This is a genomic window from Brevundimonas albigilva (assembly GCF_023573565.1).
Taxonomy (GTDB): domain Bacteria; phylum Pseudomonadota; class Alphaproteobacteria; order Caulobacterales; family Caulobacteraceae; genus Brevundimonas; species Brevundimonas albigilva.
In genome coordinates this window covers 329,209-386,325 of record NZ_CP097649.1, presented here as the reverse complement: position 1 = coordinate 386,325, position 57,117 = coordinate 329,209, and the positions used below count along the sequence as shown (strand labels likewise).

47 protein-coding genes and 2 pseudogenes (2 of these 49 cut by a window edge) are annotated in these 57,117 nt (G+C 71.0%); 20 read left to right on the top strand and 29 right to left on the bottom strand.

Annotation, left to right across the window (positions count from 1 at the left end; genetic code table 11):
* Both M8231_RS01945 and M8231_RS01940 read left to right on the top strand, forming a co-directional pair.
* Nucleotides 1-642 carry the 3' portion of a DUF6456 domain-containing protein gene (locus M8231_RS01945; RefSeq protein WP_249751383.1) on the top strand. The gene continues 90 nt to the left of window position 1, outside the view, so only the last 642 of its 732 coding nucleotides appear in the window; the start codon falls outside the window, past its left edge; the stop codon is at nt 640-642.
* An 84-nt stretch (nt 643-726) separates the two neighbouring features.
* Nucleotides 727-1,473, top strand: a complete 747-nt coding sequence (locus tag M8231_RS01940; protein ID WP_250202130.1) for a hypothetical protein — start codon at nt 727-729, stop codon at nt 1,471-1,473.
* 3 nt (nt 1,474-1,476) lie between these two features.
* Here the strand turns inward: M8231_RS01940 and M8231_RS01935 are convergent, their stop codons facing one another.
* Both M8231_RS01935 and M8231_RS01930 read right to left on the bottom strand, forming a co-directional pair.
* Nucleotides 1,477-2,145, bottom strand: a complete 669-nt coding sequence (locus M8231_RS01935; protein ID WP_249751385.1) for a hypothetical protein — start codon at nt 2,143-2,145, stop codon at nt 1,477-1,479.
* 566 nt (nt 2,146-2,711) lie between these two features.
* Nucleotides 2,712-3,152 carry a SufE family protein gene (locus tag M8231_RS01930; RefSeq protein ID WP_249751872.1) on the bottom strand — a complete coding sequence of 147 codons (441 nt, stop codon included), beginning with the start codon at nt 3,150-3,152 and terminating at the stop codon, nt 2,712-2,714.
* A gap of 161 nt (nt 3,153-3,313) precedes the next feature.
* Between M8231_RS01930 and M8231_RS01925 the strand changes: the two genes are divergently transcribed.
* Complete coding sequence (locus M8231_RS01925) at nt 3,314-4,975, top strand: sensor histidine kinase (RefSeq protein ID WP_284150802.1); 1,662 nt, start codon at nt 3,314-3,316, stop codon at nt 4,973-4,975.
* Between the two features lie 60 nt (nt 4,976-5,035).
* On the opposite strand, the gene M8231_RS01920 is transcribed toward M8231_RS01925, so the two are convergent.
* Nucleotides 5,036-5,908 (bottom strand): hypothetical protein, encoded by an 873-nt coding sequence (locus M8231_RS01920; RefSeq protein ID WP_249751388.1) that lies wholly within the window; start codon nt 5,906-5,908, stop codon nt 5,036-5,038.
* Between the two features lie 55 nt (nt 5,909-5,963).
* Here M8231_RS01920 and M8231_RS01915 point away from each other — a divergent pair, with 55 nt between their 5' ends.
* Nucleotides 5,964-6,308: a DUF1491 family protein gene (locus tag M8231_RS01915; protein WP_249751389.1), complete on the top strand. Its 345-nt coding sequence runs from the start codon at nt 5,964-5,966 to the stop codon at nt 6,306-6,308.
* A 9-nt stretch (nt 6,309-6,317) separates the two neighbouring features.
* Here the strand turns inward: M8231_RS01915 and M8231_RS01910 are convergent, their stop codons facing one another.
* On the bottom strand, nt 6,318-6,977 hold the full coding sequence (locus tag M8231_RS01910) for a DUF1345 domain-containing protein (protein ID WP_250202129.1): 660 nt from the start codon (nt 6,975-6,977) through the stop codon (nt 6,318-6,320).
* 5 nt (nt 6,978-6,982) lie between these two features.
* Nucleotides 6,983-8,014, bottom strand: coding sequence for a phospholipase C/P1 nuclease family protein (locus M8231_RS01905; protein WP_250202128.1), 1,032 nt, complete (start codon nt 8,012-8,014; stop codon nt 6,983-6,985).
* Nucleotides 8,015-8,234: 220 nt separating this feature from the next.
* Here M8231_RS01905 and M8231_RS01900 point away from each other — a divergent pair, with 220 nt between their 5' ends.
* Nucleotides 8,235-8,882: a DUF4168 domain-containing protein gene (locus M8231_RS01900; protein ID WP_249751391.1), complete on the top strand. Its 648-nt coding sequence runs from the start codon at nt 8,235-8,237 to the stop codon at nt 8,880-8,882.
* Nucleotides 8,883-8,886: 4 nt separating this feature from the next.
* Here the strand turns inward: M8231_RS01900 and M8231_RS01895 are convergent, their stop codons facing one another.
* Nucleotides 8,887-10,749 carry a monovalent cation:proton antiporter-2 (CPA2) family protein gene (locus M8231_RS01895; RefSeq protein WP_249751392.1) on the bottom strand — a complete coding sequence of 621 codons (1,863 nt, stop codon included), beginning with the start codon at nt 10,747-10,749 and terminating at the stop codon, nt 8,887-8,889.
* 100 nt (nt 10,750-10,849) lie between these two features.
* Between M8231_RS01895 and M8231_RS01890 the strand changes: the two genes are divergently transcribed.
* The 4 genes from M8231_RS01890 to M8231_RS01875 all read left to right on the top strand — a co-directional run bounded on the left by M8231_RS01890 (nt 10,850) and on the right by M8231_RS01875 (nt 14,159).
* The gene (locus M8231_RS01890) at nt 10,850-12,442 is read left to right on the top strand and encodes a carboxylesterase/lipase family protein (protein ID WP_250202127.1); all 1,593 of its coding nucleotides are present in this window, start codon (nt 10,850-10,852) and stop codon (nt 12,440-12,442) included.
* Nucleotides 12,443-12,481: 39 nt separating this feature from the next.
* The gene (locus tag M8231_RS01885; RefSeq protein WP_249751394.1) at nt 12,482-13,258 is read left to right on the top strand and encodes an RNA methyltransferase; all 777 of its coding nucleotides are present in this window, start codon (nt 12,482-12,484) and stop codon (nt 13,256-13,258) included.
* Nucleotides 13,259-13,345: 87 nt separating this feature from the next.
* Nucleotides 13,346-13,657, top strand: a complete 312-nt coding sequence (locus tag M8231_RS01880) for a GIY-YIG nuclease family protein (protein ID WP_249751395.1) — start codon at nt 13,346-13,348, stop codon at nt 13,655-13,657.
* A 178-nt stretch (nt 13,658-13,835) separates the two neighbouring features.
* The gene (locus M8231_RS01875) at nt 13,836-14,159 is read left to right on the top strand and encodes a YnfA family protein (protein WP_249751396.1); all 324 of its coding nucleotides are present in this window, start codon (nt 13,836-13,838) and stop codon (nt 14,157-14,159) included.
* Nucleotides 14,160-14,181: 22 nt separating this feature from the next.
* Here M8231_RS01875 and M8231_RS01870 read toward each other — a convergent pair whose 3' ends face one another.
* The gene (locus tag M8231_RS01870; protein ID WP_249752012.1) at nt 14,182-15,012 is read right to left on the bottom strand and encodes a hypothetical protein; all 831 of its coding nucleotides are present in this window, start codon (nt 15,010-15,012) and stop codon (nt 14,182-14,184) included.
* Nucleotides 15,013-15,337: 325 nt separating this feature from the next.
* On the opposite strand from M8231_RS01870, the gene M8231_RS01865 reads away from it, so the two are divergent.
* Entirely contained in the window at nt 15,338-15,913 is a 576-nt protein-coding gene (locus tag M8231_RS01865; protein WP_250202126.1) for an OmpA family protein, read from the top strand.
* Between the two features lie 73 nt (nt 15,914-15,986).
* On the opposite strand, the gene M8231_RS01860 is transcribed toward M8231_RS01865, so the two are convergent.
* A complete protein-coding gene (locus M8231_RS01860) occupies nt 15,987-17,318 on the bottom strand; it encodes an HlyD family type I secretion periplasmic adaptor subunit (protein ID WP_249751398.1) in 1,332 nt (443 codons plus the stop codon).
* Complete coding sequence (locus M8231_RS01855; RefSeq protein WP_250202125.1) at nt 17,315-19,066, bottom strand: type I secretion system permease/ATPase; 1,752 nt, start codon at nt 19,064-19,066, stop codon at nt 17,315-17,317. The genes M8231_RS01860 and M8231_RS01855 overlap by 4 nt, the downstream gene beginning before the upstream one ends.
* 145 nt (nt 19,067-19,211) lie before the next feature.
* On the opposite strand from M8231_RS01855, the gene M8231_RS01850 reads away from it, so the two are divergent.
* Nucleotides 19,212-19,664 (top strand): surface-adhesin E family protein, encoded by a 453-nt coding sequence (locus M8231_RS01850; RefSeq protein WP_250202124.1) that lies wholly within the window; start codon nt 19,212-19,214, stop codon nt 19,662-19,664.
* A gap of 74 nt (nt 19,665-19,738) precedes the next feature.
* Nucleotides 19,739-20,155 carry a DUF6491 family protein gene (locus tag M8231_RS01845; RefSeq protein ID WP_249751400.1) on the top strand — a complete coding sequence of 139 codons (417 nt, stop codon included), beginning with the start codon at nt 19,739-19,741 and terminating at the stop codon, nt 20,153-20,155.
* A gap of 9 nt (nt 20,156-20,164) precedes the next feature.
* On the opposite strand, the gene gyrB is transcribed toward M8231_RS01845, so the two are convergent.
* The 6 genes from gyrB to rpsT all read right to left on the bottom strand — a co-directional run bounded on the left by gyrB (nt 20,165) and on the right by rpsT (nt 27,866).
* Entirely contained in the window at nt 20,165-22,597 is a 2,433-nt protein-coding gene (gene gyrB, locus M8231_RS01840) for a DNA topoisomerase (ATP-hydrolyzing) subunit B (RefSeq protein ID WP_250202123.1), read from the bottom strand.
* A 144-nt stretch (nt 22,598-22,741) separates the two neighbouring features.
* Nucleotides 22,742-23,872 (bottom strand): DNA replication/repair protein RecF, encoded by a 1,131-nt coding sequence (gene recF / locus M8231_RS01835; RefSeq protein WP_250202576.1) that lies wholly within the window; start codon nt 23,870-23,872, stop codon nt 22,742-22,744.
* A gap of 49 nt (nt 23,873-23,921) precedes the next feature.
* Nucleotides 23,922-24,209, bottom strand: a complete 288-nt coding sequence (locus M8231_RS01830; RefSeq protein ID WP_249751402.1) for a GIY-YIG nuclease family protein — start codon at nt 24,207-24,209, stop codon at nt 23,922-23,924.
* 62 nt (nt 24,210-24,271) lie between these two features.
* A complete protein-coding gene (gene dnaN, locus M8231_RS01825) occupies nt 24,272-25,390 on the bottom strand; it encodes a DNA polymerase III subunit beta (protein WP_250202122.1) in 1,119 nt (372 codons plus the stop codon).
* A gap of 275 nt (nt 25,391-25,665) precedes the next feature.
* A complete protein-coding gene (dnaA, locus tag M8231_RS01820; RefSeq protein WP_431307131.1) occupies nt 25,666-27,144 on the bottom strand; it encodes a chromosomal replication initiator protein DnaA in 1,479 nt (492 codons plus the stop codon).
* A gap of 452 nt (nt 27,145-27,596) precedes the next feature.
* The gene (gene rpsT, locus M8231_RS01815; protein ID WP_249751405.1) at nt 27,597-27,866 is read right to left on the bottom strand and encodes a 30S ribosomal protein S20; all 270 of its coding nucleotides are present in this window, start codon (nt 27,864-27,866) and stop codon (nt 27,597-27,599) included.
* A gap of 201 nt (nt 27,867-28,067) precedes the next feature.
* Between rpsT and M8231_RS01810 the strand changes: the two genes are divergently transcribed.
* Nucleotides 28,068-30,620: an ATP-binding protein gene (locus M8231_RS01810; RefSeq protein WP_250202121.1), complete on the top strand. Its 2,553-nt coding sequence runs from the start codon at nt 28,068-28,070 to the stop codon at nt 30,618-30,620.
* A gap of 182 nt (nt 30,621-30,802) precedes the next feature.
* Nucleotides 30,803-33,508: a TonB-dependent receptor domain-containing protein gene (locus M8231_RS01805; protein WP_250202120.1), complete on the top strand. Its 2,706-nt coding sequence runs from the start codon at nt 30,803-30,805 to the stop codon at nt 33,506-33,508.
* Nucleotides 33,509-33,644: 136 nt separating this feature from the next.
* Here the strand turns inward: M8231_RS01805 and M8231_RS01800 are convergent, their stop codons facing one another.
* The 5 genes and pseudogenes from M8231_RS01800 to M8231_RS01780 all read right to left on the bottom strand — a co-directional run.
* Nucleotides 33,645-34,619: an NAD-dependent epimerase/dehydratase family protein gene (locus M8231_RS01800; RefSeq protein ID WP_250202119.1), complete on the bottom strand. Its 975-nt coding sequence runs from the start codon at nt 34,617-34,619 to the stop codon at nt 33,645-33,647.
* A gap of 1 nt (nt 34,620) precedes the next feature.
* On the bottom strand, nt 34,621-35,937 hold the full coding sequence (locus tag M8231_RS01795; RefSeq protein ID WP_250202118.1) for a UDP-glucose dehydrogenase family protein: 1,317 nt from the start codon (nt 35,935-35,937) through the stop codon (nt 34,621-34,623).
* 95 nt (nt 35,938-36,032) lie between these two features.
* Nucleotides 36,033-37,373: an alpha/beta hydrolase family protein gene (locus tag M8231_RS01790; protein WP_250202117.1), complete on the bottom strand. Its 1,341-nt coding sequence runs from the start codon at nt 37,371-37,373 to the stop codon at nt 36,033-36,035.
* Between the two features lie 16 nt (nt 37,374-37,389).
* Nucleotides 37,390-40,452, bottom strand: a complete 3,063-nt coding sequence (locus M8231_RS01785; protein ID WP_250202116.1) for a TonB-dependent receptor domain-containing protein — start codon at nt 40,450-40,452, stop codon at nt 37,390-37,392.
* A 63-nt stretch (nt 40,453-40,515) separates the two neighbouring features.
* Nucleotides 40,516-40,965, bottom strand: a pseudogene (locus tag M8231_RS01780) (cation:dicarboxylate symporter family transporter); the annotation flags it as partial.
* A gap of 81 nt (nt 40,966-41,046) precedes the next feature.
* On the opposite strand from M8231_RS01780, the gene M8231_RS01775 reads away from it, so the two are divergent.
* Nucleotides 41,047-41,813, top strand: a protein-coding gene (locus M8231_RS01775) for an IS5 family transposase (RefSeq protein WP_431307130.1) whose coding sequence is annotated in 2 segments (ribosomal slippage) — nt 41,047-41,395 and nt 41,395-41,813 — 768 coding nt in all. Because the reading frame shifts where the segments join, the coding sequence is not laid out codon by codon here.
* Between the two features lie 14 nt (nt 41,814-41,827).
* Here M8231_RS01775 and M8231_RS01770 read toward each other — a convergent pair.
* Nucleotides 41,828-42,736, bottom strand: a pseudogene (locus tag M8231_RS01770) (cation:dicarboxylate symporter family transporter); the annotation flags it as partial.
* 241 nt (nt 42,737-42,977) lie between these two features.
* Here M8231_RS01770 and M8231_RS01765 point away from each other — a divergent pair.
* Nucleotides 42,978-44,804, top strand: coding sequence for a sensor histidine kinase (locus tag M8231_RS01765; protein ID WP_250202115.1), 1,827 nt, complete (start codon nt 42,978-42,980; stop codon nt 44,802-44,804).
* A complete protein-coding gene (locus M8231_RS01760; protein ID WP_249751415.1) occupies nt 44,804-46,144 on the top strand; it encodes a sigma-54-dependent transcriptional regulator in 1,341 nt (446 codons plus the stop codon). The genes M8231_RS01765 and M8231_RS01760 overlap by 1 nt, the downstream gene beginning before the upstream one ends.
* Before the next feature lie 115 nt (nt 46,145-46,259).
* On the opposite strand, the gene M8231_RS01755 is transcribed toward M8231_RS01760, so the two are convergent.
* Together M8231_RS01755 and aceA are read right to left on the bottom strand one after the other, a co-directional pair.
* Nucleotides 46,260-46,469, bottom strand: coding sequence for a hypothetical protein (locus M8231_RS01755; RefSeq protein ID WP_249751416.1), 210 nt, complete (start codon nt 46,467-46,469; stop codon nt 46,260-46,262).
* A 14-nt stretch (nt 46,470-46,483) separates the two neighbouring features.
* Nucleotides 46,484-47,764: an isocitrate lyase gene (gene aceA, locus M8231_RS01750; RefSeq protein WP_249751417.1), complete on the bottom strand. Its 1,281-nt coding sequence runs from the start codon at nt 47,762-47,764 to the stop codon at nt 46,484-46,486.
* A 156-nt stretch (nt 47,765-47,920) separates the two neighbouring features.
* On the opposite strand from aceA, the gene M8231_RS01745 reads away from it, so the two are divergent.
* The gene (locus M8231_RS01745; protein ID WP_250202574.1) at nt 47,921-49,351 is read left to right on the top strand and encodes a helix-turn-helix domain-containing protein; all 1,431 of its coding nucleotides are present in this window, start codon (nt 47,921-47,923) and stop codon (nt 49,349-49,351) included.
* Here the strand turns inward: M8231_RS01745 and M8231_RS01740 are convergent.
* The 5 genes from M8231_RS01740 to M8231_RS01720 all read right to left on the bottom strand — a co-directional run bounded on the left by M8231_RS01740 (nt 49,330) and on the right by M8231_RS01720 (nt 53,474).
* Nucleotides 49,330-49,737: a type II toxin-antitoxin system VapC family toxin gene (locus tag M8231_RS01740; protein ID WP_249751418.1), complete on the bottom strand. Its 408-nt coding sequence runs from the start codon at nt 49,735-49,737 to the stop codon at nt 49,330-49,332. The two genes, M8231_RS01745 and M8231_RS01740, sit on opposite strands and share 22 nt — an antisense overlap.
* A complete protein-coding gene (locus M8231_RS01735; protein WP_250202114.1) occupies nt 49,734-49,997 on the bottom strand; it encodes a type II toxin-antitoxin system Phd/YefM family antitoxin in 264 nt (87 codons plus the stop codon). Before M8231_RS01735 ends, M8231_RS01740 begins: the two co-directional genes overlap by 4 nt.
* A gap of 62 nt (nt 49,998-50,059) precedes the next feature.
* A complete protein-coding gene (locus M8231_RS01730; RefSeq protein WP_249751420.1) occupies nt 50,060-50,890 on the bottom strand; it encodes a universal stress protein in 831 nt (276 codons plus the stop codon).
* Between the two features lie 85 nt (nt 50,891-50,975).
* Nucleotides 50,976-52,412, bottom strand: a complete 1,437-nt coding sequence (locus M8231_RS01725; protein ID WP_250202113.1) for a M1 aminopeptidase family protein — start codon at nt 52,410-52,412, stop codon at nt 50,976-50,978.
* Between the two features lie 72 nt (nt 52,413-52,484).
* Complete coding sequence (locus M8231_RS01720; protein WP_249751423.1) at nt 52,485-53,474, bottom strand: helix-turn-helix transcriptional regulator; 990 nt, start codon at nt 53,472-53,474, stop codon at nt 52,485-52,487.
* A gap of 93 nt (nt 53,475-53,567) precedes the next feature.
* On the opposite strand from M8231_RS01720, the gene M8231_RS01715 reads away from it, so the two are divergent.
* Nucleotides 53,568-53,801, top strand: a complete 234-nt coding sequence (locus M8231_RS01715) for a hypothetical protein (protein ID WP_249751424.1) — start codon at nt 53,568-53,570, stop codon at nt 53,799-53,801.
* Here the strand turns inward: M8231_RS01715 and M8231_RS01710 are convergent.
* A complete protein-coding gene (locus M8231_RS01710) occupies nt 53,798-54,919 on the bottom strand; it encodes an acyltransferase family protein (RefSeq protein WP_249751425.1) in 1,122 nt (373 codons plus the stop codon). The two genes, M8231_RS01715 and M8231_RS01710, sit on opposite strands and share 4 nt — an antisense overlap.
* Before the next feature lie 131 nt (nt 54,920-55,050).
* Between M8231_RS01710 and alaS the strand changes: the two genes are divergently transcribed.
* Nucleotides 55,051-57,117, top strand: partial view of an alanine--tRNA ligase gene (alaS, locus tag M8231_RS01705; protein WP_250202112.1) — the 5' portion only. It continues 597 nt past the right edge of the window; 2,067 of the gene's 2,664 nt are visible here — the first part of the coding sequence; it begins with the start codon at nt 55,051-55,053; its stop codon lies off the right edge, out of view.

Below are 57,117 nucleotides of genomic sequence, written 5' to 3'. Positions count from 1 at the left end.
GGGCCGGACCGGCGCGCGCGGGTCAATCTGAGCCTGACCGAGGCCGAGTTCCTCGCCCTGGTCGATCGGCCCGGCCTGCGCGCCCGGCCCGAGGGCGGCTGGACGGCGCGCCCCGCCGGTGAAGCGGACGCCGCCCCGCCCCCGCCGGGGCGTCCCGGCGTGATCGCGGGGACGCGCGCGGTGATCCAGGCCGACGGCCGGTTGGCGTCCCTGCCCGCCAATCTGGGCGAAAGCCCCGTCGCCTGGCTGGCCCGCAGGAAGGATGCGGCCGGGCGGCCGTGGCTGACCCCGGCCGAGGCGGCCGCCGGCGAGCGGCTGCGCCAGGACGCCGAACGGGCGGCGGGCGGCGCCTCGCTGACCATGCGCTGGGACGCCCTGCCCCGGGCCGCCTCGGGCACGGCCGCGCGGATCGAGCCGGGCGAGCGGGTCCTGTCGGCGGCGCGCCGGGTGGACCAGGCCCTGACCGCCGTCGGCCCGCGCCTGCGCCCCATCGTCAGCCGCATCTGCGTCCACGGCGACAGCCTGAAGCTGGCCGAGACGGGCCTGGGCCTGCGCCGCCGCCAGGGCAAGACGCTGCTGAAGCAGGGCCTTCAGGCCCTGGCCGAGCATTACGGGATCGGAGGGGTGAAGGATGAAGCCTAACAATGCTTTGCGAAACCAAATAGGCTGGCCGGCGTTCGCCTGAGGACCGGTCGCTGGGGCCGGACCGGCCCCGGAGCCTTCGCCATGCCTTCGCGCTTCCTCACCGCCGGCGTCGCCGCCGTCACCTTGTGCGCCGCCCTGCCCGCGGTCGCCCAGACCCCGTCGGCGCTCAGCGACCTGGTCGACGCCCGCGCGGGACAGGCCGAGGCGGAGCTGAACCGACGCGGATACCAGGCCACGGACCGATCGGAGGTGGTGGCGGGCGGCCGCCTGACCTATTGGCGGCGCGGCGACGAGTGCGTCGCCATCATGACCCGCGACGGCCGCTACGCCTCGATCAACCAGGCGGGACGACGCGAGTGCGGGTCCGGCCGCTCTTCCGGTTCCAACACGGGCGCGGTCGTCGCGGGCGTCGCCCTGGTCGGCCTGGCCGCCGCCCTGGCCGCCCACAACAGCCGCCGCCACGATCGCAGCGATCAGCACGACAGCGAATATGAGCGCGGCTACCAGGCGGCCCTCTACGGCGCCGACTATGACGATCGTCACGAGACCGAGGGCTATCACGAGGGCTATCTGGCGGGCGAGGCCGAGGCGAGCAACCGTCGCCATTCCAACAGCAGCTGGGTGCGGGGCGCCCCGGACGCCGCCCGCCAGGCCTGCGCGCGTCGCGCCGATGAGTTCCAGAACCGCCCCTACGGCTCCAGCGTGCCGATCGGCGTGCGCGACCTGGGCCGGGGCGAGTTCGAACTGACCATGGCGACGGGCTCATACCGGTCGCTGTGCACGGTTTCGGCGTCCGGCCAGGTGCGGGAGATGAACCCCTACAACTGACGCCTACAGCATCGCGATCGGGATCAGCAGCGCCAGCAGATAGGCCAGCGCCCGGACCGTCGCCCACAGGCCCAGCAGGGCGGCCTTCACCCAGCCGACGGCCAGCCGCCTGCGGAACCAGGCGGTCTGGACCGCCTGGAACCAGAGGAAGCCGCCGGCGATGATGGCGGCGCCCACGGCGTTGGGCAGTTCCGGCCTCTGGAAGACCACCGTGCCGATCGAGACGCTGGCGGCGCACAGGGCCGCCAGGTAGCACTGGGCGTAGAAGGGCGCGCGCAGGGTTTCGCGGCTGATCCGTCGCCCCTGCCGGTGCAGCAGGCTGGCGGCGGCGACCAGGGGGATCAGGCTGAACGCCAGCGAGCGGAACAGGATCAGATTCTGCGGCGACGCCGCCACCGCCTTCATCGCCTCGGAGGCTTCGGGCGGGGGCGGCACATGGGCCGCCAGGGCGACCAGGTTGACCAGCACCAGGGTCGCCAGCAGGAACAACGGCGGGCTGAGGGCGTCGTCGTAGCGGCGCTCTTCGGGATCGCCCTGCTCGCGATCCGAATATTCCATGGCCGCCAGCGGATCGCGCACCACGCGCCACAGCGTCATCGGATAGAAGATCAGCCAGCTGGTGGCCTCGAAGATGAACTCCTCGAAGGAGCGCAGGATCTTGAGCAGGTCCAAGGCGTCCTCCGGCGGATGCGCGACGTCAGCCTCGCAGACCTTCACACTGGTTTCAACGCCGGGTCACCCCGCCAAGGTGCTGCCTGCCCGCACGCAACACCGCCTTGCCGCGGCCGGAGCGCCGTGATCTAGCTAGGACATGCGACGGTTCGCGAAGGCAGTTTTCCTCGGCGCGCTTGCAGGCGCGGCTCTCCCCTCGCTTTTCACCATTGGGCTAGCAACGATGATGCTTCCGGAGGTGGTGCAGGGCGCCTACGGGCCGTGGCAAGCGACCAGCCTGATTGTCCTGCCCTTCCTGGTATCGCTTCTTATCGTGTTGGTCTCGGCGACTATCATTGGGTTGCCAGTCGCCGCGCTGCTTAGGCGGCTAGGGTGGGAGAACCAAAATGCCTACAGCGTGATCGGCGCGGCAGCTGGCGCTATCATTCCTTTACTGCTCCTGGCTCTAACGCAGGTGTCGCACGGTCATTGGCTCGGGTTGCTAGGGGCCATCAGCGGGGGCGTGACCGGGTACGCTTGGGGGCGGCCCGCGCGACGGATCGAAATCGGCCCGTCTAATCGCCGCCTCACCCCGCCAGCGCCGCCTCTCTGATGCGGCCGACCATGCTGTTCAGGCCGTTGGCGCGCTGGCGCGTCAGGGCGGACGGCAGCCCTAGCCGGTCCAGGGCGGCGCGGGCGTCGAAGGCGAGGATCTCGGCGGGCGTGCGGCCGGAATAGAGTTTCAACAGCAGGGCGATGTTGCCCTTGGACAGGGCGCTGTCGGAATCGGCGTCAAACCACAGCCGGTCCTGATCGCGCGTGGCGGCCAGCCACACCTGGGCGGCGCAGCCCGGCACCTTGTTGGCCTCGGTCCGCGCGGCCTCGGGCAGGGGGGCCAGCCCCTTGCCCAGTTCGATGACGTATTCGATCCGCTGTTCCCAGTCGCCCAGCAGGTCGAAGTCCTCAGCCAGATCGGACAGGACCTGATCCAGCGAATCGGTCGGCACGGTGCGGGCGCTCTGGGTCATCCGGGCCAGATAGGCCGGGCGCGCGTTAACGACAACCGGGCCGGCCATCCCCAGCTTTCCGCCCCGGCCGCACCCCAGGGTGGTCGCCCCACGGGCGAGCGCCCTCGCCTCGCCGCACCCGCAGGCGTAATCTGGCCGAACCTCATGCGCCGGATTCCTGATTGACCCACGTCGCCAGCCCTTCCACCGACCTTCAGGCCCGCGCCGCCCGCGCGCGCGGGGGCGGATGGCTGACGGGGCCCCAGGCCCTGGCCCTGTGGCACGCGGCCTGGGCGGTGGGGTCGGCGCTTCTGGCCATGCTGAGCCAGTGGGCCCAGCCCGTGGCGGAAGGCGCGACGCCGGCGGCCCTGCTGATCATGGCCGCGCCGGGGGTGGCGGGCCTGCTGCTGATGTGGCGCGACGATCCGCCCGTGCGGCTGGGCCTGCTGTGCTTCTGGGCCCTGGCCACGGGGGCGGCGGCCGGCCTGACCGGCGGGGTCGGCGGGGCCGCGCCCGGCCTGGTCGCCCTGCCGCTGGCGGCGGGGATCGCGCTGGACCATCCGCGTTTCGGCGAGGACCGGCTGACGCACGTCGGCGGATTGGCCTCGGCCCTGGCGGTGGTGTGCGGACTGATCTCCAACGGCCTGAACCCGCCCCAGCCGCCGATGGCGGCGCTGACCGCCCTGTCGGTGCTGCTGTCGCTGGTCGCCCTGGCCACGGCGGTGCGCATCGCCGGGGCCGCGCGCGCCGAGCGCGAGAGGCAGGCCCTGGCCGCCGCCGCCGAGACCCAGGCCTTCCTGCACGGCCAGCCCAGCCTGGCCCTGATGATCGAGGCCGACGGCCGGGTGCTGGCCGCCTACGGCGCCGCGCCGCCCGCCCTGTCGGTGCGCGACCTGGTCGAACAGGGGCTGGTGGCGGCCGTCCACGGCCCGGACCGGCCCGCCGTCGCCGCCGCCCTGGCCCGCGCCGCCGGCGGCCAGGACGCGGAGGTGGTGTTCGCCCCGCGCCAGGCGCTGGACCGGCGGGTCGGCCTGGTGCTGCGCCGCCTTCCCGGCGATCCGCCACGCCTGGCCGCCCAGGCGTTCGACGCCGCCGCCCAATACGCCCGCGAGCTGCGCCTGGAGGCCGCCCGCGCCGAGGCCGAAGCCCAGAACGCCGGCAAGACCCGCTTTCTGGCGACCATGAGCCACGAACTGCGCACGCCGCTGAACGCCGTGATCGGCTTTTCCGACATCATGCGCCAGGGCCTGTTCGGCCCCCTGCCCGAGCGATACGCCGACTACGCCGAGTCCATCCATCAGGCGGGCGGCCACCTGCTGGCGCTGATCAACGACGTGCTGGACCTGTCCAAGATCGACGCCGCCCGTTACCAGCTGGCGCTTGAGGAGTTCGACGCCCGCGATCCGGTGTCGGAAGCCATCGCCCTGATGCGGCTGCAGGCGGCCGACAAGGGGGTGGAACTGGCCGGCGTCCTGCCCGAGGCGCCGCTGCCCGTCGTCGCCGACCGGCGCGCGGTCAAGCAGATCGCCCTGAACCTGATGTCCAATGCGGTGAAGTTCACGCCCGCGGGCGGATCGGTCACGGTCACCTTGGAGGGGCTGGACGACGCGGTGGAGCTGTCGGTGGCCGACACGGGCGTCGGCATCGCGCCGGAGGACCTGCAGCGGCTGGGCCGCCCGTTCGAACAGGCCGGCGGCGCCGACCAGCGGGCGCAGGGGACGGGCCTGGGGCTGTCGCTGGTGCGATCCCTGACCGAACTGCACGGCGGCCGCACCGTGATCGACAGCACCCTGGGCGAGGGCACGGCCATCAGCGTGCGCCTGCCGAACGCCCGAACCGACTGACCCCGCCCCACCCGGTCTCGCCTTCGGCTCGATCATCCTCCCTATGAAGGGGAGGGAGAATTACACCGGCCCCATCGCCAGGAAGGCGCGGCCGGCGGCGAAGTCGCCCGCCTCGAACACCGAACGGGCCACGCTGCCGTCGCGGAAGACGAACTCCACCGCCACCGCCTCGCGCGGGTCCAGCCGGCCGATGGCGTCGGCGGCCGCGGCGGGGAAGCGCCAGGCCTGACCCGCCTCGCGCCCCTCGGGCAGCAGACCGGTCTCGGCGGCGACGACGCTGGAGGCCCAGACGGCCTTGCGCTGGACCTCGGGCGGCAGGTCGCGGGCCAGCCAGGGCTGGGGCGCCACCGCGGCGTCGCGCAGCACGATGCGCGCGCCCGTCGGACGGGGCCGCCCGTGCCAGGACACCACCGCCGTCATGACGTCCGCCCGGTCCATGCCGCCTACGACGCCCAGCCGCACCGGCGAGGCGCCGACCGAGGACTGCTGCATCAGCCGCCAGGTCGGGCGGGCGTAGGCGCCGCGGTTGGCGACCCAGTCGGACCGATCGCCCGGAAAGGTCATGCGCGCGGTGCGCGACCAGCCGGCGAAGGCGTGCTGGACCCGTCCGCCGACCAGTTTCAGGTCGCCGGAATCGCACGGGGTCGAGGCGGCGCGCGCGCGGGCGCGACGGGCGGTCTCGGACAGTTCGCGCTCGTTGGCGCCGGCGCGCAGGGCGGCGCCCCGCGCCTGCCAGGCGGCGGCGTTCAGGGCGGCCGAGACCTGGGGCTGGAACAGGCCGCAGCGCTGGTTGGCCGCCAGCACGAAGCTGCGCTCGTAATAGCGGTCCTGCGGCGCGGCCTGGGCCGCGACCGGCGCGGCCGCGGCCAGCGCGCCGACCAGAATCCTGGCGATCAGGCGGCTGGCGCCGCGCGGGGAAAGGCCTATCCTCATGCCCCGACCCTAGCGCCGCCTGCTGTGGGTTCCGTTTCCGAGCAGGGTTAGCGAATTGCTTCTGAACAGCGACCTTTGGGTAAGCGCCCTGATCCGCCGCGCCGAGATCGGCGGCGCCTTCGCCACCGTGGTGAAGAAGGGCGACGACCGCGCCGGCTCGGTCATCGTCAAGGCCTACGACACCTCGGCCCGCACCGCGCGCCTGTTCACCGAAGCCTTCGGCGCCGACGGCGACCGGCTGTGGATCCAGCCGGTCGTCAGCGACAGCGAGAGCGAGCTGGACGCCTACATCGCCCGCCAGCGCGGCTACGATCCGGACCTGTGGGTCGTCGAGATCGAAGACCGCCAGGGCCGCCACTTCATCACCGAGAAGGTGGACGATCAGGGCCCGCGCCCCTAGCGCGGCGGCCTATCCGGCCGACGACGATCCGCTGAGCAGGCTGACCGCCAGATTGACCGCCAGGGCCAGGATGACGGTGTTGAAGACGAAGGCCGTCAGACTGTGCAGGGTCGACAGCCGCCGCAGCCCGCGCTCGGCGATCTGGACGTCGGCGGTCTGGTTGGCCACGCCGATGATGACGGCGAAGTGCAGGAAATCCCAGTAGTCCGGCGTCCGTTCGCCGGGAAACATCAGCCCTTTCCGATCCCCGCCCTTCGCATCGGCGCTGTAGAAGCGGTGCGCGTAGTGAAGGGCGAAGATCACCTGAACGAAGGTCCACGACAGCGCCACCGTCGCAAGGGCCAGCGCCGCGCCCGCCGCGCCGCCGGAACGGACCCCCTCGCCGGCCACCACCGCCAGGCTGGCCCCGGCGGAGAGCAGCGCCAGCGGCAGGATGGCGGGCCCGGCCTGGTCCAGCGACGCCGCTCGCGCCCGGATTTGGGCGGCGGTGTTGTGGCGCCCGACGTGGACGAGCGTCCCCGCCAGAAAGACCGCCACGCCCGCGTCCCACCCCAGCGCCAGCCGCATCAGCAGGTCGCCGCCCACGGGCCACAGCGGACTGGAGACGGCGACGGCCAGCAGCGCCGCCAGCGGCCAGTGGAGGCGCAGCAGGGCGGCGCGGCCGGCCACCAGGGTCAGTCCTCGCCGACCATCGACAGCCAGGGATCGACCGTTCCGGCCTCGACCTCGGCGACCTTGACGGCGGGCCAGCCGATCGAGGACGACGCCGAGGCGCGCCAGGCGGCGGTGATCCAGTCGCGCAGTTCGGCCGCGCCGGCGGCCAGGCGCTCGGTCACGAAGGCGCCGCCGCGCGGGTCGGCCTCGGCGAAGGCGCCGGCCTTCTCCAGGCGGTAGAAGGGAACAACCGTGCCCAGGGTGGTGGTCAGATAGGCCGTGGTGCGGGCGCGGACGTCGAAGCCGTCCAGGTTCGCCGCCGGCATGGCCGCCTCCACCGCGTCCAGGCGCGCGACCCGGCTGGTGAACTCGCCCTCGAACACCGCATGGGTGCGGCGCGAGTTGGTGAAGCCTTCCGGGTTCGGATAATCGCCCCAGCCGTTGTAGTGGATGCTGGTGTGATGCGGCTGGGAGCCGTCGCCGACGTAGTGGCCCATCACGCCGATGTCGCGCAGGATCAAGGCTTCGCGGCGAAGACGGTCGGCGCGGTACCAGGCCTGGCGCTCCAGGTCGGTCTCACGCGCCTCGGCGGCGGTCAGCACGCGCCAGTAGGCGAAGTCGCGCTCCAGGTTCTGCCAGGCGTCCATCATGGCGTAGGGCAGCCAGCCGGCGTCGTTCACATCCAACCCGGCCTTGGCCAGTGCGGCGTCGTATTCGGACTTCAGCCGGGGCAGTTCGGCCAGGGTCATGCCGCGTTGGTCCATCACCCGACCCTGGTCGTCCATGTCGACGAAGTGGGCGGTGTCGCGCTCGCGGTCATGCGGCTGGCCGGCACCCTTCCAGCGGTCGGGCTCGCGCGCCAGCTCGCCCACGTCGGCGACGGCGCCGGGCGTCCGCAGGAAGCCGGGCAGGTCGTCCGGCAGGGCGCGCATGGCCGCCACCCCGATCAGCCGGTGGCCCGTATTGCCCCAGGCGGTCACGGTGACGGCCGGCGCCGCCACGGCGACGATCACGGCGGCGGACGCCAGGACGGCGAGGGCGAGACGTTTCATGCAAGGCAACCCCGGGAAAAGATCACCCTGATCTAACGCATAGGTGATCCGCCCTCCAGAGCGCCGGCGTTGCCATTTCGTCTCGGCCAACTACGTTAGAAGGGTTCCCCGCCCTCTTTCGTTCATCCAAGGCTCCACATCCTGCGGGGAGCGACGACGTGATTGCGTCGTCGGCGTCCGTCGGACGCCCTGTGGATGCTAGACCGAAAAGGACACGCCCATGCGCGCCCCCCGTCTCGCCCTTCTCGCTTCCGCCTCTCTGCTGGTCGCCGCCGGCGCCGCCCAGGCCCAGGACGCCCCCGCGCCGGCCCCGGCCGCCTCTCCGGCCGCGTCTCCCGCCGCGCCCGGCGCCGCCATGACCCCCGCCCCCGGCGGCTTCACCGATCAGGAACTGAAGAAGTTCGACGACGCCATGGCCCAGGTCCGCGCGGTCAGCGACACCCTGAACGGCGCCCAGCCGACGCCGGAGCAGCAGGCCCAGATGGCGGCGGCCATCCAGGGTTCGGGCCTGGAGGTGACGCGCTTCAACGCCATCTCCACCGCCGTTTCCGCCGACCCCGAACTGGCGGCCCGCATCGCCGTGCTGAACACCGCGCCGCCCGCGCCGGGCACCCCCGCCGCCAGCGTCACCGATGACGAGCTGACCCGCTACGTCACCGCCATGACCCAGATCCGCGCGGTCACCGCCGAGGTCGAGAACGGCCGGGCCACGCCCGAACAGAGCGCCCAGCTGACCGCCGCCGTGCAGGGTTCGGGCCTGGAGGTCGAACGCTTCAACGCCATCGCCCAGGTCGTGTCGCAGGACGACTATCTGCAGGCCAAGGCCCAGCTGATCGGCGCGCGCGCCGAAAAGGGCGTCAGCCAGTAAGGCGTCAGGCCTCGGCGGGCTCGCTCCGGGCGTCCGGCGCCAGCGGGCCCGCCTCGTCCTCGTTCAGCAGACGGCCCTCGCGCTTGGGCTTGATGTAGGGGGCCGGCTGCGGCGTGGGCAGGTTGCCGCGCATCAGCTGGCGTCCCGCCTTCAGCCCGCCGGTCAGCTGCAGGTCCAGCCGCGCGTCGTCGCGGCGGCGCACGTCGCCGATGGTCTCGGCGGCCTCGTGCTCCTCAAGCCCCAGTTCGACCAGGGCGCGCTCGCCGAACTTCAGCGCCGATTCGAACGTCTCGCGGATCTGATAGTCGACCCCCGCCTGGATCAGCCGCATCGAATGGCCCCGGTCGAAGGCGCGGGCCATGACCTTTGTGGTCGGGAACTCGTGCTTGACCAGTTCGACGATGCGGTCGGTCGCCTCGGGCTTGTCGACGCAGACCAGCACCAGTTCGGCCTCCTCGGCCCCCGAGGCGCGCAGCGTCGGCAGTTGCGCGCCGTCGCCGTAATAGACCTTGAACCCGAACTGAGAGGCGGCCTGGATCATCTCCACGTCGTTCTCGATGATAGAGACGTCGACGTCGCGCGCCAGCAGGGGTTGGGACACCACCTGGGCGAAGCGGCCGAAGCCGATGATCAACACCTGGCCGCGCAGGTCCTTGGCGAAGTCCACGCCCTCGGCGTCCTCGGCCGAAAGGCTTTCCTTGGGCAGGAACCGTCCCAGCAACAGGGTGGTCAGGGGCGTCAGCGCCATCGACAGGATGACGATGGCCGTCAGCATGGCCGCCACGACCGGCGAGAACAGGCCCGCCGCCACCGCCGCGCCATACAGGACGAAGGCGAACTCGCCCCCTTGCGCGAACAGGGCCGCGCGCTCGATCGCCTCGTGGTGCGTGGATTTGAACAGGCGCGCCACGACATAGATGCCGACCGCCTTGACGACCATGAAGCCGACCACCCCGCCCAGGACGATGCGCCACTGGTCGATCACCACCGACACGTCCAGCGACATGCCGACGCTGAGGAAGAACAGGCCCAGCAGGATGGCGCGGAACGGCTCCACGTCCGCCTCCAGCTGGTGGCGGAAGGTCGATTCCGACAGCAGCACCCCGGCCAGGAAGGCCCCCATCGCCATCGACAGACCGCCCAGCGACATGGCCCAGGCGGCGCCGACCACCACCAGCAGGGCGCCGGCGGTCATCACCTCGCGCCCGCCATAGCGCGCCAACAGGCGGAACACCGGATTGACCGCCCAGCGCCCGGCCGCCAGCACCCCCGCCACGGCCAGGACGGCGAAGCCCACGGTCCGCCACAGCGGCGGGGCGTGCTCCTGGGCCACGCCCGTGACCGAGGCCAGGATCGCCACCACGGCCAGCAGGGGCACGATGGCCAGGTCCTCCAGCAACAGGATGGACACCGCCCGCTGGCCCGAGGCGCCGGCGATCTCGCCCCGCTCCTCCAGCATCTGCATGATGACGGCGGTGGAGGACAGGACGAAGCCCATCGCGCCGACGAAGGCGACCGGCGCCGAAACGCCCACCGCCATCGCCGCCAGGGTCATCGTCAGGCCGCAGGCCATGACCTGGGCCGCGCCCAAGCCGAAGATCTCCTTCCTGAGCCCCCACAATCGCTTGGGCCGCATCTCCAGCCCGATGATGAACAGGAAGATGACCACGCCGAATTCGGCCACGTGCAGGATGGTCTCGGGCTGCTGGAACAGGCCCAGGCCGAACGGGCCGATGGCCAGGCCGGCGGCCAGATAGCCCAGCACCGACCCCAGGCCGATCCTGCGAAAGATCGGCACGGCGAACACGCCCGCCGCCAGCAAGGCCGCCGCGGCGCCCAGATCCAGTCCCGTCGCCGCCTCGGCCATCCGCGTCCCCTCAAGCTTCGACCCGATAGTGGGGACGAAGCGATCGAATTGCCATCGCGCCCCGCTTGCGCCCCGCGCGCGTTTGGCCGATGCCCGACCGATGATGCGACGCCTGACCCGCCTGGGCCTCACGATCCTGCTGCTGAACGCCCTGTCTTTGCCCGCCGCGCAGGCGTCGGCGGGCGAGGCGCCCACGGCGGCGGCGGCGCAGGGCGTCGTGCGGGGCGTCCGCCGCGACGGCGTCGATCGGTTCCAGGGCCTGCCCTATGCCGCGCCGCCGACCGGCGCCCGCCGCTGGGCCGCGCCGGCCCCGCCCGTCGCCTGGGACGGCGTGCGCGACGCCTCGGCCGCGGGGCCGCGCTGCCCCCAGACCGGCCGGCCCGACACCCGCTCGACGACCGAGGACTGCCTGACCCTGAACATCGCGCGGCCTTCGGCGCCGGCGTCGGCGCCTCGCGCGGTCCTGGTCTATGTCCATGGCGGCGCGGCGGTCAGCGGCGCGGCCAACGACCACGACGGCGCCGCCCTGGCCCGCGACGGCGACATCGTGGTGGTCAGCGTCAACTATCGCCTGGGCGCCCTGGGCTTCATGACGCATCCCGCCTTCGCCGCGGAAGACGCGGGCGGTCGGGCGGGGAACTACGGCGTGATGGACGTGGCCGCCGCCCTGGGCTGGGTTCGCGACAACATCGCGGCCTTCGGCGGCGATCCGGCCAGGGTGACGCTGGCGGGCGAATCCGCCGGCGGCACCGTCATCTGCTCCCTGCTGGCGGGCCCGGAGGCCGGGCGGCTGTTCCGGGCCGCCATCGTGTCCAGCGACGACTGCCTGCACGATGTCGACGACCTGACGACCGCCGTCGGCCGGGGGCTGGAGACGGCGCGCGCCCTGGGCTGCGAGGGCGCGGCGGACCCCGTCGCCTGCCTGCGCGACCGGCCGGTCGAGGCGATCCTGGCGGCCGGCGGGTTCGCGGCGCCGCATTTCGGCGGCCGCGGCGCGCCCGACGCGGCGGCGCTGGACCGGATCGTCCGCGGCGGCCGCGCGCCCATCCCCGTCATCGTCGGCGCGACGCGCGAGGAAGGCCGCATCGGCGGCCCCGCCTTCCTGGGCTACGACCACGCCGGCTATCGCGCCTGGCTGCGGCGGCTGGTGGACGAGGCGTCGGCGGCCCGCATCGAGGCGGCCTATCCCTATCCGGCGGAGGTCGGATCGCAGGCCGCCGCCGAGGTGATCAGCCGCATCCTGACCGACAGCGGCATGCGCGGCTTCGGCGGCTGCGCGACCCTGGCCCTGGCGCAGGCCGCCGCCGCGCACGGCCCGACATGGCTGTACGAGTTCGCCGATGTCGATCCCCCGATGTGGGACGCGGGGCCGTGGCGGCTGGGGGCCGCCCACAGCGCGGAACTGGCCTATCTGTGGCCCGACGGCGGCGCCTTCGCCGGGCAGTCCGCCCGGTTCGACGAGGATCAGCTGGCCCTGGCCCTGCGCATGCGGCGGCGCTGGGGCGCCTTCGTTCGCACCCTGTCGCCGAACGCGCCGGGGCTGGCGGACTGGCGTCCGCTGGACGCGGCGCCGACCGCCTTGGTGTTCCAGCCGACGGGCGACGCCGTCGCGCCGACCCAGGCCCTGGCCCAGGCCCACCGCTGCGACCTGTGGCGGTCGATGCCGTGGATCATGGATCGCGGGGAGGGCTGACGGCTTCTCTCCCGTCGCCTGAGGCTCTAAGCAACCGCCATGTCCGATCTCACGCCGCCCGCCGTCATCCTCGACAAGCCGCAACTGGCCGACAACATCGGCGCGGTGGCGCGGGTGATGGCCAATTTCGGCCTGACGGACCTGCGGCTGGTCAGTCCGCGCGACGGCTGGCCCCAGGACCGGGCCTGGGCCACGGCCTCGGGCGCCGACTGGGTGCTGGAGGGCGTGCGCGTCTTCGACAGCGTGGCCGAGGCGATCGCCGACCTGAACACCGTCTTCGCCACCACCGCCCGCCCGCGCGAGACGCGCCAGCCGGTGCGCACCCCGCGCGAGGCGACGCGCGTCCTGTACGACGACACCGCCTCGGGCCTGAAGACCGGCCTGCTGTTCGGCGGCGAGCGGGCCGGGCTGGAGACCACCGACATCGCCCTGTGCGCCGGCATCGTCACCATTCCGATCGACCCGAAGCACCATTCGCTGAACCTGGCCCAGGCGGTGGCGATTAACGCCTATGAATGGCGCACCCTGATCCTGGACGCCCCTCCGCCCCGCTTCCGCGAGGGCGAGCCGCCGGCCTCGAACGCCCTGCTGGTCGGGATGTACGAGCATCTGGAGGAGGAGCTGGAGAACGGCGGCTTCTTCTATCCGCCCGAGAAGAAGCGTTCGATGAGCCAGAACCTGCGCGTCATGCTGGGCCGCGCCGCCTTCACCGAGCAGGAGGTCGCCACCATGCGCGGCGCCATCCACGCCCTGGCCCGCGGCCGCGGCCGGGTTCTGGCCAAGCTGGCGGCGGAGCGGGCGGGCAAGAAGGACTAGCCGTCCTGAGCTCCAGGTCCGGGCTCCGCTGTGCAGCCCGGAGTGACGTCTGTTGCAAGGATTCGGCCATCGTGATCCTGTTTCACTATGAAAGCCGACACGGTCATCGCCGTCTACATCATGGCCAACGGCCGCAACGGCACGATCTACACCGGCGTCACCAGTGATCTGTTCCAGCGCGTGTGGCAGCATCGAACGGGCGTCACGCCGGGCTTCGCCCAAGAGCATGGCTGCAAAGCACTCGTTTGGTACGAACAACACGAAAGCATGATCGAGGCGATCGTTCGCGAGAAGGCGATCAAGAAATGGCGGCGCGGCTGGAAGCTGGCCCTGATCGAAAGGGGCAATCCCCAGTGGAAGGATTTGGGGGCGGACTGGTTCAGCGCGACGGTCGACTGAGTCGCGGTAAAAAGCCTCAAGCTCGTCCTTCCGGGGCTTCGCGCAGCGAAGAACCCGGAACCCAGGACCGCATCACCTGGCCGGGGGGCCGTCCTGGGCTCCGGGTTCCGCTACGCGGCCCCGGAGTGACGTCTATTGCAGGGCTCACGATGCCGTCGGCAACGGGATACGAAGGGCAATGAAGCTTCTCCTCATCTACCCCCTCGCCGCCCTGGCCGAGATCGCCGGCTGCTTCGCCTTCTGGGCGTGGCTGAAGCTGGATCGGGCGCCGTTATGGCTGGCGCCGGGCGTGGTCTGCCTGATCGCCTTCGCCTGGCTGCTGACCCTGGTTCCGACCGAGGCGGCGGGCCGGGCGTTCGCGGCCTATGGCGGGGTCTATATCTGCGCCTCGCTGGTCTGGATGGCGGTGGTCGAGAAAACCCTTCCCGACCGCTGGGACCTGATCGGCGGCGCCGTCTGCCTGGCGGGCGCGGCCTTGATCCTGTTCGGCCCCAGAGGCTGATCGACAGGCGTCCAAGGTTATCCTAGCGCCGCAGGTCCAGCAGGTCGGACCAGCGCCAGGCGGCCCGGCCCAGCGCCAGCTTGGCGCCGTCGGCCCGGTCGTCCAGGGCCAGGACCGCCAGGCCGCGCATGGCCTGGGCGCGGCATTCGGCGGGGGCGAAGGCGACCTCGACCGAGATGGCCTGGCGCACGCCGGCCAGGCCCTTGCCTTCCTGACCCCGGCTCTGCAGCCAGTCGCCGTCCCAGACCTGGATGGCCCTGCCCTGGGCGCTCATCTCGCGATGGGCGGTCTGGATCGCCGCGCGCACCTCGACGTCGTCGCGCAGCGCCTCCTGCAGCCGCTTGAGCATGTCGCAGCCGCCGCCCGCGCCGCCCCCGCCGCCGCCGGTTCCCTGGCCGCCGCCCCCGCCGCCCGGCCCCGCGCCGACGCGGGTCGCCCCCGCCAGCGCCGTCGCCCCGATCAGGGGCAGCGGCGGTCCGGGCGGCGCGACGGACGCGGGGATCGGCAGGGGCTTGACCTCGGGCGGCGGGGGGCGACGCGTCGGACGCGGGGGCGAGGCCGGGCGCGCGGGCGGGGCGACGCGCGGCGCCGGCGCCGGGGGCGCGGCCTCGGCGGGCGCGGGGGCCTCGGCCGGCTGGGGCTGCGGGGCCGGCGGCGGCGGCGGCGGCGGGTCGACCAGGCTGACGACAATGGGCGGGTCGACGGGCGGATCGAAGGTCTCGGCCGGGACCCAGGCCAGGCCCAGGATCAGCGCCGCCTCCAGCCCGACGACCAGACCGCCGGCGGCCGTCCATCCGGCGACCCGGCCCGCGCCGGTTTTCCGACCCGCGCGCCCTGTGGAAGGCTCCCGCATCCCGACTCCGAAAAAGAATCTCGATGTCGTGATGAAAATCAGCGCTGCGCGTCAGTATAATGGCGATGTCGGCCTGCAACCTCAGGAACTTCGTACCGGCGATAGATCAGGCGAGACCGCGCCAAGCTACGCCCTCTGGCGCGGCTCAACGCCTGGGTCCGCAGGACGGTTCCATCTAGAACAATATTCTTGCGGCCGCGCCGGTCATCATATGGCCAAGCTGAACGATTCTCGCCCAAAGCACGCCATTACTCCGCCTCGTCCGCCCTCGTAGCTGTAATGGCGCGATCCTGGGAGTGGCGCCCCGGCAAGAAGGAGACAGGACTTGAGCAGCAAATCGAAACTCAGGACGGCGGTCGTCGGCGGCGCCCTCATCGCCCTCGGCTTTGCGGCCAGCGGCTGCGCCAGCCATCGTTTCGTGCGTGATCAGGTGGAGGTGGTGGACAACCGCGTGATGGAGGTCGACGGCCGCGTCACCCAGGTCGAAGGCACGGCCGGCCAGGCGCTGGAGCGCGCCAACGCCGCCCACAAGCTGGCGGAAGGCAAGTTCCTCTATCAGGTCGTGCTGTCCGACGACTCGGTGAAGTTCCCGACCGACGCCTCGGCCCTCTCGCCCGAGGCCGAGCAGCGTCTTGGCGAACTGGCCCAGCGCCTGAAGGCCGAGAACCGCAACGTCTATCTGGAAATCCAGGGCTACACCGATGCGGAAGGCGACGAGAAGTACAACGAGGACCTGGGCGCCCAGCGCGCCGAGGCGGTGCGTCGCTACATGAGCATGCAGGGCATCGCCCTGAACCGGATGGCCACCATCTCGTATGGCGAGGCCCAGCCGGTCGCCCCGAACAACACCCGCGAGGGTCGGGCGCAGAACCGCCGGGTCGCCATCGTCGTCCTGACGTAATCGACCCCCGGCGCCGGACCAGAACCGGACCAGGACGGCCGCCCCGACACCGGGGCGGCCGTTTCCGTTTTCGCTACTGCTCGGCGCCCGAGCGCCACAGGCTGCGGGTCAGCGGCTCGGTCAGATAGGCCAGGGCGGTGCGCTTGCGCGTCAGGATCACGACCTCAGCCGGCATCCCCGCGCGGATCTGGTCGGCGGCGGGCCCCAGCTTGGCCAGTTCGGACGGCGGCGCCACGATCTCGACGCGATAGTGGGTGCGGCCGGTCTGGGGATCGGCGATGGCGTCGGGCGAGATCAGCGTCACCCGCCCGTGCAGCAGGGGCGGATTGCGCTCGTGCAGGCCGGGGAATTTGATCTCCGACGTCAGGCCGACGCGCAGGTTGTCGATGTAGGACGGGTCGACGTCGGCCACGATCACCTGCGAGACGTCGTCGGGCACCACCTCCATCACGGTCTGGCCCGGCGCGATGACGCCGCCCTGGGTGAAGACGGTCAGACCCACCACCTGGCCCGTCGCCGGGCTGCGGATTTCGGCGCGGGCGATCTGGCTGCGCAGGTCGGCCAGGCGCGGCTGCAGGTCGTTCAGCTGGACCTCGACCTGACGCAGCTGTTCGGCGACGTCCTCGTTCAGGGTGGTGGTCACGCCCGCCATCTGCAAGCGGGTCTCGCCGATCTGTTCGCGGGTGCGCGCGACCTGGGCGCGCAATGAGCCCTGTTCCCCCTCCAGGGCGGCGGCGGTGCGTTCCAGCGCCCGCACCCGGGTCTGGGGCGCATAGCCGCGCGCGGCCAGGGAGCGGATGCCCTCCAGCTCCTCGCCGATCAGGCGCTGCTGTTCCGCGTTGGCCTCGATCTGGCGCTGATAGCCGTCCATCTGGTCCTGAAGCTGGCCGACGCGCTGGCCCAGCACGCCGGTCTGGGTCGAGCGGCCCGCCCCGCGCGCGGCGAACTGCTGGCGCTGGAGGCGCAGCGCCTCGTCGGCGACGGCCCGATCGTCGGCCGACAGATCGGCGAACTCGGGCGGGACCGGAAGGGCGCCCAGCCGGTCCCGCTCGGCGATCAGGCGCGAGCGCTGGGCCAACAGGGCGTAAACCTGGCCCGCCAGGCCGCGTTCGGCGGCGCGCAGCTCTCCGTCGTTCAGCTGGACCAGCACCTGGCCCTTCGCCACATGGTCGCCTTCCGCTACGCGCAGGCTGCGGACCACGCCCCCCTCGCGGTGCTGGACGGCCTGGCGATTGCCCGAGACGGCGACCCGCCCGTGGGCGAAGGCCCCCGCGTCCAGCGGCGCAAACGCCGCCCATCCCAGGAACAGCCCGAAGAAGGCGACGATGACGGCGATGCCGGCTCGCAGCTCGAAGCGCGGAGAATCGGTCTGGGCCGGCGCGGCCCCGGCGGCGAAATCGCTCATGAAGCGGCGTCCTTGTGCACCGGGGCGGCCGGGGTCGGGCGGCCGGCGCGCATCCGCGCCAGGATCTCCTCGCGCGGGCCCTCCATCTGCACCGCGCCGTCGGCCATCACCAGCAGCCGGTCGACGCGCGACAGGATGCCGGCGCGGTGGGCGACGATGACCACGGCCGCGCCGCGCTGGGCGGCCTGGAGCACGGCCGCCATCAGGGCCGCCTCGCCCTCCTGGTCCAGGTTTGAGTTGGGCTCGTCCAGCACCAGCAGGGCCGGGTCGCCGTACAGCGCGCGCGCCAGGGCGATGCGCTGGGCCTGGCCGGCCGAAACCCCCTGGCCGAACGGCCCCAGTTCGGTGTCGTAGCCCAGCGGCAGGCGCAGGATCATCTCGTGGGCGCCGGCGGCCTGGGCGGCGGCCACGGCGTCGCGGTCGATCTGGTCCGGCGTCGCGCCCCGCGCCGCGGCGAAGCGCGAGATGTTGTCCTTGATCGTCCCGGCGAACAGGCTGGGGACCTGGGGCAGATAGCCGATGTGGGCGGCCAGGTCGTCGCTGTCGCGCGCGTCATAGTCGGCCCCGTCCAGACGCACCGCGCCCGACGCCGGCGCCAGGGCCCCGGCCACGACCCGCGCCAGGGTGGTCTTGCCCGAGCCGCTGGCCCCGACCACGCCCAGGGTCTGGCCCGGCTCAAGCGACAGGCTGGCGGCCGACAGCTGGGGCGGACCGCCCTCGACCAGGCGCACCGTCGTCCCCTCGACCCGCAGCCGCCCCCGGGGCGCCGGCAGGGCGGTGCGCGCCCGCTCCTGGCCGGCGGTCTGTTTGAACAGCTCGACCAGATGGCCCCAGCTGGCGCGCGCCTGCACCAGGTTCGGCCAGGCGCCGACCAGCTGCTCGACGGGCGCCACGGCCCGGCTGAGCAGGACCGAGGAGGCGATGATCGAGCCCGCCGAAATCTCGCCGCGCACCACCAGGAAGGCGGCCAGCCCCAGCGACACCGACTGCAGCGTCATCCGCACGAACTTGATGGCGCCGGAATATTTCCCGCCGGTCAGCTGGGCGTCGGCCTGGGCGTCGGCGGCGGCGCGGCGCTGGCCGGTCTGGCGGGCCACGCTGGCGGCGCGCATCCCCAGGGCGCGCACGACCTCGGCCTGGGCGGCCACGCCCTCCTGGGCGGCGTAGGCGGCGGTGTTGGACTGCATGGCGCGGGCCAGGCGCGGGCGGCTGTCGCGCTCGTTCAGCCAGGCCAGGGCGAACAGGACGGCGCCGCCGACCAGGGTCAGCACCCCGATCGCCGGATGCAGCAGGAAGCAGCAGGCCAGGTACAGCGGCGTCCACGGCGCGTCGAACAGGGCCAGCGCGCCGGCCCCCGACAGGGCCGACCGCACGCTGTCGAACTCGCGCAGCACCTGGCTGTTCAGCGTCCGTCCCTGCACCCCCAGGGCGCGCGACAGGATGCGCGGCGACAGCATCCGGTCCAACCGCAGCCCGGCGCGCAGCAGCAGCCGCTGCCGCAGCCAGTCCAGCAGTCCCAGCGAGGCCAGGGCGAAGACCGCCGCCACGCTGATCAGCACCAGGGTCGTCAGGCCGCCGGTCGGCACCACCCGGTCATAGACCTGCATCATGTACAGGGTCGGCGTCAGATACAGGATGTTGACCAGGGCGCTGAAGACGGCGGCCCAGACGAAATGCGTCCGGCAGGCCCGCAGGGCCTCGGCCAGCGGCTCGGCGCCCTTGTCGTCGACGGATGTAAGCTTCAGCACGGAGTCTAACCTGGACGCGATCGTCCCGGACTCAGGCGCGAAGCCGGGCGGGGTGTCAAGCGAGGCCGCCTGGCGAACGCGGATCGATGGATTGAACTTTCCGCCGCGCGGGTGTGAAGTCGGCGGGCTCGAGGGAGGAAAAACAATGAAGAGCAGGATGAAGATCGTCGCGGCCGCGGCCGTTTGCGCCGTGGGGCCCCTGGCCGGCGCCGGCCCCGCCGCGGCCCAGAACTGGACGCTGTTCTCCACCACCGACCGCACGGCCTATCTGGTGGACGCCGACACCCTGGCCGCGACCGACGGGACGGCGACGACGCGTCTGGCCCGCGTGCCCCGCACCGGCGACGCCGGCGACCTCAGCTACGACACCGAGGAGGTCGAGGTCCGTTGCGCCGACCAGCAGTCGCGCTCGGGCCTCAGCGTCGCCTATGGGCCCGACGGCGCCGAGACCGATCGCTACACCGAGGAAAGCCCCTGGGAGCGCGCGCCCGACGGCACCATCTACGCCGACGTCGTGTCCTTCGTCTGCGACGACACCCGACCGGCGGGAACCCCCTATCCCGACATCGCGGCCTTCATCGCCGCCGGCCGGAAATAGGCGCATTGACGGCGACGCTTGGCGCGGGGCGTAAAATGCGCGAGCGTGGCGGGGCCTCGCAAGGAGACCCCGCCATGCGCCCTTCGCCCTTCGTCTCCGCCTTGGCCGTCCTGGCCGTCTTGGGGGTCGCGACCGCCTGCGCGCCCGCGACCAGGTCGAACCCGTCCAGCGGGCTTGCGGACACGCCGCGCCGGTGCTTCCAGGTGGACCGGGTCCAGAACTTCCGCGCCACGGCGGACCAGACCCTTTATCTTCGCACCTCGCGCCGCGACGTGTTCGAGGCGCGGGCGCTGGGGGCCTGTCGCGATCTGGACTGGGCGCTGGGCATCACCCTGGCGGGACAGGGCGTGTCGACCGTCTGCACCGGGGACACCGCCTTCGTCGTTCCGCGCGGCGGCGGCGCCATCCCCGACGGCCCGTGCCGCATCCAGGTCGTGCGCCAGCTGACGCCCGAGCAGATCGCCGCCCTGCCCGACCGCGACCGGCCCTAGCGGACGGAGTCAGACGTCGACGGCGGCGTCCAGGGCGTTGTCCTGGATGAATTCGCGGCGGGGTTCGACCACGTCGCCCATCAGCTTGGCGAACAGGTCGTTGGCCTCTTCCTCGTGCTCGACCGAGACCTTCAGCAGGGTGCGGGCGTTGGCGTCCAGCGTGGTCTCCCACAGCTGTTCGGGGTTCATTTCGCCCAGGCCCTTGTAGCGCTGGATCGACAGGCCCTTCTTGCCGGCGTCCAGCACCGCGTTCAGCAGGTCGATCGGTCCCCGGATCGTGGTCGACTTGTCCTTGCGGCGGAAGGTCGCCGGGGCGTCGAAACCCTCGAAGGCGGCGGCGCGCTCGGCCAGGCGACGCGCGTCCAGCGAGCGGATCAGGGTCTCTTCCAGCACGATCGTCTCCTGCACCGCCCGGCGGGTGCGGGTGAAGACGACCGCCCCTTGCGCGCCGGGCTGGCCGCTCCAGGCGCCGTCGCCCTCCTCGGCGTACAGGTCCAGGCGCGTGGCCGCCGCGGCGGCGGCGCGCGCCAGGTCCGCGTCCTCGACGAACAGGCCGGCCATCGCCGCCTGCTCGATCGCGAAGGCGGGGGCGCGCTGGCTCAGGCGGTCGACGCCGGCCTTGAAGGCCTTGGCCTCGCGCACCAGGCTCTGCAGGTCCTGGCCGGTGCGGCGCTCACCCGTCGACAGGTCCAACTCGGCCTCGGACACGCCCTCCTCGATCAGGAAGGCGTCCATCTCGGCCTGGTCCTTCAGATAGCGGCTCTGCTTGCCCTTGGACGCCTTATAGAGCGGCGGCTGGGCGATATAGACGTGGCCGCGCTCGATCAGCTCGGGCATCTGGCGATAGAAGAAGGTCAGCAGCAGGGTGCGGATATGGGCGCCGTCGACGTCGGCGTCGGCCATCAGGATGATCTTGTGATAGCGCAGCTTGTCGGCGTTGAAGTCGTCGCGGCCGATGCCGGTGCCCAGGGCAAGGATCAGCGTCCCGATCAGGTCCGACGACAGCATCCGGTCGAAGCGCGCGCGCTCGACGTTCAGGATCTTGCCGCGCAGGGGCAGGACCGCCTGGTTCTCGCGGTTGCGCGCCTGTTTGGCCGAGCCGCCGGCGGAATCGCCCTCGACGATGAACAGTTCGGACTTGGCGGGATCGCGCTCCTGGCAGTCGGCCAGCTTGCCCGGCAGGCTGCTGATCTCCAGCGCCGACTTGCGTCGCGTCAGGTCGCGCGCCTTGCGGGCCGCCTCGCGCGCCGAGGCCGCCTCGATGATCTTGGAGACGATCAGCTTGGCCTCGACCGGATGCTCCTCGAACCATTCCGACAGCCCCTCGGTGCACAGCGATTCCACCGCCGGGCGCACCTCGGACGAGACCAGCTTGTCCTTGGTCTGGCTGGAGAATTTGGGATCGGGCACCTTGACCGACAGCACGCAGGTCAGGCCCTCGCGCGCGTCCTCGCCCGAGACGGAGACCTTCTCCTTCTTGGCCAGGCCCGAGCTTTCGATATAGCCGCCCATCACCCGCGTCAGGCTGGCGCGGAAGGCCGACAGGTGCGTGCCGCCATCCCGCTGGGGGATGTTGTTGGTGAAGCACAGCATGGTCTCGTGGTAGCTGTCGTTCCACCACAGGGCCAGGTCCAGCTCGACACCGTCCTTCTTGCCGCGAATGACGATGACGTCCTTCAGGATCGGCTGCTTGGACTTGTCCAGGTGGCGCACGAAGGCCTCGACCCCGCCCTCGTAGTGCAGGGTGACGTCGATCGGCTCGGCGTGGCGCAGGTCGGCCAGGCGGATGACCACGCCCGAGTTCAGGAAGGCCAGCTCCCTGAGGCGGTGCTCCAGCGTCTTGAAGTCGAAATCGATGTGGCTGAACGTCGTGATCGACGGGAAGAAGGTGACCTCGGTGCCGGTCAGCAGCTGGCCGGCCTTCTCGCCCGTCTCGCGCACGGGCGCCTCGCCGGTGACTTCCAGCGACTTGACCGTGTCGCCGCGCTCGAAGCGCATCTCGTGGCGCCGGCCGTTGCGGTAGATCTTCAGCTGCAGCCAGTCGGACAGGGCGTTGACCACCGACACGCCCACGCCGTGCAGGCCGCCCGAGACCTTGTAGGAGTTCTGGTCGAACTTACCGCCGGCGTGCAGCTGGGTCATGATGACCTCGGCGGCCGACACACCTTCGCCCTCGTGGATGTCGGTGGGGATGCCGCGCCCGTTGTCGGTGACGGTCACCGATCCGTCGGCGTTCAGGATCACCTGGACCAGGTCGGCGTGGCCGGCCAGGGCCTCGTCGATGGCGTTGTCCACCACCTCATAGACCATGTGGTGCAGGCCCGAGCCGTCGTCGGTGTCGCCGATGTACATCCCCGGACGCTTGCGCACCGCGTCCAGGCCTTTGAGAACCTTGATGGAATCGGCGCCGTATTCGGGCTGTTCGGCAATCGGATCGGTCATGAAATCGTCGGCTCTGAAGTCCCGACCGGGACAGGGATGGAGCGCCGCTGCGGACGCTCGAATCGACGACGGAGTCGCACCGCGCCGAAGCCCGCAACATATAGGAAATTCCGACGAAAAAGCGAGGATTTCCGCGCCGGAATCCTAGCCCGCCTCCAGCGCCCCGCCGGCGATGCGGACGAACTGGGCGCGGCCGTCCAGGCCGGCGAACAGGGCGCGTTCGGTGCCGGTCATGAAGGCCTGCAGCTTCAGGGCGACAATCTCGTCGAACAGGGCGGCGCGGCGGCCTTCGTCCAGGTGGGCCGGGGCCTCGTCCAGCAGCAGGATCGGGGCGGCCGGCTGGTCGGCCAGGCGGGCGATCTGGGCCAGGATCAGGTTCAGGACCAGGGCCTTCTGCTCGCCCGACGAGCCCTCGGCGGCGGGGCGCCGCTTCTCGCGGTGAAGGGCGGTCAGGTCGGTGCGGTGCGGGCCGAACAGCGACCGTCCGGCGGCGCCGTCGCGGGCGCGGGCGCGGGCGAAGCCGGCGCGCAGGGCGGAGACGACCTCGGCCCCTTCTGCGCCGCCTTCCACCATCGCCTCGGCCTCGCCGGCCAGGCCCAGGTCGGCCTGGGGAAAGGGCCGGTCGCCGCGCGCGTCGATGGCGGCCTGAAGGGCGTGCAGGGCGGCGACGCGGGCGAAGGCGGCGCGGGCGCCGGCCTCGGCCAGGCGCGCCTCCAGCGCGTCCAGCCAGACGGGATCGGCCTCCCGGCCCTCCTGGGCGTCGTTCAGCAGGCGCAGGCGCTCGCGCAGGGCCTTTTCATAGGCCGAGACGCTGGCGGCGTGGTCGGGATCGGCGGCGAAGACCAAGCGGTCGAAGAACTTCAGCCGCTCGGCGCGGGCGTCGGAGAACAGCCGGTCCTGCTCGGGCGTGGCCCAGACGGGACGCAGATGATCGAGCAGCCGGCCCGGCTGGGCGGTCTCGCCATTGATGCGGACGATGCGGCGGGCGGCGCCGGGACCGGGCACGCCGGTGCCCAGCCGCGTCTCGTCGTCCAGTTCGACGCTGACGGCCCAGGGACGGCCGGTCGCCTCGCCCGGCTCGCGCCGGCCCATCTCGACGGCGGTGGCGTTGCGCAACCCCTTGCCGGGGGTCAGCAGGCTGATCGCCTCCAAGAGATTGGTCTTGCCCGCCCCGTTCGGCCCATGCAGCACCACCGGCCCGGACGCCAGATCCAGCCGCGCGCTCGCGTAAGAGCGGAAGTCGGTGAGGGCGAGGGAAATCAGACTCAAATCTATCCGCTCATCCCGGCGAAAGCCGGGACCCAGTCCTTTCGCTCGGCGCGATCTAGCCGAGCAATGTTGGAAACAGGTCCGCCCATGCCGGGTTCTTGCGCTCGATCAGTTCCAGCTTCCAGACCCGTTTCCATTCCTTGATCTGACGTTCGCGCGTGAAGGCGGCGTCGCGGGTATCGTGAACCTCAAACCAGACCAGCAGGGCCACGCCGTGTTTCCGGGTGAAGCCCGCGCGCAGCTTGTCCCGATGTTCAGCCACGCGACGGACCAGGTCATCAGTCGATCCGGTATAGAGCGTCCCGTTCCGGCGGCTGGCGACGATGTAGGTGTAGAACGCCAACGCCAGGCTCCGGTGCGAACGAAAGCACTGGGTCCCGGCTTTCGCCGGGATGAGCGGAAATATCAGACCCTGAGCGGCATCAGCACGTACTGCACGCCCGGATCGCCCGGATCGAGGATCAGCGTGGGCGAGGCCGGGTCGGCGAAGCGGAAGGCGGCGTTTTCGCCGGTGATCTGGCCGGCGACGTCCAGCAGGTAGCGGGCGTTGAAGCCGATCTCGAACGGCTCGTCGGAATAGCCGATCTCGACCTCTTCCTCGGCCTGGCCGGCTTCCATGTTGCGCACGGTCAGCTTCACCCGGTCGTTGTCGAAGGCCAGCTTCACCGAGCGGCTCTTCTCGGCCGAGATGGTGGCGACGCGGTCGACGGCCTTGGCGAACAGGCTGTTGTCGATGTCGGCCTGCTTGTCGTTGCCGCGCGGGATAACGCGCAGATAGTCCGGGAAGGCGCCGTCGATGACCTTCGACGTCAGGCTGGCCTCTCCCAGCTGGAAGCGGATCTTCTGGGCCGAGACCTGGACCTCGACCGGGCCGGAGGCGTCGTCCAGCAGGCGGCGGACCTGGTCCACGGTCTTGCGCGGCACGATCACGCCGGGGCCGCCGGCGGCGCCTTCCGGCGCGGGGGTCTCGGCCAGGGCCAGGCGGTGGCCGTCGGTGGCCACGGCGCGCAGCAGGGGCACGCCCTGTTCGGCGACGGTGTGAAGATAGAGGCCGTTCAGATAATAGCGCGTCTCCTCCGTTGAGACGGCGAACCGGGTCTTGTCGATCAGCCGGGCCAGGTCTTCCTTGGGCAGGACGTAGGACGCCCCGGCGCTGTCGGTCGACATGACGGGGAAGTCGCCCGCCGGCAGCACCGGCAGGTTGAAGCGCGAGCGGCCGGCAGACACCACCAGGCGCGGATCGTCGCCGGAATAGGTCAGCGAGACCTCGGCGCCCTCGGGCAGCTTCCTGACGATTTCGTACAGGGTGTGGGCCGGCGCGGTGATCTGGCCCTCGACCTGCACCTGGGCCTCGGCCTCGTCGACCATCTCCATGTCTAGGTCGGTGGCGGCGAAGGCCAGCCGGTCGCGCCCGGCGCTGAGCAGGACGTTGGACAGGATCGGAATGGTGTTGCGCCGTTCGACCACGCTCTGGACGTGGCCCAGGGCCTTGAGAAGCGCGGAACGTTCGATCGTAAGCTGCATGTCGTCTCGCCCGACGCGGCCCGACTCGTAACGGCCGCGGTTAAATGGCCTTGGACACTAGCGGATCAGGCGGCGAGGGCAAGGAAGGCGACACCGACCGTGCACAGAATTCTCCCTCCCCTTCATGGGGAGGGTGGTCGCGAAGCGACCGGTTGGGGGCGGCCTGAAAAGGCCGCGTCGGCCCAGATGCGCCCGATCCGGAAAGCGCCGCGTCGGCCGCCCCCACCCGACCTCGCTGCGCTCGGCCACCCTCCCCATGAAGGGGAGGGAGAATTTCACCCCCGCAGTTTCCGCGTCAGGGCTTCCACGTCGCGGGCGATCTGGTCGTCCTTGGGCATCAGCTCCTCGATCTTGCGCACGCCGTGCAGGACGGTGGTGTGGTCGCGCCCGCCGAAGCGGCGGCCGATGTCCGGATAGGAGCGGGTCGTGTGCTGCTTGCACAGATACATGGCGATCTGGCGCGGGCGGGCGACCGAGCGCGTGCGGCGCTCGCTGAGCAGGTCGGCCTGTTTCAGGCTGAAGTGCTCGGCCACCGTCTTCTGGATCTCGTCGACGGTGATGCGGCGCTCGGGCCCGCCGCGCAGGGCGGCGCCCAGCAGGGCCGAAGCCTCGTCCAGGGTGACGGCCGACAGGCGCGCGCCGGCGGCGGCGGCCAGGGTGTTCACCGCCCCCTCCAGTTCGCGCATCGAGCCGGGCGTGCGGTCGACCAGGTGGGCCAGCACCTCGGGCGCGGCCTCGCCCTTGACGACGCCCAGGGCCGACAGGGCGGCCAGGCGGTTCCTGGCCACGGCGATCTTCAGTTCGCGATCGCCCGCCTCGACCGGGCAGGTCAGGCCGGCGGCCAGGTGGCTGCGCAGGCGCGGCTCGACCTCGGTCAGGGCCATCGGCGCGCGGTCGGCCGAGAAGACGATGCGCTTGCCGTCCTCGATCAGGGCGGTCAGGGTCGACAGCAGCTCTTCCTGGGTCGAGGCCTTGCCGCCGACGAACTGGACGTCGTCCAGCAGCAGCATGTCGGCCGAGCGCAGGCTGTCCTTGAAGGCGGCGGTCGAACGGTCCTGCATCGCCTTGACGAAGGTCGACAGGAAGCGTTCGGCGGTCAGATAGACCACCTTGGCCTCGGGGCGCAGGCGCTGGGCCTCCCAGGCGATGGCGTTCAGCAGGTGCGTCTTGCCATAGCCGTAGGGGCCGCAGAAGAAGACGGGGTTGAAGTGGCCGTCGGCCCAGGTCGCGACCTGTTTGGCGATGGCCAGGGCGAAGGCGTTGCCCTGCCCCTCCACGAAACTGTCGAAGGTCAGACGCTCCTGCAGGCCGGCGGCGCGCACGGCGCGGGCCCCGTCGGCGACCGGCCCCACGGTCGGGGCGGCCACGCCGGACGAGAGGGCGGCCAGACGCGGCGTGGCGTCCACCACATTGCCGCCGGCGGCGGCGACCGCCGTGGCCGGCGGGGCCGACCCCACCTCGGCGCGGCAGCGCACCTCCAGCCGGCGATGCTGGCCGTCCAGGCCCAGCCACAGTTCGTTCATGCGGCGCAGAGCGTTCTTGCGCACCCAGTCGCGGGCGTAGGCGGTGGGCGTCACCAGGATCAGCTGGCCGGCGGAATCCATCCGCACGGCCGAGGGGGCGACATAGGAGTTGAAGGGGCCGTCGCCGATCTCGGCGCGCAGGCGCACGGACGCCTCGCTCCAGATGCGGTCGAGATCGGCGCCGCCCGACCTGCCTGCCCCGTTCGCCATCGCCGTCGCGCCCCCAACCATCGTCTCAGCCACCCGCTGCTCATCTTCACCGTTCCGCCGCGCTTCAGGGGGATGCGTCAGGGACGACTTCTCCTGCCCCGAAAAGCATGGCTTTCCGAGCGGGGTCGAACCTCTGGACAGACATCTCCCGCCGACGCGAAACAAGGTCCCGCGCCGTCTTCATCCGTGTCGGGATGGAAGTGCGTTAGAGGCCAAAACTTACGCGCCGGGGGGGTGGGGTCAACGATGATTCGTTGGTCGATTCGCAGTTAAATTGTTTGACTCCGCCAAAGCCCAATTCTGCATGGGAATTTCGGCGTTCGACGGACGACGATTAGGGGTTCGCCCCTAGGAGGACTTGGCGTCGGAATGCAAAACGGCGAAGGAGCGTTCGCCCCTTCGCCGTTGTAATACCTACACATTCCCATAACGAAACGGCGACAGCCGCTCCGTGTCCGGTCAGGCGTCGCCGATCAGGCGGCCGACAGCTTCTTCAGCTGGGCGGCCAGGCGCGAGACCTTGCGCGAGCCGGTGTTCTTGTGAACCACGCCCTTGGAAACGGCGCGCATCAGTTCGGACTGGGCCTCGACGAAGGCGGCCTTGGCGACCGCGGCGTCGCCGGCGGCCAGGGCTTCCTGGAACTTGCGCAGATAGGTGCGGACGCGCGAGCGACGCGCCTTGTTCACTTCGGTCCGCGCTTCGATCTTGCGGATCGCCTTGCGGGCGCCGGGGTTGTTGGCCATGTCAAACCTTCGAACGGAAAACGCCGCGGAGCACACGTCCACGGCGCGAAAATCTCAAGAGGGCGGGCCTATAGCCGAAAGCCCCGGAACGGTCAACGCGGACTCTTCGCGTCGTCGACGGCGACTAGGCGGTCGCCCGCATGGACCTGATAAGCCTTATTCAACCAAGCCTTGGCATGGTGCGGCGAAATCGGAAGCCGCATGTCCAGTTCCAGAGTCCGCTCCTTCGCCCTCTTCGCCCTGATCGCGCTGCTGGTCCAGGGCGTCGCCCTGGGCGCCCAGGCCCAGCCCCCCGGTCCGAAACGCTCGCCGATCGAACTGGCCCAGGCCGTCGAGCGCCGCGCCGGCGCGACCGACTTCGCCGCCCTGCGGGCCTTCGGCCGCGCGGCCGAGCAGCGCAACGACCGCGAGGGGCTGCAGCGCCTCTATCACGTCGCCTGGATCATGCTGAACCAGGGCGAGTTCGACGAGGCCGCCGACTGGAACCGCCGCCTGGCGCAGGCCGCCGACCTTCAGAAGGACAGCCGCTATATCCGCATCGCCGCCCTGAACGACCTGGTGCTGCGCTACGATCAGGGCGACACCCCGGCGGCCGACGAGATGCGCCGCCAGGCGGCCGCGGAACAGGACTGGTTCGCCAAGGCCCACGCCACGCGTATCTGGGCCCTGGCTCTGATGGACCAGGACAAGATCGGCGAGGGGCTGAAACTGCTGGCGGACGCCGACGCCTTCATCCCCGACACGGCGCCCTACGCCGACGTCGCGCGCGCCGGCCTGTGGGAGATGACCGGCATCGGCCTGATGAAGCTGAACGACATCGACGGCGCCATCGCCGCCTTCGGCCGCTTCGAGATCGACTTCGCCAATCCCGACTATCCGCGCCCGGACTTCGACGCGGTGTACAATCTGGCGCGGCTGTCGACGGGGATGGGCGACGTCCAGCAGGCCCAGCGCCTGTTCCAGATCCACCACCGGCTGACCCTGCGCGCGGGCCTGCCCAGTCTGAAGGTCTATGACGCCAATCTGTGCGCCATGGTGGCCAAGGCCCGCCAGGCGCCGAACGACGTCCTGACCTGCCTTGCGCCCTATGGGGAAGACCTGGGCCAGGCCTCCTTCCTGGCGCCCCACCTGCTGCCGACGCGCGCCATCGCCCGCGCCCAGACCGGCCGCCTGGTCGAGGCCCGGCGCGACCTGGACCAGATCCGTCGCCTGGCCGCCGCCGGCCTGTTCCGCGAGGAGGGCGCCTCGGAGTTGCCCCACGTCGAGGCCGAGATCCTGTTCGCCGAAGGCCGCCCGCGCGAGGCCTATGAACGGATGCGCGAGCACGCGCGCCAGGAGAAGATCGCCGACGCCCGTCGCTTCAGCGGCGGCATCCGCCAGGTGACGGGCGACATGCAGCAGCAGCTGGCCGAGCGCCGCGCCCAGCTGGAGACCGCGCGCGCCAACACCGATCTGCAACGCGCGGTCATCGGCGCCCAGAACTGGATCACCGGCATCGCCGTGCTGTTCCTGCTGTCGGCCGGGGTCGCCCTGTTCTGGATGTGGCGCCAGTCGCGACGCCTGCGCGAGGCGCGACGCCGGGCCGAGGCCGCCAATCGCTCCAAGTCCGAATTCCTGGCCAATATGAGCCACGAGATCCGGACCCCGCTGAACGGCGTGGTGGCCATGGCCGACGCCCTGTCGCGCGCCGCGCTGCGTCCGCGCGAGCACGAGATGGTCGAGGTCATCCGCGCCTCGGGCGTGACGCTGGAACGCCTGCTGTCCGACATCCTGGACACCGCCAAGATCGAGGCCGGCCAGATCGTCATCGAGACCGCGCCCTTCGACCTGGCCGAGACGGTGCGCGGCGCCGCGGCCCTGTATCGCCCCCGCGCGGACGAGAAGGGCGTCGCCCTGCGCGTCCAGATCGACCCGGCGCTGGACCGGGCGGTGGAAGGCGACGTCGTGCGCCTGCGCCAGGTGTTGTCCAACCTGATCTCCAACGCCCTGAAGTTCACCGACGGCGGGTCGGTGACGGTCAGCGTGGCCGACGCCGGCGCGGACCGGGTCCGCTTCACCGTGGCCGACACCGGCTGCGGCTTCGACGACGCTCACAAGACGCGGATCTTCGCCCGCTTCCAGCAGGCCGACGGCTCCATCACCCGCCGGTTCGGCGGCACCGGCCTGGGCCTGGCCATCTCGCGCGAGCTGGTCGGCCTGATGGGCGGGGAACTGGACTGCGAATCCCGTCCCGGCGAAGGCGCGCGGTTCTGGTTCGACCTGACCCTGCCGCCGGCCGCCCCGGCCGCCAGCGCCGGCGAGGCCGAGACGGCCCTTGAGGCCGCGGGCGCCGACGCCCCCCTGTCCTTCCCCGCGCGCGTCCTGCTGGCCGACGACCACCCAGCCAACCGCAAGGTGATGGAGATCATGCTGAGCGGCGTCGAGACCGAGCTGGTCGCGGTCGAGGACGGCCGGGCCGCCGTCGACGCCTTCGCAAAGGGCGGCTTCGACCTGATCCTGATGGACATGCAGATGCCGGTGATGGACGGGCTGAGCGCCACGGCGGCGATCCGGGCGCTGGAGGCCGAAGGCGACGGGCGGCGCACGCCCCTGATCATGCTGACGGCCAACGCCCTGCCCGAGCACGTCGAGGCGGCGCGCGCCGCGGGCGCGGACGGGCACCTGTCCAAGCCCATCACCCTGCAGAGCCTGCTCGACGGGGTGGCGGCGGCGCTGGAGGCGACGCGGGGCGCGGTCGCCGCGCGCGCGGCCTAGACGATCGCCTTCAAACGGACTTCAACGCGGGTCGCCGGCGTTTCCGTCGCGCGTCGAACGTTGAATTCCGCGGCCTGTTGGATCGCCGCAACGCTTTCCAATCGTTCATGAATTTCGCCGCTTTATGGTCACCTTTGCAGCGTCCTCCATAGGGCGCACTTCCGCATTCGAGGCTTCTCCCCATGCCCGCCGCGTCCCTTCTCCTGCTTGCCCTGGCCCCGACGGCGGCGACCGCCAACGTCGAGGTCGCCCAAGTCCAGACCCAGACGCCGCCCGAGGACGAGGCGGTCGCCGTCCTGCCCGACATCGTCGTCACCGGCCAGCAGCGCGGCGTGGCCCTGGGCGGCCAGGAGCCCATCGTCTCTTACGACACCACCCAGCTGCAGGCGTTCGGCGCCACCAACATCGGCGAGCTGGTGACGCTGCTGGAGGCCCAGACCCGCAGCGCCCGCGGCGGCTCGCCGGTCTTCCTGGTCAACGGCCGGCGCATCTCGGGCTTTCGCGAGATCCGCGGCATCCCGCCCGAGGCGATCGAACGGTTCGACATCCTGCCCGAGGAGACGGCGCTGTCCTATGGCTACAGCGCCAACCAGCGGGTCGTGAACATCGTGCTGAAGGCCGACTTCCGCTCGCTGACCGCCTCGGTCAACGTCAGCCGTTCGGAGCAGGGCGGCCGCACCACCACCCAGTCCGAGAACAACATCCTGCGGATCGAAGGCTCGGACCGCTGGTCGCTGGACATTAACGGTCAGACCAGCAATCCGCTGTACGAGACCGAACGCGACATCGACCGCACCGGAACGAACGTGCTGTTTGACCGGGTCGGCAACGTCACGGGCTTGAACGGCGCCCAGATCGACCCGGCCCTGTCAGCCCTGGCGGGGTCCGCCGTGACGGTGGCGGGCGTGCCCGCCTCGGCCGCCGGCGGGGCGCCGAGCCTGAGCGACTTCGTCGCCACCGCCGGGGTCGCGCGCGCCGACGACCTGAACGCCTATCGCACCCTGCTGCCGCAGTCGGACGAGGCCTCGATCGCCGGGACCTACAAGCACGACCTGAACGACAGCGTCGGCCTGACCCTGAGCGGCAGCCTGGAGGACAGCTCCAGCTTCAGCTACCTGGGCCTGCCGGGCGTGACCCTGACCCTGCCGTCCAGCAGCGGCTTCTCGCCGTTCGCCAACGACGTGCTGCTGTATCGCTATGTCGACCGCCCCGATGCGCTCAGCCGATCGGTCGACACCCGCACGGCCGAACTGGGCGGCGTTCTGGACGGCTATCTGGGCGACTGGCGCTGGACCGCGACCGGCGAATACACCCGCACCGAGACCAAGACCTCGACCGGGCGGGGCGTGGACGACGACGCTCTCCAGGCCGCGATCGAGGCGGGCGACCCGTCCGTCAATCCGTTCGGCGACATCGACGGCCTGGTCGGCGACGCCCTGCGCGACACCGCCCGCTCGGTCTCGCAGACGGCCGAAGCCGAGTTCGTGCTGAACGGCACGGCCTGGGAGCTGCCGGCCGGCGACCTGACCTCGACCTTCAAGGTGGGGGCCGAGCACCAGTCGCTGGATTCCGAGAGCGTCCGGTCCGGCGCGGCCAGCGAGCGGTCGCAGTCGCGCGACCAGGGGAATTTCCAGGCCAACTTCGACCTGCCGATCGCCAACAAGGATCGCGGCGTCCTGCCCGTGCTGGGCGACCTGTCGGCCAATCTGAACCTGCAGTACGACGAGCTGTCGGACTTCGGCGGCGTGCATGAGATCGGCGCCGGGCTGAACTGGTCGCCGTGGGAGCGGCTGTCGCTGTCGGCCAACTATTCCGACGAGGGCAAGGCCCCGACCATCCAGCAGCTGAACGACCCGTTCGTCTCCACCCCCAACACGCCGGTGTTCGACTTCGCCACCGGCCAGACGGTCGAGATCACCCAGATCACCGGCGGCGACCCCAATCTGAAGGCCGAGGACAGCCGCATCCTGAAGCTGGGGGTCAACTGGCAGCCGTTCTCGGAACGCGACCTGCGGCTGAACCTGGCCTACACCCGCACCGAGACCGACAACGAGATCTCCAGCTTCCCGGCCATCACCCCGGACCTGGAGGCCGCCCTGCCCGAGCGGTTCACCCGCGACGACGACGGGAACCTGCTGTCGATCGACGCTCGGCCGCTGAACTTCGCCAAGCGCGAGCAGCAGGACGTGCAGTGGGGCTTCAACTTCTCGCGCGCGTTCGGCGCGCCCAATCCCGCGGCGGCGGCGGGTCGGGGCCGGGGCGGAGGCCCGGGCGCGGGCGGACCTCCGCCCGGGGGTCCCCCGCCGGGCGACGGCGGATCGCGCGCCGGCGGCCCCGGCGGCCCTGGCGGTCCTGGCGGCGCCCGGATGCGCGGCGGTCGCGGATCGGCCATGCAGCCCGGACAGGGGATGTTCAACCTGTCGCTGACCCACACCTGGCGCGTTCAGGACGAGGTCGTCATCCGCGACGGCCTGGCGCCGCTGGACCTTCTGGACGGCGACTCCATCAGCGGCTCGGGCGGTCAGTCGCGCCACGAGGTGCAGCTGCAGGCCGGCGCCTTCCGGAACGGCTACGGCGCCTTTCTGAACGCCAACTGGAAGTCGGGCACGACGGTCGAGGGCGACGCCCTGGGCTCGCCGGACCTGGAGTTCTCGGACCGCACGACGGTGAACCTGTTCGCCTTCGCCGACCTGTCGCAGCGCAAGTCGCTGGTCGCGCGCTTCCCCTTCCTGGACGGCACGCGCGTCGGCGTCGGGGTGCAGAACCTGTTCGACGATCGGGTCTCGGCCACCTCCAGCGACGGCGCCCGGCCGGTCAACTACCAGGCCGACTATCTGGACCCGCAGGGCCGCGTGTTCCGCATCAACCTGAGGAAGATATTGTTCTGACGGTCGGGTCGCCGGCCATCGTCGCTCCGGGGCCGCGCAGCGGAACCCGGAGCCCAGGGCGGTCCACGCGGGGTGATGCGGTCCTGGGTTCCGGGTTCGTCCTGCGGACGCCCCGGAATGACGAGGGTGCGGACGCCTACCCGTTCTCGAACGACCGCCACCAGTCGACGAACTTCGGCAGGCCGTCGCCCAGCGCGACCCTGGGCCTGTAGCCGGTCAGGGCGTTCAGCTTGGAGATGTCGGCGTAGGTGGCGGTGACGTCGCCGGGCTGCATCGGGCGCATGATCTTGTTCGCCTGCACGCCCAGCGCGGCCTCCAGCGTAGCGATCATCTCCATCAGGCCGACCGGCTGGCTGTCGCCGATGTTGTAGATCTCGTGCGCCCCCTCGGCCGGCGGGTGGTCCAGCACGCCCAGCACCCCGTCGACGATGTCGTCGATATAGGTGAAGTCGCGCGCCATGCGCCCCTCGCCATAGACCTCGATCGGCTCGCCCCGCACGATCCGGCGCGTGAAGCTGTAGTAGGCCATGTCCGGACGGCCCCACGGGCCATAGACGGTGAAGAAGCGCAGGCCCGACTGCGGAAAGCCGTAGAGGCGGGCGTAGCTCTGGCTCAGCAGTTCGCACGACCGCTTGGTGGCGGCGTAGAGCGAGACCGGGCTGACGGTCGGATCGTCCTCCCTGAACCCCTGCCCGTCCAGCGGCCGGTCGCCATAGACCGAACTGGACGACGCATAGACCAGATGTTCGATCCCGGCGTGGCGGCAGGCCTCCAGGATCGACAGATGCCCAGCCAGGTTCGACCGCTCATAGGCGAAGGGATTGTCGATCGAGTAGCGCACCCCCGCCTGGGCGGCCAGATGCACCACCCGGTCGGCGCCGCTGTCGGCGACCAGGGCCCGCATCGCCTCGTGCTCGGCGATGTCCAGCCGCACCATGCGGAAGCCGTCGCGCCCCTCCAGCCGGGCGGCGCGCGCCTCCTTCAGGCGCGGGTCGTAATAGGCGTTGAAGACGTCGACGCCGACGACCGCCTCGCCCCGGTTCAGCAGCCGTTCGGCGACGTGCATGCCGATGAAGCCGGCCGCCCCCGTGACGATGACCGGCCGCGCCATCTCAGCCGCGCCCGATGCCGGAGTATCGGAAGCCGCGCCGCTGCATGTCCTCGGGCCGGTAGATGTTCCTCAGATCGACCAGCACCGGCTGGTTCATCAGCAGCTTGACGCGGTCCAGGTCCAGCGCCCGGAACTGGTCCCATTCGGTGACGATGACCACGGCGTCGGCGCCCTGGACCGCGTCATAGGCGCTGTCCTTCATCTCCACGCCGTCCAGCAGTTTCGCGGCCTCGTGCATCCCCTCGGGATCGAAGGCCTGGACCCGCGCGCCCGCCGCGATCAGGGCCGGCGCGATGTCCAGCGACGGGGCGTCGCGCATGTCGTCGGTGTTCGGCTTGAACGTCAGGCCCAGCAGGGCGACGGTCTTGCCCTGGACGCTGGCGCCCAGCGTCTTCTCGACCCGGCCCGCCATGGCCTGCTTGCGCGCGTCGTTGACCGCCACCGTCGCCTCGATCAGCCGCGTCGGCGCGCCATACTGCTGGGCCGTGCGGACCAGGGCGATGGTGTCCTTGGGAAAGCACGACCCGCCGTAGCCGGGGCCCGCGTGCAGGAACTTGGCGCCGATCCGCTTGTCCAGGCCGATGCCGCGCGCGACCTGCTGCACGTCCGCGCCGACCGCCTCGCACAGGTCCGCCATCTCGTTGATGAAGGTGATCTTCATCGCCAGGAAGGCGTTGGCGGCGTATTTGATCAGTTCCGACGTGCGGCGGTTGACGAACAGCAGCGGGCTCTCGTTCAGGTTCAGCGGGCGATAGAGTTCGCTCATCACCGTGCGGGCGCGCTCGGCCGCCGCGTCCTCGTTGACGCCGATGACCACCCGGTCGGGCCGCTTGAAGTCGCCGATGGCGGCGCCCTCGCGCAGGAATTCGGGGTTGGAGACCACGGCGAAGTCGGCGTCCGGATTGACCCGGCGGATGATGGCCTCGACCTCGTCGCCCGTGCCGACCGGCACGGTCGATTTGGTGACCACGACGGTGAAGCCCTGGATCAGGCCCGCGATCTCCTCGGCCGCCGCATGGACGTAGGACAGGTCGGCGTGGCCGTCGCCGCGCCGGCTGGGCGTGCCCACGGCGATGAAGACGGCGTCGGCGGTCCGGATCGCCTCGGCGCCGTCCTGGGAGAAGGACAGGCGGCCGTCGCGTACGTTCGTCTCGACCAGATCGTCCAGGCCGGGTTCGAAGATCGGGATCTCGCCCCGGTTCAGCCGCTCGATCTTGGACGGGTCCTTGTCGATGCAGACGACCGTGTGGCCGAAGTCGGCGAAACAGGCTCCCGACACCAGGCCGACATAGCCGGACCCGATCATGGCGACGCGCATACGAAGGCTCCCGTGACGAACGCCCCGCTATAGGACAGGCGCCCGCGCCGGGGCTAGACCTTGATCGGCTAAGGCGTCGCTTCGCGATCCCGGCCTCAGTCGACGGTCGGCGTGAAATCCACGTCGAAACGACAGCCGCCGTCATAGCGAGGGGCCGCTGCCTGGCACAGCGCCGCCACGCCCTGCGGCGTCGGCTTGTCGCCCGCGTCCAGCCAGCGCGACATGGCCTGGAACAGGGCGACGTACTGCGGCGCCGACAGGCGGCTGTGCTCGGCCTCGTCGGTGAAGGTCTGGACCAAGAGGTCCGACCGGCCCGCCGCCGCCACCGTCCGGCGATAGGCGGCCTCGTTGGAGACGAAGGCGGTCGGATCGGCCTTGCCGTGGATGGTCAGGGTCGGCGCCACGATCAGGCCGCTGAGCGCCGCGTCATAGGCCAGGCGCGCCTCGCCCATCGGATCGGCGGCGAACCGCTGCACGCCCGCGTTCAGGGCCGCGTCGTCGTGCGAGCCCGCATAGACCGTCGCGCTGTTGTCGAACGGATTGAGCCCGTCCAGCCGCGTCTGCACCATGTCGCGGAACAGGAAGGTGGCCCAGACCAGGTGCGAGACCAGCTGGTCCTCCTCGATCCCGACGACGGCCAGGATGTCGGCCAGGTTGCGCTTCTGCTCGGCCGTGCGCCGGCTCTCGGCCAGGCCGACGCCGGTGCAGGCCTGGACCCGCTGGGCCAGCTGGGCGCGGGTCATCGCGCTGTCCATCGGCAGGCCCCGCCACAGCGGATACTGCGGCTCGTCCGGGGCGGGGTGGTTGTGGCAGTAGAACTGATAGACGGCGCGCAGGTCGGCGCGGAAATCATAGGCGCGGGCTCCGCCGGCCAGGACGCCGCTGGTCAGCACCACGCCGTCCCAGACCACCTGCCCCTCCGCGTCGCGGGCGTAGAGCTCGGCCGTCTTGGCCGCGACATTGCCGCCCCAGGACTGGCCGTGAAGGATCGTGCGGCGCGGCCGGCCGAAGGCGTCCCAGAAGATCCGGCGCAGGTCGTCGGTGTCCTCGGCCGCCATCCGCACGCCGTAGCCGCCCCGGCGATAGGTCGAGCCCGCCCAGGCGTAGCCCTCCTTCACCGTCATGGAGAACCGCTCCAGATCCTCCAGCGGGTCGTCGGGTTCGGGCGCGGCCGTGCGCGGCCCGCCGTGGGCGTGGACCACCAGCGTCCCGTTCCAGTCCTTGGGCACGGCGATCCAGTAATACCCCCCCTTGGCCGCCCGCCCCGACCAGCACCGCGTCTGCTGCGGCAGGAAGTCGGGACAGGCGGCCGGGTCCGGGGAGGGATCGGACGGGGCGGCGGCGGGGGCGGCGGCCTGCGTCGTCTGGGCGGCGGCGAAGGGCGCGCCGATCAGCGTCAGGGCGGCGGCGGCCGCCAGCATCGGGATCGGGCGCATCCTTCGCCTCCTCGGATCAGAACGTCTTGGAGACGTTGACGTACCAGTAGCGGCCATAGGGACGGTACAGCGATCCCAGATAGCCTTCCGACGACAGCGGCGGCTGTTCGTCGGTGATGTTGCGGGCGCCGACCCGAACCGTCGTGCCCGAGGCGAAGCCGTAGCCGTCCTCGAACTCGTACTGGCCGTACAGATTGCCGGTCAGCTGGCTGTCGACCGTCCAGGCGTCGCCCTCGGAGCTGAGGAAGCCCGTTTCGGTGACCGAGCTGATGTACTGGGTGAAGGCGCCGACCTGCCACGGGCCCTGCGACCAGGTGAACGAGCCCGACACCCGCCATTCCGGCCGGCCGTTGCGGGCCAGCAGGGTTTCCGAGATCGGCAGCGGCGTGTTCTCGTTGATCAGGCCCTGTTCGCGCGCCTCGAACAGCGATTCAACCAGCGGGCCGGCCGAGCGGTTGAATTCCATCAGATGGGCCGCGTTCAGGCTGGCGCGGAAGTCGCCCCAGGGCGTGCCGCGCAGCCGCCATTGCATGCCGATGTCCAACCCCTCCACCGTCTGCGGCAGCAGATTGATGAACTGGTCCTCGATCGAGGTGATCTGGCCCACGGGGGTGATGCCGCTGCCTTCGAAGAAGGCGATGTCGTCGGCCGTCACCGGGGCGCGGTTGACGTTGTCGTTGGTCGTGCCCTGCAGGATGTTCAGATAATCCAGCACGACGTTGGACTGGGCGCCCAGCAGGCCGACGATCTTCTCCTGTTCGATCTTCCAGCGGTCGATGGTGAAGGTGAAGCGGCCGAACTGCTCGGGGATGAACCAGGGCTGGAACACCAGGCCGATCGACTGGTTGGTGCTTTCCTCGGGCTCCAGCTCCGGGTTGCCGGACACCAGCAGCGAGGCGCTGGCGGGCTGGGAGCATTCGTTGAAGTTGTCGATCCGGCCCAGGCGCAGGTCCGCCTCGCAGCGGATGTAGTCGTTGTTGGTCGACAGGCGCGCGTACTGGGCCGCATTGGTCTGTTCCAGGTTCGGCGCGCGGAACCCTTGCGAATAGGACCCGCGAACGCGAACGCCGTCGATGATGTCCCAGGCCATCGCGATCTTCGGCTTGGCGACGTCGCCGAAGTCCGAATAGTGCTCGTACCGGCCGGCGATCTGGAAATCGAGGCTGCGCACCAGCGGCACGTTCATCTCGGGCGAGACCACCGGCACTGCGAACTCGACATAGGCCGAATAGACCTCGCGCTCGCCGTAGGTGTCGGGGTTGGAGCTGACGGCGGCGATGTTCGAGATGCTGGTTTCGCCGCTGATCATGTCGACGAAGACGTTGGTGCCGTCCAGGTCCTCGTCGCGGTCGTCGCGCTGGGTCTCCTTGCGGGCCTCGACGCCCAGGGCGACCCCCACCGGCCCGCCCGGCAGGGTGAACAGGTCGGGACGGCTCACCTTGAAGTCCCAGAGCGCCAGGGTCGTCTTGGACACCCGCGTCAGGTCGGTGCTGATGGCGTCGATCGCGGTCTGCGAACTGGGCGTGCAGTCGCCGCCGCTGGTGTCGTCGACGCAGCCGCCGCTGAAGGGGTTGTAGGCGTCGGGCGTCGACAGGGCCAGGCTGGCCTGCAGCGCCGTCAGGTTGATGGCGTTGGAGGTGTCCGTCGCCTCGGCCTCCGAATACAGGATGGCGCTTTCCCAGTCGAAGCCGCGCCATTCGCCGCGCAGACCGCCCAGGATGCGCGACTGCCAGTTGTCGACGTCAACGACCTGCTCGCCCACGTCGTTGAAGCGATAGCGGACCAGCTTCACGTCTGTGCCCTCGGCCGGAACATTGCTCAAGCCCGGCAGGCGGTTGGGGTTGACCGTGCCGTCGGCGAAGGTGATCGGCCCAAACGGGTTCCAGTAGTTGCTGGCCGGAATCCACAGCGGGTTCAACAGGATGGTGGCGGGCTGGATGTTCTGGGTGGTGGCCGTGTAATAGCCCAGCTCCCCGAAGGCGGTGACGCCGTTGTCCAGGTCGTAGTGGCCCGAGACGAACAGGTTCAGCCGCTCGACGTCGGGCGAGACGGTGGCGCCCCGCGCGCCGTCGTAGCGCAGGTCGCGCGCGGCGGCGCTGCTGTAGCTGATGTTGCCGCTGGCCAGGCAGACGTCGCCGCCGATCGGCGCGGTGCACCCCAGGGCCGAGGGCTGGTTGTGGAAGGCGCCAGCGGCGGAGGTCAGGTTGGTCGTGCCCTGGCGGACCCGGAACGGCGTCTGGAAGTTGGCCCACGACGTATAGGACGAGCGCGCGTCCGGATCGGTCGACGTCTCGTATCCCGGCACGTCGGCGAACAGGGCGCGGCGATCGTCCGAGGCGGTGTAGTCCATGTCCTCGGCGCGCTGGGCCGTGCGGTCCGTATAGTCCAGGAAGCCCGAGATGTTGCCGCGCTCGAAGTCCTTGCCGGCGAACAGGCCCAGGGTGAACTCGCGTCGGTGCGTGCCCTCGGCCCCGCCGTACTGGGCCTTCATCTCCAGGCCGTCGAAGTCTTCCTGAAGCACGGTGTTGACCACGCCGGCCACGGCGTCCGCGCCGTAGATGGCCGCGGCGCCGTCCAGCAGGACCTCCAGCCGCTCCAGCCCCGAGACCGGGATGGCGTTGGAGTTGTAGCTCAGCACCGGCACCGTGCCGGTGTCCGACGTGCCCTGGCTGGTCGGATGCTGGACGATGCGGCGGCCGTTCAGCAGGACCAGGGTGTTGCCGACGCCCAGCGAGCGCAGGTTGACCGAATTGACGTCGCCGCGGGCCGCGTTCGAGGTCTGGGGGTTGTTGGCGCTGGAGAACAGCACGTCGCCCATCTGGGGAATGGAGCGCAGCAGGTCGTCGCCGCTGACCGCGCCGGTCGCGACGATCTCTTCCTGCGTCACGACGGTGACCGGCAGGGCGGCCGTGGTCGAGGCGCCGCGGATCTGGGAACCGACGACCACGATGTCCTCGACCTGGGCGGGCTGGCCGTCCGTCGCCGGGTCCGCCTCCTGGGCCAGGGCCGCGCCGGCCGACATCAGCAGGACGGCCGAGGCCGCGCCCGCCCTCAGGGTGAACTTGGACTGCATCTTCATGTCTCCTCCTCCCGGGCCGCCGTTGTCGCCGACGGTCCCGCCTTCAAAAGTTCGCCCGCGCGGTCAGTCGTCCGCGAGGACCAGGTCGTCGCCCGGCCCGGCGGCCGGATCGGGTTTGGCCGCGATGGGCGCGGGTTGGCCGTTCAGCGCGGCGTGCAGGGCGTCGCGGTCCAGCTGGCCCTCCCAGCGCGCGACCACCACGGTGGCCACGGCGTTGCCGATGAAGTTGGTCAGGGCCCGGCACTCGCTCATGAAGCGGTCGATGCCCAGGATCAGCGCCATGCCCGCGACCGGCACGTCCGGCACCACCGACAGGGTGGCCGCCAGGGTGATGAAGCCCGCGCCGGTGATGCCCGCCGCGCCCTTGGACGACAGCATGGCCACCAGCAGCAGCGTGATCTGCTGCCAGATCGTCAGGTCGATGTTCAGCGCCTGGGCGATGAACAGGGCCGCCATCGTCATGTAGATGTTGGTGCCGTCCAGGTTGAACGAATAGCCGGTGGGCACGACTAGGTCCAATCGACATTCAGGGATTCACGTGCGGCCTGATGCGTGATTCATAGGTCTCCGCTTTGGCGGAGGTCATCGATGGGCGTGAAGCGTTATGAACTGGACGAGGCGCAGTGGGCTCGTATTGAGCCGCTGCTGCCGGGGAAGGCGTCGGATCCCGGTCGGACGGGGTCCGACAACCGGCTATTTGTGAACGGGGTGCTCTGGGTGCTGCGGTCCGGCGCTCACTGGCAGGACCTTCCCGAGCGCTACGGCAAGTGGAAGACGGCACACAAACGCTTCAGCCGCTGGGCGGCGGCGGGGGTCTGGGAGAAGGTGTTCGACGATCTGATCAAGGACCGGGACAACCAGTATCTGATGCTGGACTCAACGCTTGTGCGGGCTCACCAGCAGGCGACGACCGGTCGGGGCAGCGGCCGTAAAAAGGGGGCCTCGATCCGGCTGTGGGGCGTTCCAGAGGCGGACTGACGACCAAGGTCCACATGGCCTGCGACACGCTCGGGCGGCCCGTTCGCTTCCTCATCGCAGCCGGTCAGAGCCACGACATCCTCGCCGTGCCGGCCCTTCTGGAAGGCCATCGCCCTGCCGCCGTGCTCGCCGACCGCGCCTATGACGCCAACAGCCTTCGCCGTCACCTGGACCAGATCGGAGCCGAGGCCGTCATCCCTTCGACCCGCTCACGAAAGGTCCCGATCCCGCACGATCCGCTGGTCTACAGGCTCCGCAATCGGGTCGAGCGCTGCTTCAACAAGCTCAAGCACTTCCGCCGCTTCGCCACCCGGTTCGACAGGCTCGCGCGCCACTACCTCGCCTTCATCCACATCGCCGCCTCCATGCTGTGGATGCGGTGAATGTCGATTCATCCTAGGCCGACCACCGACTTGGCCGCGCCGGCGCGCTCCATCTTGGCGATCAGGCTGGGCAGGGCCGCCTCGGAGCTGGAGGTGCCCAGCACCAGCAGCAGCTCTTCCTTCAGGTAGCGGATCAGCTTCAGGATGTTGAAGCCGTTGGCGATGGCGACCAGCCCCAGGACGCCCACCACGAAGATGATCGACGTCAGGTAGAAGGTGGCGATCAGGGCGGCCAGATTGGCGATCGAGGCGATGCCGTAGGCCCCGATGGTGAAGGCGAAGGCCCCGAAGGCGCCGATCGGCGCGGCCTTCATGACGATGGCCACCAGCTTGAAGACGGCGATGCTCAGCGTCTCGAACAGGTCCAGCACCGGCTGGGCGCGCTCGCCGATCAGGGCCAGGGACACGCCGAACAGGATCGACACGAACAGGACCTGCAGGATGTTGCCGGTCGAGAAGGCGCTGACCAGGGTGTCGGGGATGACGCCCATCAGGAAGCCGACGATGGTGCTCTCGTGCGCGGCGGCGGCGTATTGCTCGACCGCGCCGGCGTTCAGCGTGGCGGGATCGATGTTCAGCCCGTGGCCGGGACGCACGATGTTGGCGATGATCAGGCCCACGATCAGGGCCAGGGTCGAGAAGGTCAGGAAATAGGCGAAGGCCTTGGCCGCCACGCGCCCGACGCTGCCCAGGTCGCGCATCCCGGCGATGCCGGTCACGATGGTCAGGAAGATCACCGGGGCGATGACCATCTTCACCAGCTTGATGAAGCCGTCGCCCAGCGGCTTCAGGCTCTCGCCGAAGACCGGCCAGAAGTGGCCGATCATCGCCCCCAGGGCGATGGCGATCAGCACCTGGAAATACAGGTGGCGATAGAACGGCCGGCGGACGGCCGGCGCGGTCTCGGAAGGGACTGGGATCACGAAAGGCTCCTGATGTGCGGGACGGTTTCCCGCAGTCTCCTCGACAGGCGCGATCTTCGCCACGCTCCGTGAGAGGACTATCGAGGAAGCGTCGGAGATCGACCAACCGCACTCGACGATTATTTCAGTTCGTTGATTAGGCTGGATATTGTCTCAATTCCGCCCTCAGTCGGGACGGCGAAAGTGCGATTTATCGCCCGCCCGCCTGGCGTCATCGTGCGATTTTTCGCACAATGTCGGCATGACCCACGCCGCCGCCCGCCGTTCGATTCCCGCCCTGCGCCGGGGCTGGATGCTGTTCGTCGCGGTCTGGCTGGTCGCGGCCGTCGTGGCGGCCCTGGGCGCCGGAGAGGCCGCCCGCCGCAACGCCCAGGCGGAGCTGGCGCGTCAGGCCGAGGCCGCCGCCGCCCTGCACGCGGCGGTCCTGCGCAGCGAGCTGGAGAAGCACCGCTCCCTGCCCCTGGCCCTGGCCGGCGACCCGGACGTGGAGCGGCTGCTGGAAACGCCCGGCGTCGCCCAGGTGGAGCGGGTGAACCACAAGCTGGAGGATCTCGCGCGCCAGACGCGGGCGGCGGCCATCTACGCCATCGACGCCGGGGGCCGCACGCGCGCGGCCAGCAACTGGCGCCTGCCGACCAGCTTCGTCGGCGCCGACTACGCCTTTCGCCCGTATTTCATCAACGCCATGAGGAACGGCCGGGCCGAGTTCTTCGCCCTGGGGACGGTGTCGGGGCGGCCGGGCCTCTATCTGGCGCGGCGGGTCGACCGCGCCGACGGAAGGCCGCTGGGCGTGGTGGTGGTGAAGGTCGAGTTCGACGCCCTGGAGGCGGAATGGCGCGCCTCGGGCGAACCGGCCTATGTCGTCGATCCGGGCGGAGTGGTCCTGATCACCAGCGTGCCGGACTGGCGGTTCCGCACCACCCAGCCGCTGGACGAGCGCCGTCGGCGCCTGACCCTGATCGACCAGACGCTGCGGCCCGAGTCGTTGCGCCCCCTGCCCTTCGCCACGCCGCAGGGCGACCGGCCCCGCCTGGTCCAGGCCTCGGTCGGCGCCGGGGAGCAGCGCTGGATGCACGCCCAGGTCGGCACGGCGACGCCGGGATGGACCCTGCACCTGCTGTCGCCCAGCCGGGGGGCGATCGACGTGGCCGTCGGCGCCGCGCGCGCCCTGGCCGCCCTGGTCGTGACCCTGATCGCGGGGCTGGCCGCCGTCCTGCTGCGCCGCCGCCAGCAGGCCCGCGCCCGCGCCCGCGCCGAGGAGGAGGCGCGGCTGGAGCTGGAGCGGCGCATCGACGAACGCACCCGCGAACTGCGCGACGCCAACACCGCCCTGAACCGCCAGATCGAGGAGCGCCGCCGCGCCGAGGCCGCGCGCGAACTGCTGCGCGACGAACTGGTGCAGGCCAGCAAACTGGCCGCCCTGGGCCAGATCGTGGCCAGCGTGGCCCACGAGATCAACCAGCCGGTCGCCGCCATCCAGACCCAGGCCGAGACCGCCGGCGTCCTGATGGACCGGGCCGAGCCCGAACGGGCGCGCGGCGCCCTGGCGCGGATCGGCGACCTGACCCAGCGCATCGGCGCCATCACCCAGGAACTGCGCGTCTTCTCGCGCAAGACCGATCCGAAGATCGAGCCCGTGCGCTTGGAGGACGCCATCCACGGCGCCCTGCTGCTGACGCGCGGGCGGCTGGACGAGGGCGGGATCGAACTGATCCGGCGGGGCGACGCCGACGTGAAGGTGCGCGCCGACCGCTTCCGGCTGGAGCAGGTCATCGTCAACCTGGTCAAGAACGCCGCCGAGGCGCTGGAGGGCCGCCCCGGCGCGCGCCTGATCCTGGCGGTCGAGCACGACGCCGATCGCGTCCGCCTGATCGTGGCCGACAACGGGCCGGGCGTGCCCCCCGCGGTGCGAGACCAGCTGTTCACCCCCTTCGTCACCACCCGCGCCAACGGCCTGGGCCTGGGCCTGGTCATCTGTCGCGACATCGTGGCCGGCTTCGGCGGCGAGCTGGACCTGCTGGACAGCCAGGACGGCGCGACCTTCGCCGCCACCCTGAGGAAAGCCTGATGAGCTTCGACCATCCCGCATCGGTCGCCCTGGTCGAGGACGACGCCGACTTCCGCCAGGCCCTGGTCGAGCGCCTGACGCTGGAGGGCTGCGACGTGCGGGCCTTCTCCGCGGCCGAGCCGGCGCTGAAGGTCCTCGACGCCGACTTCCCCGGCGTGGTCGTCACCGACCTGCGGATGCCGGGCCTGGATGGGCGCCAGCTGCTCAGCCGTCTGCAGGCGCTGGACCCGACCCTGCCCGTCATCCTGATCACCGGCCACGGCGACATCGCCGACGCGGTCGCGGCCATGCACGACGGCGCCTATGACTTCGTGGCCAAGCCGTTTCCGTTCGAGCGGCTGCAGGACAGCCTGAAGCGAGCCCTGGAGAAGCGCGGCCTGGTGCTGGAGAACCGCCGCCTGGCGGCCATCGCCGCCGAGGGGGGCCAGGAGCTGCCTCTGGCCGGATCGTCGCGCGCGGTCACCGCCCTTCGCGCCACCATCGCCCAGATCGCCGACGCGCGCATGGACGTGCTGATCGAGGGCGAGACGGGGACGGGCAAGGAGGCGGTGGCGCGGGCCCTGCACAATGGCGGCCGGCGCAGGCTGGCGCCCTTCGTGGCGGTCAACTGCGGCGCCCTGCCCGACGGCCTGATCGAGAGCGAACTGTTCGGGCACGAGCTGGGCGCTTTCGCCGGAGCCCTGCGCCGCCGCGTCGGCCATGTGGAGCGCGCGCACAACGGGTCGCTGTTCCTCGACGAGGTCGAGAGCATGCCGCTGGGCGTCCAGGTCAAGATGCTGCGGGTGCTGGAGGAGCGCGAGGTCCATCCGATCGGCGCCAACGAACCGCGCGCGCTGGATTTGCGGGTGCTGGCCTCGTCCAAGGTCGACCTGGGCGAGGCGGCCAAGGCGGGGACGTTCCGCGAGGATCTGTATTACCGGCTGAACGTGGTGCGGCTGCGCGTGCCGCCGCTGCGCGAGCGACGCGAGGACATCCCCCTGCTGTTCGCCCACTTCCTGCGCCGCGCCGCCGATCGCCACGGGGTGGAGCCGCCGGCGGTCGACGATGCGATCCGGCGGCGCCTGCTGGAGGCCGACTGGCCCGGCAACATCCGCGAACTGGCCCATTACGCCGAGCGCGTCGCCCTGTCGCTGGAAGAGACGGCCCGTCCCGCCGACGAGGGGCTGAGCCTGCCCGAACGTCTCAACCGCTTCGAGGCCGACCTGCTGCGCGCGGCGCTGGAGGCCCATCGCGGCGACATCGCCGCCGTCCTGGCCGAGATGCGGGTGCCGCGAAAGACGCTGTACGACAAGCTGCAACGCCACGGGCTGAAGCCCGCGGCGTTCAGATCGGGCAGTTAACGCGTCCTTCCGGGGCGCTCGAGGAGCGAACCCGGAACCCAGGAGGCGTGCGCCGGCCCTGGGTTCCGGGTTCTCCGCTGCGCGAAGCCCCGGAATGACGCCTAAAGGGTTAGGCTTATTCGTAGCCGTGGGCCGCCTCGTTGATGACCTGCGAGGGCATGTTGGAGAAGTCGACGGCCACCGGATTGGCGACCTTGGCCTGGTAGGTGCGCAGCACGTGCGTCAGGCGGCGGCGCACCTCGCGCTCGGCCTCGGTGCCGGCGTCCAGCGCCAGCGGGGCCAGGCAGAAGTCGATGATGGCTTCGGTTCGGGTCAGCGGTTCCATGATGGGTCCTTTCCTCAAGCCGCGTGGGTGAACTGGGCGGTCTCGGTCGAGTCCTTCAGCGCCGTCGTGGACGACGTGCCGTTGGAGATGACCGTGGCGACCTGGTCGAAATAGCCGGTGCCGACCTCGCGCTGGTGGCGGGTGGCGGTGTAGCCGCGCGCCTCGTTGGCGAACTCGCGCTGCTGCAGTTCCGAATAGGCCGCCATGCCGTTGTCGCGATAACCGTCCGCCAGCTCGAACATGGAGTTGTTCAGGGCGTGGAAGCCGGCCAGGGTCACGAACTGGAACTTGTAGCCCATGGCCCCCAGCTCGCGCTGGAACTTGGCGATGGTGGCGTCGTCCAGCTTGGCCTTCCAGTTGAACGACGGCGAGCAGTTGTAGGCCATCAGCTTGCCGGGGTGCTGCTTCTGGATCGCTTCGGCGAACTTCTTGGCGTCGTCCAGGTCGGGGTGCGACGTCTCCCACCACAGCAGGTCGGCGATGTTGGCGTAGGACAGGCCGCGCGCGATACAGTGGTCCAGGCCCGTGCCTTCCTTGAGGCGGAAGAAGCCCTCGGGCGTGCGATTGTCGCGGTCGATGAAGGGCTGGTCGCGCTCGTCGATGTCCGAGGTGATCAGCTGGGCGCTTTCGGCGTCCGTGCGGGCGACCGTGATGGTCGGCGTGCCGCAGACGTCGGCGGCCAGGCGCGCGGCGACGAGGTTGCGCTCGTGCGCCTGGGTCGGGATCAGCACCTTGCCGCCCAGGTGGCCGCACTTCTTCTCGCTCGCCAGCTGGTCCTCGAAGTGGACGCCCGCGGCGCCCGCCTCAATGAAGGCCTTCATGATCTCGAAGCTGTTCAGCGGGCCGCCGAAGCCGGCCTCGGCGTCGGCGACGATGGGGGCGAACCAGTCCCGCTTGGCCCCGCCCTCGGCGTGCTCGATCTGGTCGGCGCGCTGCAGGGTGCGGTTGATGCGGCGGCACAGTTCGGGCGCGGCGTTGGCGGGATACAGCGACTGGTCCGGATACATGGCGCCGGCCGTGTTGGCGTCGGCCGCGACCTGCCAGCCCGACAGATAGATGGCCTTCAGGCCCGCGCGGACCATCTGCATGGCCTGGTTGCCGGTCACCGCGCCCAGGGCGTTGATGAAGGGCTCGTCGTGCAGCAGTTGCCACAGGCGGTTGGCGCCGCGCTCGGCCAGCGAATAGGTGATCGGCACGGAGCCGCGCAGGCGCAGGACGTCCTCCGGCGTGTAGGGGCGCTCGATGCCGTCGAAGCGGCCGGCGGGGGACGGAACCAGGTCGGCGAAGGTGGTCATGATCGATCTCGTCTCTGGAAAGGCGCGGCCGGGGCCGCCGTCTCAGGGACAAGAACACGCCAGTGTCACGAACGATACATGGCAACCGCGAATGGCGAAGTCATGATGTCACAATATGACTTTGCTTTGTCGATCCAAAAGTGACATTCTGTGACCATGGACACGGCGGCGGATCGCAAGCTTTTCCTCGGCGCGCGGCTGAAGCGGCTGCGGCGCGACCTGTCGCTGACCCAGACGGCGATGGCCGCCGACCTGGGCGTTTCCCCCAGCTATCTCAACCACATAGAGCGGAACCAGCGGCCGGTGTCGGCCCAGCTGCTGCTGCGGCTGGCCGAGACATACGACGTCGACCTGCGCACCCTGAACCAGGGCGGAGAGGCGGACGAGGCGCGGCTGGCCGAGGCGCTGGCCGACCCGCTGTTCAAGGGCCTGTCCGTCCCGCGCCACGAACTGCTGGAGCTGATCGAGGAGGCGCCGGGCGCCGCCGACGCCCTGCTGCGCCTGTATCGCGCCTTCGACGACCAGCGCGCCCGGGCCCGCGCCGCCGCCGACACCGGCGAGGGCCTGCTGGAGGCCAGCCCGGCCGACTGGGTGCGCGAATACGTCCAAGCGCGCGGCAACCACTTCCCCGAACTGGACCAGATGGGCGAGGCGCTGGCCGAAGCTCTGGCCGCCGACGCCCCCGCGCACGGCGACGGCTTCGAGCCCGCCGCCCGCCAGCGGCTGGCGGCGAAGCACGACCTGGGCGTCCGCACCCTGCCGGCCGAGGTCATGGTGGAATGGACCCGCCGCTTCGACCTGCACCGCCGCCGCCTGCTGTTGTCCGACACCCTGGGCCCGGCCTCGCGCGCCTTCGCCATCGCCTACCAGCTGGCGCTGGCCGAGCACGGCCCCGCGCTGAACGCTCTGGCCGGGGCCGCGAACGCGCCGGACGAGGCGACCCGCGCGCTGCTGAAGGTGGCGCTGACCAACACCCTGGCCGCCGCGACCCTGATGCCCTACGCCGCCTTCCAGCGCGCGGCCGAGGCTGCCGGCTACGACATGGCGCGGCTCCAGGCCCGTTTCGGCGTCAGCTACGAACAGGCGGCGCACCGGCTGACCACCCTGTCGCGGCCGTCGGCGCGCGGCGTCCCCTTCTTCCTGATGCGGGTGGACCAGGCGGGCAACATCTCCAAACGCTATGCCGCCGGCGCCTTTCCCTTCTCGCGCTTCGGCGGCGCCTGCCCGCGCTGGCGGCTGCATTCGGCCTTCCGCACGCCGGGCCGGATCGTCACCCAGATCATCGAGACGCCGGACGGAAACCGCTGGTTCACCTTCGCCCGCACGGTCGAGCGCCAGGGCCACGACGGCTACGGAGAGGCGCACGACCTGGCCGTCGGCCTGGGCTGCGAACTGCGCCACGCCCACCGCCTGGCCTATGCGCGCGGCCTGGACCTGGAGCGGCCCGACGCCACCCCCATCGGGCCGGCCTGCCGCCTGTGCCACCGCCACCCCTGCGCCGAACGCGCCGCCGCCCCCATCGACCGCCCGCTGGCGGTGGACGACTGGTCCAAGTCGGTCAGCCCCTATCCGTTCGCGGCGGGGTGAGGGGTAAGACCCGACCTCACGTCCGTGCGGGCGAAGTCGTCGCCGACGTAAAGCAGCGGGCAATCGGCCGAAACCGCCGCCTCATAGGAAAAGCAGTCGCCGAAGTTCAGCCCGGCCGGATGCGCGCCCTTGCCCCACCGGCCGTAAGCCCGCGCGACGCGTCGCGCCGCAGCCGGCGTGACGGCCGCCTCTTCGAAGCCCAGACCGTCGATCAGCGCCTGCATCTCCTCGCCCAGTCCCCTGCGCGCGGCGACGATCAGGGCCTCGGCGACGGTGGCCGTCGAAATCCGCAAGACGTCGGCTTCCTCCAACGCCTCGGCGCAGGCGTCCGCCTCCGGCTCGCCCAACAGGATCGCCATCAGGGCGGAGGTGTCGACCGCGATCATTCGGGCAGGCCGTCCGCCCCATAAAGAAAGTCCTGGCTGCGGGAGGCGGCCGGTCCGTCAACCGCAGCGGCCTTGACGCCGGCCGATTGGCGCACCGTCTTCAGAAGCGTGCGGCGCGCGTCCCGATCCGGCGCAGCCCGCATCGGAGCCAGCCTCACCGCCGGATGGCCGTGCCGGGTCAGCACCACCTCTTCACCCGCTTCGGCCCGCCGGACCAGGTCGGTCAGCTGGCCCTTGGCGTCCGTCACAGAAACTTCCATGGGTCCGCTCCTTCCGGGCCAATATGGACCATTGAATGGTCCATAACAAGAGCGCATCCGCCTCAGTGGCTGAGCAGCAACCAGGCGGGGCAGCGGGCGATCAGGGCCTGGGTGACGCCGCCCAGCACCCATTCGCGCAGGCGGGAATGACCCCAGGCGCCGGCGACGACCAGGTTGGCGCCCGTCTCCTCCACGCAGGCCAGCAGCCGGTCGCCCGCCGGGCGGTCGTCGGCGATGCGGACCTCGCCCTCGGCCGCTGCGCCGTGGCGACACAGCCAGTCGGCCACGTCCCGCACCCGCGCCTGGGCCGCGTCCGCCTGGTCGGGGGCGCAGATTTCGACCACCCGCACGGCCTGGGCCCGGCGCAGCAAAGGCAGGGCGCCGGCGGTCGCGCGCTGGGCCTCGCGCCCGTCCTGCCACGCGACCAGGGCGACGCCGTCCAGCGGCGCGGCCTGGGCCTGCGGCGGGGCGATCAGGACCGGACGGCCGGCGGCCATGACCAGGTCGCCCGCATCCGGGGCGCGATAGGGGCGGCGGCCCCCTTCGCGGCCGATCAGCAGCAGGTCCGCGGCGCGCGCCTGACGCGCCAGCCAGGCCGCCGGATAGCCGATCTGCGCGCGCCAGGAATGGCGTACGTTCGCCGCCTCGGCCGTCGCCGCGAAGCGGGCGCGGGCCTCGGCCAGTTCGGCGGCGGCCTGGTCGCGCCGCAGGGACAGGATTTCGCCGGCCATGCCGCCCACCGCGGCGACGTCCGCCAGGGGCGGCTCGGCCTCGCTGACCGAGACGCCGATCACCTCGGCGTCCAGCGCCCGCGCCAGATCGCAGGCGAAGCCGATCCGCGCGACATTGTCCGGCTCGTCGTCCACATAGACCATCAGATTGGCGCAGGTCATGGCCAGGCTCCTTTGTGTTCGAAGCCTGGATGCGCCCGCCCGGGCCGCCGCGCCTTGATCCGCATCAATCCCTGGACGCGGCGACCTAGATCAGCACGACCCGCCCGCCGTCCATGCGAAAGGCGACGCCGGTGCGCTGGAACAGGCGGGCGACGACGGCGGCGGGGTCGGCCGCGCCCTGGTCCAGCAACTGTTCGACGCCCAGGCGCAGCGAGGGGTCGCGCGACACGCCGGTCAGGGCCGACAGCCATTCCTCGCGCGTCAGGACGCCGTCCGGCTGGGCCAGCAGGGGCTTGATGAAGTCGAACCAGTCGCCGCCGGTCCGGGCCTTCTGCGCGCCCTCGGCCGCCATGGCGAACACGGCGCCGCAGGCGTAGTGCGCCCGGTGCTCGCCCCGGTCTGCGGCGGTGACGACCGAGCGCCCCTGGGTCAGCCGCACGCAGTCGTCCACCTCGGTCTGCAACTCGGCCCGGGCGTCATAGGCGGGGTTCAGCGTCTTCAGCGCCCGCACCGCCATCAGGTCGGCGCCGCCCTCGGTGATCCACATGTCGCGGGCGTATTCATAGCGCACCGCCTGCCCCAGCCAGAAATGCGCGCCCTCGTGGCCGATGAACCAGTGGGCGCGGTCCAGCGCCTCCCGGTCGGGGTTCAGCACCCCTTCCCCCTCGAAGCTCATGGAGATCATGCCCGGCAGGACGCTGCCGCCCATGCTGGACAGGGACCTGGTCGGGCCGGTCCAGCTGACCATCAGGGTCGGGGCGTCGCCCGGCGCCGGCCCCAGCCGCCGGGCGTAATAGCCCATGACGCGCGGGGTGAAGCCGGCCAGTTCGTCGCCCAGCCAGCGCGGCAGGCCGGGATCGACCACGGTGGTCACGCCGTCGCCCTGGCGGGTCGTCGCCTCGCCGAACAGCACATAGGTCTCGGCCTCCACGGCCGTGACCTCGGCCCGCCGTTCGCCCTTGAACAGCACCGGCCCGGCCGCGTCGCGCCAGGTCACGCGCGCCGGCCCGCCCGGCACGGCGACCCCGTTCAGGTCGCGCGGCAGGTCGCGGGCGGCGGCGGCGGCCTCCAGCGGGATGACGTCGAACTGTTCGGAATAGAGGGCCACGGTCCCGTCCGAGAAGACCAGCGCCGGGTCGTAGGCCGCCTCCAGGTCGCCGGGGCGCGGCCGCATCCGGATGCTGACGCGACGCGGCACGGGCCCGCCGTCGGTCGACCGCAGCACGTCATAGTCCCCGACACGCTCGATCGTCACGCCCGGCGTCTGGACCGTCCACCAGTCCGGCCGCCACGGCCGGCGGCTGTCGCGCAACAGCGCCGAGTTGAAGAAGGCCCACGCCGGCGCGTCGCGATCCAGCACATAGTCCACGCTCCAGTCGTCGCCGTCGCGCACCACCGAGACCTCGACCCTCGGCGCCTGCTGGGCGGACGACGGGGGCGGCGCGGCGACGGGGGCGCAGGCCTCCACGCACAAGGCGGACAGGGCCAGGAAGGACGCGGCGAGGGCCGGGCGACGGGGCATTCGGATCTCCACTGACAGGAAGAGGTCCAACGGCTTAGGTCGGCGGCGCGCCCGCGTCACCTTAAGCCTTGGTCATCCTCCGGCGGCGTCCAGAGCGCGCCGGGCGGCGTCCAGTTCCCCGGCCATGACCGCCTTCAGCCGTTGGGGGGCCAGGATGGTCGCCTGTTCGCCCCAGGTGAACAGGTGCCAGGCCAGTTCGCGCATCCCCGAGGCGCGGAAGCGCACGATCACCGACCCGTCCGGCTGGTCCTCGAAGCTCTGGGTCGGGTGCCAGCGCCAGCCGCGCGCCTCGGCCGCGCCCTCGGGCGAGATGCGCAGGACCACGTCCTCGATCTCGTCCTGATAGATGCCGAAGGACTGGCTGGCGAAGACGGTCAGGTCGAAGTCGGCGGGCGGGGCCGCCACGCCCTCCTGCGGGGCGACGTGGCTCATCCGGTCCAGGCGGAAGGTCTGGATGCGGCCCGTCTCGCGGTCGGCGGCGACCAGATAGTTGGCGCGGCCGAACATGACGCCGCACGGGGCCACGCTGCGCCGTCGCGGCTCGGCGCCCGGTCGGCAATAGGTGAACCCCAGCGGCTGCTGCGCCAGGACCGCCGCGCGGATCGCCGTCAGCATGGCCTCGTCCGCCGAGGGGCGCGGCCCGGCCTGGACGGCGATGGTCTCGGCCCGCACCAGGGCCTCCAGGTCCGGCGCCATCCGGTTCAGCGTGGTCGAGCGCATGGCCGCCTTGATCTTGCGCTCCAGCCCCTGCAGGGCGGCGGCCCGCACGGGTTCGCCGGCGGCGGTCAGGGCCGCGGCCGCCTTGGTCAGCTCCAGCATCTCGGTCGCGGTCGGCGCCTGTTCGAAGGCCGACAGCCCGCCCCGGATGCGCCAGCGCTTGGTCGGCGGGTCCGACACCTCGTCCACCTGGGGGAACAGCATCAGCACAGCGTCACGCATCCGCTCGGCGGTGCGGCGGCCCACGCGCATCTCGCGCGCCATCTCGTCGATGGTCAGGCCCTCGGCGCTGGCGGCCATGCGCCGCGCCAGTTCGATCACCATCGCCGCCTTGTCGTGCCGCACCGCGCGCCCTCGAAATGATACGTCCGTTTCTGGCGCAATGCTGCTCCATAACGTCCTCATCGACAAGAGGCGAACGCTTCAGGAGATCCTCACATGGCCCGCTTCCGCCCCCACCCCGCCCACGCCGCCGTCAACGCCGAACGCTACATCATCGTCCCGTGCGAGGCCGACGGCTGCGCCGACCTGGCCGTCATCTGGGACCGGCTGGAGGAGCAGGTGGTGGACGTCGTCTTCGCCGCCGCCAGCGCCCGCTATTCGGACGAGGACGCCCTGTGGGACGAAGGCCGCTTCGGCCAGGTTCAGCCCGAATGGCGGATGGCCGCCTAGGCCGTCTCGGCGGCGAGGACGGGCCGCGCGCGCCGCGCGTCCCGCCGCTTCAGCCAGCCGTTGACCCAGTCGCGGCCCGGCGTCTCGATCCAGCGGTAGGTCAGGGCCGACAGGCCGACGATGAAGGCCAGCACCGCCAGGGCGAACAGGTCGTTCAGCCATACCGAGCCGAAGTCGATGCGCCGGTTCTCCATGATCCCGGCCTTCCGCGCCACGATCAGCATGACGGTGATGACCAGCATGTGGGTCATGTAGATCGAATAGGACCAGTGGCCGAGGCGCAGCAGCGGCCGCGCCGACAGCCAGCGCGACACCCGCCCGGCCTCCGAGGCGAACACCCAGATGCAGACGGCGAAGATCAGCGGCGCCAGCACCGTCCACGGCCCGCGCGCCAGCGACACATAGGCCACGGCGGCGATCAGGCTGATCGGCTCCAGCCACCGGACCAGGCCCTGCCCCGGATCGGGCGCCGCGCTCCAGATGCGCTGCACCAGACAGCCCAGCAGGAAGCCGTACATCGCCCGGGGAAAGCCGAAGTTGTAGGTCGTGTTCATGTAGCGCGGAGCAAAGGTCAGCACGACCAGCGCCCCGACCACGGCCAGGATCACGGCGATCGGCGTGAACCGGCGCGGCGCCGCCAGCAGCATCAGGGCGAACAGGACGTAGCAGCCCATCTCCACGCTGATGCTCCACGCCGGCCCGTTCCAGGTCAGGTGATGATGGAGGCCGAAGGCCTGGACCAGCAGGATGTTGGAGATCAGATACTGCGGCGCCCGGTCGCCGGAGAAGGGCGGCACGGCGTCGAAGCGGAACCACAGCCGACACAGCTCCAGCAGCACGAAGGCGGCCAGGATCGCCATGTGCAGCGGCCACACCCGCCCCACCCTTCGCACCAGGAAGCGCCCCGCGTCGCCGACCGTGCCGATCCGCCCGCTATAGGCGTGGGCGATGACGAAGCCGGACAGGACGAAGAAGAAGTCGACGAACAGATAGCCGTGGCGGGTCAGCGGCAGCGCGTGGAAGTGGCTGCTGACGGGCAGGTGGAAAAAGACCACCAGTATGGCGCAAAGGCCCCTGAGCGCGTCCAGCACGTCGAACCGGGTGGTCTTGGAGATCATCCCGCCCCATAGCGCCAACCCGCAGCGGGCGATAGCGGGGCGTTGAGGTCGCGAAACGCATGGCCTCGCGCGCCGCGACGCCCTATATGGCCTGTTTCCCCAAAGCCCCGCGCCTAAAAGCCCGAGACGCCATGCCCAGCCTGAACGAGATCCGCTCCACCTTCCTGAACTATTTCGCGGCCGACGGCCACGAGAAGGTGCACTCGGCTCCGCTGGTGCCGCAGAACGACCCGACCCTGCTGTTCGTCAACGCGGGCATGGTGCCGTTCAAGGACTATTTCACCGGCGCCGCCAAGCCGCCCTATCCGCGCGCCACCTCGTCGCAGAAGTGCGTCCGCGCCGGCGGCAAGCACAACGACCTGGACAATGTCGGCTACACCGCCCGGCACCTGACCTTCTTCGAGATGCTGGGGAACTTCTCCTTCGGCGACTATTTCAAGGAACACGCCATCGAGCGGGCGTGGAACCTGGTGACGCGGGACTTCGACCTGGATCCCAAGCGGCTGATGGTCACCGTCTATATCGACGACGACGAGGCGGCGGCGATCTGGAAGAAGGTCGCGGGCTTCTCGGACGACAAGATCGTGCGCATCGCCGGCTCGGACAACTTCTGGGCCATGGGCGAAAACGGCCCGTGCGGCCCCTGCACCGAAATCTTCTGGGACCACGGCGACAGCGTGCCCGGCGGCCCTCCCGGCAGCCCGGACGAGGACGGCGACCGCTTCGTGGAGATCTGGAACAACGTCTTCATGCAGTTCGAGAAGGAGAACGATGAGATCGTTCGCAAGCTCGAAAAGCCGTCCATCGACACCGGCATGGGCCTGGAGCGCATGACCACCGTGCTGCAGGGCGTGCATTCGGTCTATGAGACCGACCTGTTCAAGACCCTGATCGCGGCCTCCGAGGACGCCACCTCGACCAGGGCCGAGGGCGAGCGCAAGCCCTCGCACCAGGTCATCGCCGACCACCTGCGCTCCTCCTCCTTCCTGATCGCCGACGGCGTCACGCCGTCGAACGAGGGGCGCGGCTATGTCCTGCGCCGGATCATGCGCCGCGCCATGCGCCACGCCCACCTGCTGGGCGCCTCGGACCCGCTGATGCACCGGCTGGTGCCGACCCTGGTGGCCGAGATGGGCGCCGCCTATCCCGAACTGGCCCGCGCCCAGGCCTTCATCGAGGACACGCTGAAGCAGGAGGAGATCCGCTTCCGCACCACCCTGTCCAAGGGGATGGCCCTGTTCGACACGGCGGTTCAGGGCTTCCGCCCCGGCGACATGCTGGACGGCCAGACCGCCTTCACCCTGTCCGACACCTACGGCTTCCCGCTGGACCTGACCCAGGACGAGGCGCGCCGCCGCGGCTTTTCCGTCAACGTCGAAGGCTTCGAGGCGGCGATGGCCGAGCAGCGCCAGCGCTCGCGCGAGAACTGGAAGGGCTCGGGCCAGACGGCCAACGCCGGCGAATGGCTGGCCGTGCGCGACCGCATGGGACCGACCGTCTTCACCGGCTATGACGCCGTCGAGGGATCGGGCGAGGTCCTGGCCCTGATGAAGGCCGGCCAGCCGGTCGAGGCCGCCGAGGCCGGCGACATCGTCGAGGTCCTGTTCGACACGACCCCCTTCTACGCCGAAAGCGGCGGCCAGGCGGGCGATCACGGGACCCTGGAATGGTCCGGCGCCGACGGAACCTCGGGCGACGCCGAGGTGATCGACGTCAAGAAGCACGCGGGCGACCTGCACGTCCTGTCGGTCCAGGTCACGGCCGGCAAGCTGGAGATCGGAACCCGCGTCGCCCAGCTGGTCGACGCCGACAAGCGCGCCACGACGCGCGCCAACCACTCGGCCGCCCACCTGCTGCACACGGCGCTGAAGAACGTGCTGGGCGCGGCGGTGGCGCAGAAGGGCCAGCTGGTCGACGCCGAACGCGCGCGCTTCGACTTCAGCCACTCCGCCCCCGTGACCGAGGACGAACTGGCCGCCATCGAGGCCGAGGTCAACGCCGTGATCCGCCAGAACGTGCCGGCCGAAACCAGGCTGATGGGCCCCGCAGACGCCATCGAGGCCGGCGCCATCGCCCTGTTCGGCGAGAAGTACGGCGACGAGGTCCGGGTGCTGACGCTGGGCCGGTCGCTCACGTCCGACAACGCGCCCTATTCGGTCGAACTGTGCGGCGGCACCCATGTGGCCCGCACCGGCGAC

Bases quoted from the DNA above. Each gene is read 5' to 3' on its own strand.
- M8231_RS01940 (WP_250202130.1), top strand. From the start codon at position 727: ATGCCTTCGCGCTTCCTCACCGCCGGCGTCGCCGCCGTCACCTTGTGC.
- M8231_RS01930 (WP_249751872.1), bottom strand. From the start codon at position 3,152: ATGACCCAGAGCGCCCGCACCGTGCCGACCGATTCGCTGGATCAGGTC.
- M8231_RS01920 (WP_249751388.1), bottom strand. From the start codon at position 5,908: ATGAGGATAGGCCTTTCCCCGCGCGGCGCCAGCCGCCTGATCGCCAGG.
- M8231_RS01905 (WP_250202128.1), bottom strand. From the start codon at position 8,014: ATGAAACGTCTCGCCCTCGCCGTCCTGGCGTCCGCCGCCGTGATCGTC.
- M8231_RS01900 (WP_249751391.1), top strand. From the start codon at position 8,235: ATGCGCGCCCCCCGTCTCGCCCTTCTCGCTTCCGCCTCTCTGCTGGTC.
- M8231_RS01895 (WP_249751392.1), bottom strand. From the start codon at position 10,749: ATGGCCGAGGCGGCGACGGGACTGGATCTGGGCGCCGCGGCGGCCTTG.
- M8231_RS01890 (WP_250202127.1), top strand. From the start codon at position 10,850: ATGATGCGACGCCTGACCCGCCTGGGCCTCACGATCCTGCTGCTGAAC.
- M8231_RS01885 (WP_249751394.1), top strand. From the start codon at position 12,482: ATGTCCGATCTCACGCCGCCCGCCGTCATCCTCGACAAGCCGCAACTG.
- M8231_RS01880 (WP_249751395.1), top strand. From the start codon at position 13,346: ATGAAAGCCGACACGGTCATCGCCGTCTACATCATGGCCAACGGCCGC.
- M8231_RS01875 (WP_249751396.1), top strand. From the start codon at position 13,836: ATGAAGCTTCTCCTCATCTACCCCCTCGCCGCCCTGGCCGAGATCGCC.
- M8231_RS01870 (WP_249752012.1), bottom strand. From the start codon at position 15,012: ATGCGGGAGCCTTCCACAGGGCGCGCGGGTCGGAAAACCGGCGCGGGC.
- M8231_RS01860 (WP_249751398.1), bottom strand. From the start codon at position 17,318: ATGAGCGATTTCGCCGCCGGGGCCGCGCCGGCCCAGACCGATTCTCCG.
- M8231_RS01850 (WP_250202124.1), top strand. From the start codon at position 19,212: ATGAAGAGCAGGATGAAGATCGTCGCGGCCGCGGCCGTTTGCGCCGTG.
- M8231_RS01845 (WP_249751400.1), top strand. From the start codon at position 19,739: ATGCGCCCTTCGCCCTTCGTCTCCGCCTTGGCCGTCCTGGCCGTCTTG.
- gyrB (WP_250202123.1), bottom strand. From the start codon at position 22,597: ATGACCGATCCGATTGCCGAACAGCCCGAATACGGCGCCGATTCCATC.
- dnaN (WP_250202122.1), bottom strand. From the start codon at position 25,390: ATGCAGCTTACGATCGAACGTTCCGCGCTTCTCAAGGCCCTGGGCCAC.
- dnaA (WP_431307131.1), bottom strand. From the start codon at position 27,144: ATGGTTGGGGGCGCGACGGCGATGGCGAACGGGGCAGGCAGGTCGGGC.
- rpsT (WP_249751405.1), bottom strand. From the start codon at position 27,866: ATGGCCAACAACCCCGGCGCCCGCAAGGCGATCCGCAAGATCGAAGCG.
- M8231_RS01810 (WP_250202121.1), top strand. From the start codon at position 28,068: ATGTCCAGTTCCAGAGTCCGCTCCTTCGCCCTCTTCGCCCTGATCGCG.
- M8231_RS01805 (WP_250202120.1), top strand. From the start codon at position 30,803: ATGCCCGCCGCGTCCCTTCTCCTGCTTGCCCTGGCCCCGACGGCGGCG.
- M8231_RS01800 (WP_250202119.1), bottom strand. From the start codon at position 34,619: ATGGCGCGGCCGGTCATCGTCACGGGGGCGGCCGGCTTCATCGGCATG.
- M8231_RS01795 (WP_250202118.1), bottom strand. From the start codon at position 35,937: ATGCGCGTCGCCATGATCGGGTCCGGCTATGTCGGCCTGGTGTCGGGA.
- M8231_RS01790 (WP_250202117.1), bottom strand. From the start codon at position 37,373: ATGCGCCCGATCCCGATGCTGGCGGCCGCCGCCGCCCTGACGCTGATC.
- M8231_RS01785 (WP_250202116.1), bottom strand. From the start codon at position 40,452: ATGAAGATGCAGTCCAAGTTCACCCTGAGGGCGGGCGCGGCCTCGGCC.
- M8231_RS01765 (WP_250202115.1), top strand. From the start codon at position 42,978: ATGACCCACGCCGCCGCCCGCCGTTCGATTCCCGCCCTGCGCCGGGGC.
- M8231_RS01760 (WP_249751415.1), top strand. From the start codon at position 44,804: ATGAGCTTCGACCATCCCGCATCGGTCGCCCTGGTCGAGGACGACGCC.
- M8231_RS01755 (WP_249751416.1), bottom strand. From the start codon at position 46,469: ATGGAACCGCTGACCCGAACCGAAGCCATCATCGACTTCTGCCTGGCC.
- aceA (WP_249751417.1), bottom strand. From the start codon at position 47,764: ATGACCACCTTCGCCGACCTGGTTCCGTCCCCCGCCGGCCGCTTCGAC.
- M8231_RS01745 (WP_250202574.1), top strand. From the start codon at position 47,921: ATGGACACGGCGGCGGATCGCAAGCTTTTCCTCGGCGCGCGGCTGAAG.
- M8231_RS01740 (WP_249751418.1), bottom strand. From the start codon at position 49,737: ATGATCGCGGTCGACACCTCCGCCCTGATGGCGATCCTGTTGGGCGAG.
- M8231_RS01735 (WP_250202114.1), bottom strand. From the start codon at position 49,997: ATGGAAGTTTCTGTGACGGACGCCAAGGGCCAGCTGACCGACCTGGTC.
- M8231_RS01730 (WP_249751420.1), bottom strand. From the start codon at position 50,890: ATGACCTGCGCCAATCTGATGGTCTATGTGGACGACGAGCCGGACAAT.
- M8231_RS01725 (WP_250202113.1), bottom strand. From the start codon at position 52,412: ATGCCCCGTCGCCCGGCCCTCGCCGCGTCCTTCCTGGCCCTGTCCGCC.
- M8231_RS01715 (WP_249751424.1), top strand. From the start codon at position 53,568: ATGGCCCGCTTCCGCCCCCACCCCGCCCACGCCGCCGTCAACGCCGAA.
- M8231_RS01710 (WP_249751425.1), bottom strand. From the start codon at position 54,919: ATGATCTCCAAGACCACCCGGTTCGACGTGCTGGACGCGCTCAGGGGC.